Origin of the sequence: Enterococcus hailinensis (assembly GCF_045862035.1) — a bacterium.
In the GTDB taxonomy this organism is placed as follows: Bacteria; Bacillota; Bacilli; order Lactobacillales; family Enterococcaceae; genus Enterococcus_A; species Enterococcus_A hailinensis.
The window spans coordinates 57,672-115,342 of the sequence record NZ_BAAFRV010000007.1; the positions used below are offsets into that span (position 1 = coordinate 57,672).

Here is a 57,671-nt window from a genome sequence, read left to right on the forward strand (position 1 = left end):
TTAAACGTTGAATTTTTTGTATTTTGGTAACATGCCAGACGCTGGATACGTAAATTAGCGAATTTCAAACTCCAAAGCATTGCTAAATAAATAAAAAAAGTTGAAAAGCCCACTTGATTAGTTAAAACGACTAAAGGTAATAAGGCTCCGCAAACTAGAAGTTCAATAAAAAAGGGAATCCCGATCGAATGACGCAATCCCTGAGAGAGATAGCTTCCCATTTCTTTTTCTTTCGGCAATAAGAACGTCATATCTGCTGGTTCGACCAAAGTAGCCAAACGTCCAAATGGTAAGATCGCCCACCAAATGACTCCAACGATTGGGAGTCCCCAGATAAAATCAGTCGGTAATGCTTTCAACAAATTTGAATAATAAAAAGCCAGACCGCCTACTAAAAATAGACATACCAAAACAAAATGATCATTGAAAACATAACGCATATACTTCATCATTTTCTTTTGGTGACGTTGGCGTCGCAAGCGAAAAAAATCAAGCATGTTCTTTCTCCTTTGTTAAAGCAATATAGATTTCATCTAATGACGAGTCTGGCAAATTGAATTCTTGTTGTAATTCTGCTAATGTCCCCTGGGCTCGGACTTCACCTTCGTGCAAAACAACAAAACGATCACAATATTTTTCTGCTGTCGCCAAGATGTGTGTCGACATCAAAATAGCTGCGCCTTGTTCTTTCATCGTTACCATCAATTCTAGTAGCGCATTGATCGCTAATGGATCTAACCCTAAGAAAGGTTCATCAATAATATAAAGACTTGGTTGGATCAAAAAGGCACACAAAACCATAACTTTTTGTTTCATTCCTTTAGAAAAATTGACCGGAAACCATTCCAAACGATTTTCTAAACGAAATGTTTTTAATAATGATTCTGCACGCTTCATCGCTTCATCTTTTGGAATGCCATAAGCCATCGCGGTTACTTCGATATGCTCACGCAATGTCAATTCTTCATATAATGAGGGTGTTTCTGGAATATACCCAATTTTTTTGCGGTAATTTTCTGGATCTTGTTGCAAGGTCACTCCATCGACCGTGATCGTTCCCTTTTGAGGCGTTAATAAGCCAATAATATTTTTTATCGTGGTTGATTTTCCGGCTCCATTCAAACCAATCAAACCGATCATTTCATTATTTTCGACAGTAAAGTTGATATCTTTTAAAACAGGCAAATGGCCATAACCGCCTGTAACATGCTGAATTTGTAAGCTCATCTTTTCCCCTCCGTTTTCTTAGTTAATATTATAGCAGAATCTTCAATTATTTTAATCTTCTACTGACCTTTTCGACGCACAAGTCTTGGAAGTTATGGTAAAGTTAAAGAAGAAATTTTGGTCGCAAAGGACGTTGTATCCTACGGCGATATAAAAAAATAACCCTCGATCTAAGAAAGGATGTTTAGCATGGAAGACTGCATTTTTTGCAAGATTATCAACCAAGAAATCCCTAGTTACAAAATTTATGAGGATGAAAAAGTATATGCCTTTTTAGATATCTCTCAAACAACAAAAGGACATACACTTGTTGTCCCTAAAACACATGTGACCGATATTTTTGAATACGACGAAGAGCTGGCCGCTGATGTTTTTGCACGTATCCCTAAAATTGCTCGCGCATTAGAAAAAGCTTTTCCTGAAATGGACGGATTGAACATCTTAAACAATAATAGAGAGTTGGCTTATCAATCGGTTTTCCACTCACATGTTCATCTAGTTCCACGTTACGATAAAAAAGATGATTTTTCGATCCACTTTGGCAATCATGCAGAACAATATACTGCTGAAGAAATGCAAACGATCATGGATAAAATCAAAGAGCAGGTGAAATAAATGGGCTTTTTCAAAGGAATTTTAGTTGGTGCCGGTATTGGAACCTTGAGCGGCCTGTTATTAGCGCCGCGCAAAGGTGAAGATACCCGTGACAAATTAATCAGCAATACACGAGAATTGGTTGAGTTAACCGATGCTTTGAATGATAATCTGACCGATTTTCGTCGATCATTAGTCACATTGAAAGGAACCTTTGATACTTTAGTTCCTGCTTTCAAATCTGGTGTTGAAAAAGATGTTGAAGATTTTCGCTTTCAAGCCGAACCACGGATTCAACAAATTCAAGAACAATTAGAAAAAATCAATCAAGCCCTTCCCCAAATGGAAGAACATACAACAATCAAAAATGGTCGTTTTTCTTTGAATCGTCCAAATGATCCAAAATAATTTTATTTAGTTCTGCTTAAGGAATTGTGCCTTTAGTGTGAATTTTCTCGGAAACTATTTTTAATCACTTTCTTTTGCATTTTTAGGTATGGTATAGTTGAACAGGAATAACGAACGTATGAAAATTTAATTTAGGAGTTGTAACACAGACATGAAGAAAAAAATATTATTAGCTGCTGCTGGATTATTCAGCGTAGTAGTCCTAGGTGCTTGTTCAGGAAGTTCAAGCCAAGAAATCGCAACAATGAAAGGCGGTAAAATCACCGTCGAAGACTTCTATAATGAAGCCAAGAAAGAATCAACCAATCAAAGTTTGGTTCGTAATATGATCATCTATAAAGTGTTTGAAAATGCTTATGGCGATAAAGTAACCGACAAACAAATCGATAAGGCTTATGACGAACAAAAAGAATCATTAGGCGACAGCTTTGACTCTCAATTAAAATCTGCCGGTTATACAACTAAAACATTCAAAGCTTACTTAAAACAATCATTGGCTTTCCAAGAAGGCCTAAAAGCCCATGTTAAAATTACGGACAAAGATTTAAAAACGGCTTGGGAATCATTCCATCCAGAAGTAACTGCTCGTATTATTCAAGCAAGCAGCGAAGATGATGCAAAAGCAATCAAAAAACAATTAGATGATAAAGGTGATTTCGCAAAAATCGCAAAAGAAAAATCACAAGATTCTGCTACTAAAGCAGATGGTGGGAAAATCAAGTTTGATTCTCAAACATCAAGTGTTCCTTCTGAAGTCAAAGAAGCAGCATTCAAATTGAAAAATGGAGAAGTATCTGACGTTATTTCAACAACAGACTCTTCTACTTACCAAACAAGCTATTACATTGTCAAAATGGAGAAAACTTCTTCTAAGGGCAATGACATGGATAAATACAAAAAAGAATTGAAAAAAATTGCCGAAGATACTCAAATGGCTGACCAAACATTCACTTCTGAAGTTATTGCTAAAGAATTGAAAAAAGCCAACGTTAAGATCAAAGACGATTCATTCGAAAATATTCTATCAGATTTCTTAACGACAAATAGTTCTTCAAGTGCAGCAACAAGTACTTCTTCAAGTAAAAAAGCAGAAAGTACTTCTTCAACTGAATCAAGCACTGAAGCTACCGATTCAAGTACTGCTTCAACTGATTCTTCAAACTAAGCATGAAAAACGAAGGGGAATTCCAAGCGGAGTTCCCCTTTTTTTGTTATTCATGCTACAATAAGTCGAGAATACTTTATAGGAGAATAGGTGAAAAAATGAAATCATTTGCCTCTAAAGAAGCAGAAAAAGATTATTATGAACACGAAGCCGACGAAGCAGAATTTGTCGCTTGGTATAAAGAACAAGAGCACCCTGAATATGATAAACCTTCAGTGACTGTTGATATCGTCATCATGGGGTATAACAAAGAAGAAGACCAACTAAAGATCTTATTGATTCAACGTCGGGGAAATCCTTACCGTAATTCCTGGGCCCTACCTGGTGGTTTTGTCGAAAGAGACGAATCGACCAATGATAGTGTCCGTCGAGAAACTGCTGAAGAAACTGGACTTACGATCGAACGAAAAAATGTCGAACAACTTCATACATTCAGTTCCCCAAATCGTGACCCTCGTGGCTGGGTCATCACAGTCAGTTATTTAGCTTTTATCGGACAAGTACCGCCAACTGCTGGCGATGACACGCAAGATGCGCGTTGGTTCAATATGGAACGTCATGGAGAAACGCTCTATCTTACTAGTGACGATGATATCTCGATTGAGATCGACTTAGTCACTGGTAAATCGATTGGTAAAGATACATTGGCATTTGACCATAATGAAATTATCCGTAAAGCTTTCAACCGTGTCGTTAACAAAATGGATCATGAACCGTTGATCTTACAAGTTTTGGGTGAAGAATTCACTATTACAGAAGCTCGAAAAGTCTTCGCAAAATTTTTAGGCGTTGATTTTAAAACCGTTGACCATTCAAATTTCAAAAAAGCAATGCTTCAGTATTTTGATGAGCTTGGTGAACGACCTGTCGGGATCGGACGTCCCTCTAAAATTTACCGCTTAAAAGATGAGCTTGGTGAAAAGAAATAAATTTATTAAAAAAATGAAATTTTCACTTACAGCAAAATAAAAAATATACTTACAATAGAATGAATAAAAAAGGACTCACATAATAATATGTGGGTCCTTTTTGACTTTATTTTGCAGCTTCTTTTTTCATTTGTTTGCTACGAAGTTGTCCGCAGGCAGCATCGATATCTGTCCCATGTTCTTTACGAACGACACAATTAATTCCGTTCTTTTTCAAGACATCATAAAAACGTAGAACATCTGCTTTTGAACTACGAGAATACTGATCGTGTTCACTTACAGGATTATACGGAATCAAATTAACGTAGACTAATTTTTTCTTGTCTTTCATCAAATCCGCTAGTTCTTGTGCATGTTCAGGACGATCATTTACTCCTGACAGCATAATATATTCAAACGTTACTCGGCGATTGGTTTGTTCGATATAAAAATCAACAGCAGCCATCAATTTTTCAATCGGGAAACTACGATTAATTCGCATAATAGATGAACGCACTTCATTATTTGGGGCATGCAATGAAATCGCTAAGTTTACTTGTAAACCATTCTCAGCAAATTTTCTGATTTTTGGTACCAAACCACTAGTAGAAACAGTGATATGACGAGCACCGATAGCCATCCCCTTATCATCATTGATGACATGAAGAAAGTTCATAACATTATCATAATTGTCAAATGGTTCACCGATTCCCATTACTACTACATGTGAAACACGTTCATCTTCTGCACGTTCATCAAAATAATGTTGAACTAGCATGATTTGAGCAACGATTTCCCCAGCAGTCAAATCCCGTTGTTTTTTTAATAAACCTGAAGCACAGAATGTACAACCGATATTACAACCGACTTGTGTAGTAACACAAACAGACAAACCATATTCTTGGCGCATCAAAACGGTTTCGATCATTAAATGATCTGGTAATTCAAACAAATATTTTACTGTTCCATCGCTTGCTTCTTGTACAACAAGTTGTTTTAACGGATTGATGATAAAATTTTCTTCCAATAAAGCAATTGTTTGTTTTGAAATATTACTCATCTCTGAAAATTCAGAAATGCGTTGACGATACAGCCATTCCCAAACTTGTGTTGCGCGAAATTTTTTCTCTCCGTGTTCAATAAACCACTCGACTAATTCTTCTCTTCTCAAACCATAAATTGAGGGTCTTTCCAAGGTGATTCCTCCTAATTCATTTCAACGTACTTAATTTATAGGACTTTTCTAATTAAAATACATCACCGAAAAAATGATGCTCCTATCTCGTACCCATGAACCGTCTTTCGTGAAAAACGTTCAAGATATTCGTTACATACTATAACCGATTCAAAAAGATAAAACAATCAACTTTGAAAAAAAGAAAAAAATAGCCTAGATTTCTCTAGACTATCTTAACTATTCATCCAATGGATTCTCAATTTCTTCTTCAGCTTTTTGTAGTAAAACTTCTCGTGGTTTGCTTCCTGTCGATGGTCCGATCACGCCATGTTCTTCCAATTCATCTACGATCCGAGCAGCTCGATTATAACCGATTCGGAAACGACGTTGTAAGAGTGAAATACTTGCTGTCTGCATTTCGATCACTAGTGATTTTGCATCTTCATAAAGTTCATCCTGCGGTGTTTCTGATGGTGAAGAAGTAGTTTCTTCTGTCGGCATCATTTTTTCTTCATAATGAGCCTCTTGTTGATCAGAAACGAAGGTTACTAATTCTTCTACTTCATGATCTGAGATAAAGGCTCCTTGAACACGAATTGGTTTGTTCTCGCCCATCGGTAAGAACAGCATATCTCCTCGACCTAATAGTTTCTCAGCCCCGTTGCCATCAATGATCGTCCGGGAATCTGTTCCGCTTGAAACAGCAAAGGCGATGCGTGAAGGTACGTTCGCTTTGATGATCCCTGTGATGACATCGACACTTGGTCTTTGCGTAGCCAAAATCATATGAATTCCAGCCGCCCGAGCCATTTGTGCTAAACGAATGATTGCATCCTCAACTTCGTTACTTGCTACCATCATCAAATCAGCTAATTCATCTACGATCACCACAATGAATGGTAAAATAGGACGGTTTTGTCCATCTTCTAAATTCTTTTGAATTACTAATTCATTAAACCCTGTAATATTCCGAACACCGGTAGCAGCAAATTTTTCATATCGTTCTTCCATTTCTTGAACAACCTTTTGCAATGCTTGGGCAGCTTTTCTTGGATTAGTAACTACAGGAGTCAATAAATGGGGGATCCCATTATAAACATTTAGTTCAACCATTTTGGGATCGATCATCATTAATTTCACTTCATTTGGTTTCGCTCGCATCAAAATACTCGCAATAATTCCATTGATTGCTACAGATTTCCCACTACCAGTTGATCCAGCAATCAATAAATGCGGCATTTTAGTTAAGTCGGCAGTTCGTACTAACCCAGAAATATCTCTTCCTAATGGGACTTCTAAAATTTTATCTGGGTGATTTGGTTGTGCCTCGATAATATCCCGGAAAGAAACCGTGCTGACTGTACTATTAGGCACTTCAATCCCAATCAATGATTTCCCAGGGATTGGTGCTTCCATTCGGACATCTTTTGCCGCTAAAGCCAGAGCAATATCATCCGTCAAATTGACAATTTTACTAACTTTGACTCCGACAGCTGGCTGGACCTCAAATTTTGTAACCGCTGGTCCTAAGCTAGCTTTGACTACTTTAGCATCGACACCAAAACTATTGAATGTCTTTTCCAATACTTTGATATTTTGTTCGATTTTTTTATATTCATCACTTTGATCTGCCGCCGGAATCGAATCTAACAAAGTTGAAGGCGGTAATTGATAATCATGATCTTCTGGTTCCGCACTAATTTCAAATTCTAAATCGCCAGGGTCATCGATATCTTCTTCGTCAAATTTTGGTTCCAGTGTTTTGTTTGGTGTGGCTAATGGTTCTAGGTTTTCCTGAAATCCTTCAATGGGAACCAAGGTCATTTGTTCCGGTGTTTTTGCAATTGGTTCTCGCTCCACAGGAATTTCTTGACTTTCCTGTGCTAATTGTTCCCCCGCACTCATCGTATGTGCTTGATTTTTTTCTCGTTCAGCCGCTCTTGCATCCATTTTTGCTTGTTCCATCGCTTGTTTTTCTGCCTTAGCTTGAGCTTTTTGAACTTGCTGCGCTTGACGCGCTTCTTTTTTAGCTATGCGTTCAGCTTTTTTCTCATCAGATTCCGAGAATTTTTCTTGGACCATTTCAGAAAAATCAGCCAGATAATCAACTACTTGATTAAATTCTAATAGACTAAACAAGAAAATGCCTAACATTAAAAGCAAGACTGCAATCAGATAACTCCCAACTTGTGAAACTAAAAAGTGTGTCAAGCCATATAAAGTGCCGCCCAGCATCCCGCCGCCAACGTTTTGCGTGATGCGATTCCCTAAGAAATCCGTCATCAATAGATCCCAAGTCGTTTTTAATATATTCGGGTCTTTATCTTGAACATTAGCAAATAAGTGCGCATGCATCAGTAATAAAATTCCTAAATAAAAGAAGCCCACACCCGCTAAACGACGTGGTTTCGACAAACGCAAACTTGTATTTTTTATTACTAATAACACGCCATACATAGCTAACACTATCGCTAAGAACTGATAAGTATTTCCACCGATCATTCGTAAAACATTTGCAATTAAATTTCCTAAAAAACCTAAGTTAAACAAGGAGAAAAATGCAAACAGAATAAATAAAAGTCCCATGCCGATAATCAAGCGCTGTTCTTGTAGTTGTTTTTGTTTTTTTGTTTTTCTTTTTTTCTTTGTACGCTTTTTCTGCGCCATGCTATCCCTCTTTCCATTCTGTCTTATTATACAAAAAAAAGAAGGCGAACAAAAGTTTTGTTCGCCTTTTCTTGATTAATCTTTCGGTAATGTTAACTCTTCACCAAACCATTTTTTTGAAATCTCAGCATATTGGCCATCCTCTTGAAGTTTTTTGAAGGCACTATTGATTTTTGAAATCAATTCCTTATCACCCTTGCGTGCACCAACTGCAAAATCTTCATTCGTAAAACCGACATTGAAAATATTAAAATTATCCATTTTATTGGCTTGTTTCAAGTAATAATCTGCATAAACTTTATCAATCAGCAATCCATCGATCCGGTTGTTTTCTAGGTCGATCATCGCTTCATTGAAACTTGCATATAGCGTCGCATCATTGTCTTTCACATTATCTTTCAAGACATCTGCTTGGTTGTTGAAAGCTTCATAACCTGAAGAACCTTCTTGAGCTCCTAATACTTTGCCTTTCATACCTTTAGCATCAGTAATACCGCTATCTTTTTTCGTTACTAAAACTTGTTCGTTTTGAGCATATGGATCACTGAAAAGTACTTTCTTTTCACGCGATTTTGTTACAGTATAACCATTCCAAATTAAGTCGATCGTGCCATTATCTAATTCATTTTCTTTCATTGACCAATCGATGGGTTGAAATTTCGCTTCAATGCCATATTCTTTAAAAACAGCTTTAGCTAAGTCAACATCGAAACCAACGATCTTACCATCATCATCTTTGAAACCCATTGGTACGAAAGTATCATCCAAACCGATCGTTACTTTTTTATCTTTTTCGATCGTTTTCCAGCTATTTGTGTCGCTGGCTTCTTTTTTGCTACCACAAGCCGCCAAAGTTACTATTGCTGCGACTGCTACCATTCCCAAAACAAATTTTTTCATTTTCATACGAAATTCCTCCTATTGAATTGATTGGTTTATTTAATTGGTTCCACTTTTAATAATTTGTCGCCGATTTCTTCTGCAAAGACCAAATCATGGGTAACCACGATTTGAGTCACACCATCTGCTTTCAATTCTAAAATCAAGTTGGCCACTTGCTGACGTAAAGCTGGATCTAATGCACTTGTTGGTTCATCATACGCTAAGACTTTAGGATTCATTGCCATTGCCCGTGCAATAGCTAAACGCTGCTTTTGCCCACCTGAAAGTTGGTACGGATAATTGTTCAAGAGTTCTTCGATCCCTAAAAGTGCAGCAAGATGATTGGCTTTTGCCAGATATGTTTCTTTATCTTGTTTCAAAACCAAACGTGGTCCGATCGTAATATTGTCTAAAACACTTAAATGTGGAAACAATTGAAAATCTTGGAAGACTACCCCAACAACTTGTTCCTGTTCTTTTGTCGAAGTTGGATCAAAAGGTTTTCCATCTAATAAAAAGGTTCCGCTATCTGCTGATTCTAGTCCGGCTAAAGTTCTTAATAGCGTTGTTTTTCCTCCACCAGAAGGTCCGACAATCGCTAAAATTTGTCCATCTGGAATCACTAAATCTAAATTATTGATTACTTTTTTGTCACCAAAAGATTTGTTTACTTGTTTTAATTCGATCATTTTCTTCACCAACCTAACGATAATAGTTCAAACGATTTTCTAATTGTTTCAAGATTACTGATGTCACACCAGTCAAAACTAAATAAATAATGGCGACACCAAAAAGTGGTAATAATGTGGTGTCTCTTTCCATCGCAATTTTACCCGCACGCATAACATCTGATAAACCAAGGATGTAAACTAAAGAAGTATCTTTAACTAAATTAATTACTTCATTTCCTACAGAGGGTAAAACAATTTTAGTTACTTGCGGAATAATAATTCGAGTGATCGTTTGGATCGGTGTTAAACCGATAACTCGAGAAGCTTCATATTGTCCCACTGGAATCGATTGAATTCCACCACGAAATATTTCAGCATAATAAGCAGCGTAATTTAATACAAAAGCAAAAAGTGCGGCATCGAAACGATCAAAGATGATCCCGACTAATGGCAATCCGTAAAAAACAAAAATCAATTGCAACAGCAAGGGAGTTCCTCGCATGATCCAAACATACAATTGCAAGATCCATTTTAAAGGCTTGAAGCGGCTTGCTAATCCAAAGGATAGTAAAATTCCTAAAGGTAACGAGCCTAAAATCGTATAAGCAAATAATTTCAGTGTGGTCGATGCCCCTTGTAGTAATTGTGGCATAACATTGATCAAATAATCCATTCTAACATCCTCCTACATTCTATGAACCAATTTCAGTTCGATCATTTTTACTCAATCTAGTATTTGTTGTGTTTCCTTATCCTTTTAAATAAACGAAGATATAAAAAAAGTCCTCTGGTATCACTTACCAGAGGACGTCAAATACGTGGTTCCACCTCATCTTTGTTCTCTTCTCGCAAAAAGAACCTCAATGGGTCAGTGATCCAATCGAAGGTATAAAAAAATCCTTTAGTCGCTAGGACTAAAGGACGTAATTACGTGGTTCCACCTTTTTTTATCGTCGTCTCACAACGAACGATCTCAACTGGTCAATCTGACCTCTGCGCTAACGGGCTCTACCGGACCAGCCTACTCGCTTCAGCTGATCGACTCAAAGATGTGGTTCACAATTAACTGTTGCCTCTTCTCACCGTCCAGAGACTCTCTGAAAACAAATCAATCATTACTCTTCTTTTCATTGTCGTTTGATTAAGTTGTTTCATACTTTACACGCATCAGCCGATTTTGTCAACTAATACTTTCATCTTTTTTTCATTTAAATCAAATTTAATTTTTAGGAACAAATTGGAACTTCGTCCATGGTTTCAAAAAATCTAACATAATCAATTCTTCTTTCGGAATTTTCCCAACTAGATTCTTACGTGGATCACGATGTGGTTCTAAGACGATCTGCAATTCATTTTTATACTTGCCAAATTCATCGTTTCCTACGACTACATCGCCGATTTGAAATTCTTCGGTATTATCATGGACTGGGTTTTCGATGTCTTTATATTTTACTCGAACCATAGTCGAACGAACAGCCATCGATGTAATATCTCCCCGGCGAAAATGTTTTTTATCTGCTACGATCTTATGTTCAATCTCCGTTGCAGCTGGAGTAAATTCGATTCCTAAGCTTACTTTATAGCGATCGACTGCTGCTACTCTTTCAAGCTCTTCATCCGAAGCATAGGCATTACCAATAATCACCGTATCGATCAATCCGGTTGCAAAAAGATGTCTTGTTTGTAAATCGATCGGCAAATGACGATGCATCTCTAATGTTGGCAGACCATCATTGACATCCCAAGGTCCATATTGTGCTTCATGACTTGTGACGAAAGCAGCTGTTTTGATCCCATGACCTTTGAAACGTTCACTACAACTGATAAAGAAATCATAAGGTAACGCTGAACCTTCTTGCGGATAAAAGTTGTGGCAGCCGTAAATGAATGGCTCATTAGCTTCATAGGATAAAATATTGTCTAAGTAAGCAACATTATTACTCATGTTCAATTCAATCGCCAAACCTTCTGGATTGTAGCTTAGCATTGCTTCTTTGTTCCCATCAAACCCTTCATCCAAACGAATTCCTTCTGCCCCTAATTCGGCAAAAAAACTTAAATCATCATAAGAGATTTCTAAATCATCAAAAATTGAAGGCGCGATATCCAAAATTGTTTCAAAGCCTAAATTTTTGGCATAATGAATAATGTCACCAAATTTTTCGCTAACTTTTTCTTTGCCTTCTGTCACTTCCAACATACTCATAAAAATTCTTGAATAGCCTAACTTGGCCGCTTTTTCGATATACGTACGATCGGCTTGCGGGTCGCTATGATCTGGATAAATAGAAATGCCTAATTCACGCTTCATTAATTTATTTCCTCCTCAATTCTTTGATTTATTCTATTAATTTGACAATCCATTTTGTTCAGCCACTTCTTTGAACCAGTGACCAGATTTTTTGATAGTCTTGATTTGAGTATGGATATTATTTGAAATAAACCCATAACGATTTTTATAAGAATTTAACCATGACCAGCAATCGATCGGAGTCCACATATGATAGCCAAAACAATTTGATCCTTCTTCGATTCCCTTATGCAACCATTCCAAATGTTCTTGAACGAAATCGATTCGATAATCATCTTCGATCATTCCCTCAGCATTTTTGAAACGTTCTTCATGCGAGACACCCATCCCATTTTCAGAGACATACCACGGAATATTTTTATAATTTTCTTTGATATTTACTGCAATATCATACAGAGCTTTCGGATAGATTTCCCAACCACGATCTAGGTTTACCCGACGACCAGGCATATCATATGCATCGTAATAACGATCTGGCATCCATTCGCCCACAGAATTCGGTGCAACATCAGGTGCTTTGACTCTATTTGGATGATAGAAGTTCACGCCTAGAAAATCGACTGTGTTTGCTTTTAAAACGGCTTTTTCTTCATCGGATGTCTCCCACAATACTTTGTCTTTCGTTAGCAACTCTTCTAATTCAATTGGAAAATGGCCATAAATAGCTGGTTCTAAAAACATTTTATTGTTCCATAATTCAGCAATACGAGCTGCCTCTTGATCTTCTGGCGCTTCGGAAGCCGCATAAGTCGGAGTTAAATTTAAAATCGTTCCGATTTGAGCATCTTTAAGATCTAATTTCCGAAAAGCTTCGATTGCTTTAGCTGAAGCTAGATTTAAATTGTACGCCACTTGGACAGCTTTTTTTCCATCGACGATATTTGGATAATGGAATTGGAATAAATACTCTCCCTCAACTACTACCATCGGTTCATTATGAGTTGCCCAATATTTTACTCGGTCACCAAATAACTCAAAACACTTTTTGGCAAACCCAACATAAAGGTCAACTACTTTTTTTGACTCCCAACCACCATATTTATCATACAGTTCCACGGGTAAATCAAAGTGATGCAAATTCATTACAGGTGTCATACCTTCTGCTAACATTGCATCGATGACGTTGTTATAAAAATCGACGGCTTCTTGATTGACACTATTCGTTTCTAAGTCATCGATCAACCGGCTCCATTGGATACTTGTTCGTAAACTATTCATTCCAATCGAATGCATCATTTGAATATCTTCTTTATAGCTGTTATAAAAGTTCGAGGCAACATCTGGACCTACTTGATTATGAAATTTTTCAGGTTCGATCTCGAAGTGGTAATCAAATACATTAGCATGCTTTTTATTGAAACGCCCTTCACTTTGAGGACCTGAAGTGGCGGCACCCCACCAAAAATTCATTGGAAATTTTTTCATTACTGATTCTCCTAATCTGTGTGATAAATTTTGATAAAAAATAGAAAGGGGTTAGGGATCGTATGATCCTTAACCCCTCAGTCATTCCTTAAATTTCAGTTCCTTTTTTCAATTCTTGTCTAGTAGACAAGATAACAAATGGAACATACATAACAATTGAAATCACTAAGTTAACAGCGGCTAAAATAGCTCCTGATACGCTTTGAGTTGCTAAGAACCCACCAATGATTGGAGGTGTTACCCATGGCGGCATAACAGTCGCAGCCGGTACCCAACCAAAACTTGTTGCAAAGTAAGCAGTCGTTACACAGACCATCGGAGTTAAGATAAATGGAATAAACATGATCGGATTCAATACCAGTGGTAATCCAAACATCAACGGTTCATTGATATTGAAGATACCTGGTGCTGCAGCTAAGTTGTTTACAACCATGAATGGTTTGTTTCGACGGCCAACTAAATAAATCGCAATGATCAAACCGATTGTTACCCCTGTACCACCCATATTTACAAATGAATCGATAAATGGTTTGTTGACGATATACGGTGCTGATTGACCAGCTGAAAGTGCTGCATTGTTTGCTTCAATTGCTGGAGCATTGATCGCTTGCATGAATGGATCGATCATGTTGGCACCATGTAAACCGAAGAACCATAAGAATGGTGTGATGAATGCGATCAATAAGGCAGACCAATAAGAATTAGCTAAACTCATAAATGGCTCTTGAACTGCTCCATAGAAGGCTGCAAACATATCTTCTACACCAAAACCAGCAATAATTGCTGCAATCAAACCAAAAATTGAGATCGTGATCATCGCTGGGAATAATGATGCGAATGAACGTGCAACTGCTGGCGGAACGCCATCAGGCATTTTAACAACTAATTTTTCATTACCAACTAAGCGAGTAAAGATTTCAGCAACAAGGATACCAACGATTAAAGCTACGAATAAACCAGATGAATTCATTCCGCTAAGCGCTGCACCCAAAGTAAAGAATGAAGCAACTGATACAACACCAGTTCCAACAGGATCTTTATCATAACCGCGAGCTAAATTGTAAGCCACCAAGAAAGCGATAAAGACTGAAAGGACACCGAATGTTCCGTTCCAAACAGCTCCACCGAAGCCTTTCCAAGCCTCGCCGCCAAAAATACCATTCATTAAGTTTTGGAAAGCTGGAATCGGCAAGTTATTTAACATTACCGCTAACGCCCCTAAGATCATCAACGGCATCGTTACTGTAAATGAATCACGGATGGCTACTAAGTGACGCTGGTTCCCAATTTTTGATGCATGTGGGATAAAGTGTTTTTCCATAAAATTGACAAATCTATCCATTTTTTAAATTCCTCCTAAAGTTTTCTCAAAAATAATCATAAAAATTTTGTTTTCCGTTTGGAATCAAAGGCGAAGTAATTTCTTTCGTCGTCATTACTTTCCCTAGAAAAATTCCTTCTGACAATGTCAGATCACCTAATAGTAATTCGCTCCAACCATGAATCGATGCTTTGATTGCTCCTGCTTGGTTTACTTTTTTACAAGTCCCTTGGCTGATAAGCCAGCTTCCAACATTCCACGGACATTCTCTATCTTCAGCTACCTCTAAAATAATTTCATTTTGGATAATTGGCATTTTAGAAAATAATTGCTCAATATCAATAATTCGACTCATCATATAAGGTTTAATAGTAATTGAAATAACTGATTGTTCAGAAAAACACCGCTCAATGCATTCGTGCATCGGTGCATGATAAAGAAAATCCTTAAATGATGACACATGGGCTTTTAAATAAGTCAATAACTTGCGTAAGCCAAAAACCTCTTCATAAGCGAGCTCGTCTACTAATAAAGTTTCTCCTTGCATTCGGTAAATAAGATAACCGCATGCTTGATCTTTTTCATCGTATGCCACAGCGTAAAAACGCTGTGCGTAATAGCTATCTAAACGATCCCACCACCAATCTTCACGAATCACTGTACCAACTTGCTGTTGTTTTAGTAATCGTTGGTAGATCGATTGAATAACCGGTTTCATTTGATGCCAAGATCCACGTACGATTCGGCCTTTTTTCTCACTTGATAAAAACGTAAAGGCTGCTGCTGGTATCTCGTAGATTTTTTGTTTACTGGTTACTTCATAGCCAAATTGTCGATAGAATGCTTCGGAAAAAGGCGCTAATTGTGAAACTGCAACTTCTTGTTGATGCAAATCAGCTAAAAGTTCTGACATGATCGTACTGATTCCGCCTTTTCCGCGATATTCAGGATAACTTGCTACATAACCAATGCCCGCCATTTTTGCGGTTTGATCAAATACTTGAATCTCAAAATGATTAGCCATCACTAAATTTGTCAGTTGTCTATCTTGATAAACACCATAGCAGTCTGCATGAGCATACCGAGACAAAAAAAGTGAATCATCAATGATCGGCTGTTGCTTTTGAAATGCGTACTCAATCAAATTCGTGATATTTTCTAATGTTTCATGATCGCGAACTAACTTCACGAAATCACTTCCTATTCATTCCCTAAGCGTTCATAAATTTCTACCACTTCAGTTGCTAAATCTTTAAATGTAATACTAGTCATTAAATGATCTTGGCTGTGAACTGCTAGCAATGTGACATTCATTGGATTGCCGCTCGCTTCTTCAGTTAATAGACCCGTTTGTGAATGGTGGGCTTCAACTAATGCTTGATCAGCAGCTTCCAGCTTTTCTTTTGCTAATACAAAGTCTCCTGCTTTAGCCGCTTGAATCGCTTCCATTGCATCGCTTTTGGCATTTCCAGCATTGATGATCAACCCCATCACTGCTTCTAGTTGTTCTTGCGTCATCGTATCACTCATTTGTCGATCTCCTTATCCGTTTATTTCATTAGATTAAGGGCTGTATTCAAAACAGCTTCGCCGTTCATCATGCCATAATCTTTCATATCGATTACATCTACTGGAATACCTTTTGGTTCTAATTTAGTTTCAAATTGATTTTTCATGAAACGAACTTGAGGACCTAATAATAGAACATCCACTGGTTTATCCGTATCTTCTAATTTAGTATCTGCTTCTGAAGCTGATACTGCAAAAATATCTGATTCTAATCCTTGTGCTTCCGCAGCTTTTTCCATTTTAGTTACTAATAAACTTGTACTCATACCTGCTGCACAAACTAACATAATTCTTTTCATAACGAACACTCCTTAATATTTTATTGTTCACTTTATATAAAGCAATTGCCGTGCCAATTTTAACGTTGCACAGAAAGCGTTATGATAAGGTTTTCAAAATACACACAAAAAAACTTGGATTACACACTGTGTAATCCAAGTTTTACGCGATTGTCCACTAACGTTTTAACAATGTACGCAATATCGTCTTCTGTAAAGCGTACACCAAATTGATTTTCGATCAACGTCAATTTAGACGCGACTTGATTGAAAAAGAGAATATTTTCTTGATGGAAACATTTTACATCATCAAAGAGTGGCCGATCTTCTTCTTTTTTTATTTTATCGACTAAAAAGGCGATGTGGATACTCAACGCTTGCATCGCAGTATTTTCAATAATCAATTCATTGTCTCGCCGAATAAATTTTAGGACATCCTCGATCATCAAAAATAATGTTTTGACGTCTAGCTCGGGCGTAAAATTCTTTGTCAATGAATCGACCATTTCTGGCAGTGTGATCGTACTGCCGATCAAATCTTGAAACTCTAAAATCTTATTACGTTTAAATAGATCCATCGCAGGGATAAAAGGAATCTTTTGATAATGGATTTCCATCGTCCCGATGATCGCTACGATATCTTTATGCGTCACTAACTGGTCGATCCGATGCTTGAAGCTTTCTCGTTCTAACGACTGCATTTGAATCACTTCGTATTCATCCAAATTAACGATTTGCGAAACAACTTCATTCAATCGTTTAGAAACTCCTTCACCAGTAAAGCAAGCAACGATGATCACTTTTTTCTTATCTTTCTTAACTGGCTCCTCGAGTCGGACCATCGTTTGGAACATTGTCATCACACTAGTATAAATTTCTTCTAATGATCGGCCTAACGTAGCCAATCGCAAACTTTCCAAGACCAACATCGTACTAGCCATCGAGATCACGCGTGTTCGAATCCCCATTTCATGAAAAATCAAGTTCCCAAAATTATTAGGAGAACCCATATCCGTCATCAAAATGATTCCCTCGCTGAATTCTTCTCGTTGTTGTTGAATATAATTTTTGATTTGACTATACATGGTCTCCGTTCCGACTGTCAGGGGCATATTAAAAGCAAAACCTTTAGTAGTTCCTAATAATTCTTGGACGGTTTCCAACATACTAGAAGCGGTTGATTTACCATGCATCACCACTAAAATCGCAACTTGCCGTTCATCGATTTTTTGTTTCTCATGGTTATCCATTGTTAAAAACATCGTAATAAAGCCAATCTCATCCAATGGAATCATAATATTATAGGACTCTTCGATCCGATTTGAAAATTCGATCGCGATTTGAAATTCTTTTGAATAATTGCGGCGGATATCATTTAGATTTGGATGTGAAATAAATTGATTCCCCCGGATACGCTCGATTGTCGAATTGATATGCAAAGCAAAAGCAAAACGAACTTTTTCATCGTACTCGCGTTTCATTCGCTTCGCCGCAAAATCATAAAGTTCATTGACTAGCTTCCAAAGATCATCTGAAATGATCTCGCGATAGGCATTCGTATGCGACAATTCTTCCACATAATTTTCAAAATATTGGTCCACGTCATCAGAGATCAATTCTTCTAGATCGATTTCTGATAAGTTTTCCCGTCCTAGTTTTTCAAGTTTATACGTGATTGAATGATAAACTTCCATATCTTTATTTGGGTCTTGACCCCAAACCACTTCCTCCGTCCCTGGCTTTAAGGTCAAATAAAGGTTTCGTTTATCCATAAAAGGCAGCATCGCATCTTGTACATCATTCATTCGCAAAAGGCCCTTTTGAACCACTAATGGCAAGTCTTCCTCAATGATCATCAGCTTTTCTGAATCATTGCTCGTTTGATGGTGCAGAAAAGCTTTGGCACAAACCAGCTTTAAATCACGTTTTAGTTGACCAATATTTCCTTCAGCTTGATACAGTAAAAAAGCTAAGAGACTACGTTTGTCGATCGCGATTTCTTGCATCAACCGATTGGCTTCTTGTTGTAAAAACTCCTTGATGATCGCTAATCGTTCATCCAATGAACGCTCTGCCAAGGATGGCAATTCTATTTGCATCGGAATCCTTCGATTGAATGTCGACAAGAATGTCGAACTCGTTTCGGTGGTCGCTCCGATGATTTGGACCGAGGCCTGTTTTTCTTTTCCATCACCTAAAGAACGAAAAGTACCCTTATCAATAAAAGTAAATAACATTTCTTGACCTTCAGGCGGTAAACGATGGATCTCATCTAGAAACAAAATACCACCATCAGCTTTTTCCATCAGTCCTTCGCGGTTTTCTTCTGCACCAGTAAAGGCACCACGCTTTACACCAAATATATGACCATAAAGTAATTGAGGGTTTTGCGCATAATCTGCACAGTTAAAGGTGATAAAAGGTGCGGTCTCAGCTAAAACGTTTGCTGAAACAGCAAAACGATACATGCATTCTGCAAACATTGTTTTTCCGGTTCCCGTTTCACCAAAAATAATGGTGTGTAATCCCCGCGGCGGGTATAAAATTGCTGCTTTTGATTTTTGAATTTGACTTTTCAGTGATTCTTCACGTCCGATCAAATTATCAAAATTAATATGTGTTTCAGCTGTTACACTGGCAATTTGGAATTTAACTGGACGGCCATCGATTTTTTTTACGCGACCTTCTTTCGTTAATTCATTCAGGTAACGGCTAATGTTCGTACGGTCAACATTCATCTGATCTGCTAATGTTTGTGCTGTTTGTTCGTTCGGATTTGACTTTAAAATTTCTAGCACTTCATCTTTTCTTGACTTCACTACAATCCCTCCCGAAAGATACATAAACCGTTTTCATTGTACCTTTTTTTAATTTATATTTCTATAGCTTAGTTGCTTAGCGAAAAGGCTGTAGTAATATTTTCTAATATTTCCGCAATTTCTTTTTTAGAGACATCACAAGTTAGATAGTGTTCCAATAGCCCCATTAACCCGTGCGTAAAAAAGATAGCCGTCAATTCTGGTACATCAACTAATTGCTGGCTTAAATATTCCAATTGTACATGCGCAAAAAAACCTTGTTTATCCGCCTTGAACAATTTACTTAATCGTTCTCTATGGTGATCCACATACTCAAAGGTTCGCTCAATCTTTTGTTGATTATTGTTTCCTCCATTTGCTTCACAATAATGGATCAATTCATCCATTTCATGTCGAATACTTTTTTCCAACAAATCGTCTTTATCAATAAAATGCAGGTAGAACGTTCCTCTATTAATATCTGTTAGTTGGCAAATTTGACTAACTGAAATCTCCTCATATGCTTTTTTTTGTAGCAACTGATAAAAAGTATCAGTAATACCTTGTTGTGTTTTTCTTTTACGCCGATCCATAATGAAACTCCATTCAATTTTTAACTTCTGTCTATTTATCAACACTTTTGTTTTTCTGTTGATTGAATAGCATACTATATTATTTTAGTATAGTGTACACAAGTTGATTAATCAACAGCTGTTGATTAATTATAAGGAGTGAAAGAATGAAGGTTTTAATTTATGGTGCTGGTATCCAAGGAAGCTTTTTGGCACATTCGCTCAATAAAGGAGCGAATCACGTCACACTTTTAGCGAGAGGAAATAGAAAAGATACACTGATCGATAACGGACTAGTATTGAATCATAGCTTGCAACGAAAACAAACCAATGATCAGTTAGAAGTTATTGATACACTTAAAGCCGCTGATCGTTACGACATTATTTTTGTGACGATGAAGTATAGTGACTTCCCACAAGTTATCGACTCTTTGGCGAATAATAATAGTCCGCTGATCGTATTCGTCGGGAATCAATTGGATGCAGCCGCTCTAGAAAAAATAGTGCAAGAAAAAAGTCGCGTCAAAAAAACAATCCTCTTTGGCTTTCAAATGACTGGCGGAACGAATAACTCTAATGGCACTACTGTGTTGCGCTTTGGAAAAGGAAAAATGAAGATTGGGTCAATCAAAACACGGTTCACGGTGCAACCATTATTGGATCAACTTTTTAAACATACAAATTACGCTTGGGAGTATGAAGTACAGATGGATGATTGGCTAAAAAGTCATGCCGTGATGATCATGATCCAAAATTCTTTTGACTATGTCTACGACTCTTCAAATAAAACCAAAAATCCAAGACGCTTGGAGCTTTTAACTCAAGCTTTAAAAGATGGGAACGCTGTATTAGAAATGGCTAACATCGACATTCTGCCTAAGAAACAAAAGATATTGTTCTCTCATCCAAAATTCACTAGAGGTCTATTCACCATTTACTACGGTCTTCCTATTAGTCAAATGGTTCAAGGAGATTTTAAAGAGGTCTATCATTTGATTGATACATTTATGCACTATTCATTGGAAAAACAGCCTGTACTTAAAGCCTTGTTAAATCAGGCAAAAGAAAAATATGAAGCTTCTATATAATATTTCATTATTATATAGAAGCAAACACCCCCTCCAAACAGACATGTTGGGAGGGGGTTAAGATTATTGCTGATTTTCCATTGCAGCTTTTAAGGCTGCTGCCAATGGACTTTCTTGTGGTTCTTCTTGGTCATTGACTTTTTTTAATAAACGACGTTCTTCATGTTTTGACATTTTTTTTGAACGCTCTTTTTTATCTAACATTTTTTCTGTCGTTCCGTCATATTTACAACGGAAATATGAGCCGTTTTTCCCATCAATGATTTCCATTTTACGGTGACATTGAGGACAACGGTGATTCGAAACTTTCGGATCTTTACGACGACGATAACTACATTCAGAATTCGTACAAATATAGATTTTTCCATCGCGTGTATTTTTTTCTCTTAATGGCTCGCCACATTCAGGACATTTTTTCGCTGTGATCGAGAAATCTTGATACTTCTTATCGCTATGTTTCACTTCGCTAACTAATTTTTTCGTATCGGCTTCGATCTCTTGTAAAAATTGTTTGCTGCTATACTTACCAGCCGCAATTGCTTCTAGTTGTTTTTCCCATTTTTCCGTTAACTCAGGTGTTACTAATGAGGGATTGACCAATTCTAATAACTGCTTGCCCTTTGGTGAAACCAGTAATCCTGTCGTTGTTCGTTCCATCAACTCTGATTTGATTAGTTTTTCAATGATTTCAGCACGCGTAGCAGGCGTACCTAAACTATGTTTTTCCATCTGAGCCAAAAGAGTTCCTTCATTCAACGGTTTTGGCGGAGTCGTTAACGCTTTTTCAATTGTAAAAGCTGGTACGATTTTCATACCTTCTGTCCATTGAGTGGATTTTTTAGCTTCTTCAACCATTTTCCAACCAGCCACTAAAACTTTATTTTGACGGAAAGTAAATGTTTCTTTTTGGAACGTGACAGTTACTTTTTGTTGGCTTTCTTTATGCGCGTCTGCAAATAATCCTAGGAAACGAGTCACGATCATATTATAGATACGTTGTTCGTCAGAGGATAATTTTTCAAATCTTGGACGTTGTTCTGTGGGGATCAACGCATGATGGTCAGTTACTTTGTTGTCTTGGAAGACACGTGTCTGTTTGACTTGTCCGCCATTTTTTATATAGGTTTTTACTTCTGGTGCAAAATCACTGATTGCTTGCAAACGTTCCTTCATCGTAGCTTTCATATCATTTGTTAAATATTTACTGTCCGTTCGAGGATACGTCACGATTTTATGTGTTTCGTAAAGACTTTGGACAAGCGACAATGTTTTTTTGGCAGAAAATTGATACCGTGCATTCGCTTCACGTTGAATCTCTGTTAGATCATACGGTAACGGCGCTGGCTCTGTTTTTTCTTTTGTCACTATTTCTGTGACAGTCCCTTTTTGTTGCGATAACGCTTGAACAAGTTTTTCGGCAGCTTCTCTTTCAGCAATACTATACGGATTTTTTTGATTTAGTTTCGCTTTTTGGCCTTCCGCTTCAAGCGAGATCACAAAATAGCTTTGTGGACGGAATGATTCGATTTTCTTTTCTTGCTGACGAACCATAGCTAACGTCGGTGTTTGGACGCGTCCCGCTGATAGACTTTCTTCATATTTAACTGTTAATGCCCGTGTGACATTCAATCCGACCAACCAGTCGGCTTTTGCCCGAGCCAAAGCCGAATAATAAAGATTGTCATATTCTTTAGCTGGTTTCAATTTTTTAAATCCATCATTGATCGCTTTAGTTGTTTGAGAAGAAATCCATAAGCGTTTGACCGGTTTATTAAAGCGCACGTATTCTAAGATCCAGCGCGCGACCAATTCACCTTCACGTCCAGCATCGGTAGCAATGACTGCTTCTGAAATATCGTTTCGTTTGGCAAGTTGTTGGATCGATTTTAATTGTCCGCGAGTTTTTGGTAAAGGTTTGATCCCAATCGTTTTAGGGATCATCGGCAATGTCTCCATCTGCCAACTTTGCCATTCTTTGTTAAGGTCTTCGGGCATTTTTAAACCCAATAAATGACCAAGGGCCCAAGTCACGATAACATTGGGTCCTTCAAAATAATTTTTATTTTTTTGCGTAGCGTTAAGCACCTTGCTCAAGTCTCTTGCAACACTTGGCTTTTCCGCTATAATTAGCTGTTTCATAAAGTTCCTTTCTGCTTTCAACCGGAAGTGGTTGACCATTCTTTAATAATGCGATACCCCAATATTGTTGTAAATAGTCATCACACTCTTCACACCAGCGTTCATCTTCTTCAGTCCAAAACGCGCTTAAGTAATTGTGTTTCGCATTACTATATGTATTTTTGTTTTTTAGTTCGTTCCATTGATATTCATAATAAGCAACAGCTGCTTCTAAATCATCGAAAGTCGCAGTCGTTTGAATGTCTCGTTGCCAGTCTTCGAAAAACCACCATGGTTCATTATCGCCGTACATCATAATTACTTGATACATTCTGCTACCCTTCTTTCCATCTCAATCATAGGGACGATGAAATAAAAATTCAAGGAAAATGTTTCAAAATTGCATGATTTCAAGGAAAAAAATAATTTTCTTCAAATTTTCTGAAAAAGTTGCTTTTTTCTTAATTATATCTTATCACAACGGTTGCTGATTTTACATACTGGAAAATAGCGTTATAATGTACAACGGTTTTTAAAATTGAATATTAGTGAAAGAAGGCCTTTATTATTTTGAGTAAAATCAAAAATGCATTATTTCAACCTCGTCAGACTTGGCAAAAAAATCTGATTGTTTTATGGTTTGGTACATTCATGGCGGGGATTGGTTTTAGTTTAGTGATGCCGTTCATGTCTTTATACATTGATTCGCTGGGTAATTATTCTAACCAGCAATTGAATTTTTGGAGTGGGATCACCTTTTCTTCTACTTTTCTGATCACTGCCATCGTTTCACCTCTCTGGGGGCGCTTAGCTGACCAAAAAGGTCGTAAATTAATGTTGTTGCGAGCTTCTTTAGGAATGGCGATTGTGATCAGTCTGATGGGGCTTGTAACTAACGTTTATCAATTGATCGGTTTACGTTTATTGCAAGGTGTCTTTTCTGGTTATATCAGCAACGCAACTGCTTTAGTCGCTACCGGTACGCCTCGTGAAAAAAGCGGACAAGTTTTAGGTACATTGGCAACTGGTGCTGTGACCGGAAACTTATTAGGACCCTTAGTAGGTGGCGTGATCGCTTCAATCGTTGGTTACCGTCCAACATTTTTTATCACTGGTAGTATCCTATTTTTAGTCTTCTTACTTAGTCTATTGTTTGTCCACGAAGAATTTACTCCTGTTGAAAAGAAAGATATGCTTCCTGCAAAAGAAATTTTCCAAAATTTAAAATATCCACATGTCGTTATTGGTATGTTTGTCACTACATTGATTATTCAGGCCTCTAACAATTCGATCAGCCCGATCATTAGTTTATACATTCGCCAGTTGATGCATAATCATGGAAATGTAACTTTGATCAGTGGAATCATTGCTTCGATTCCTGGTATCGCTACTTTGATCGCTGCACCGCGCTTTGGTCGTCTAGGGGATCGGATCGGTAGTGAAAAAATCTTAGGGATTGGTTTGATTTTTGCGATGCTCGTCTTCTTACCGATGTCAATCGTTACTAATGTATGGCAACTAGCCGCATTACGCTTTTTAGTCGGAATCTCAGACGCTTGTCTTTTGCCAGCTGTCCAAACGCTGATTACAAAATACTCACCACAAAATGCTGCTGGTAGAATTTTCAGTTATAATCAATCGTTCCAAGCTGCCGGAAATGTCGTCGGACCGATGATTGGTTCAAGTGTTTCTTCTATTTTTGGTTATCGCGGGGTCTTTATTTCGACCTCAGCATTGGTGTTAGTCAATTATTTACTCGTACATCGTAATACAAAAGAAATCGTCGAAAAGAAAAAACAACAAAAAATACAACAAATTCATTAATCGCAAGTCGTATCAATGGCATCTTTTCAGACAAACTCTTATACTAAATGGGTGATTCTAATGAAAGAAGTGAACAATATGTTAGACGGACAATTAAAATTTTTAGACTTTTTCCTTAACAATACGATTGAAGGAAAAGAAAATGAGGCAAAAGAAATTTTGGTCAAAAGTTTTGCTGACCAAGAAACAGATGCTTTAAGTCTTGGTGATTTCAAAAAGCTCCAAGAAAGTCTATTTCCATTAATCAAACCTGAAAAATTAAACGAAGTAAAAGTCGCAATGGCTCATTTTGCTCAAAGCCTTGCATAAGAAGAAAGCCAGTCATTCTTGACTGGTTTTTTCAAATAAAAATGAGACTCCCTAAATCAGGGAGTCTCATTTTTATTTAGATATATTGTAATTCTTTTGTTTCTTGGTAGGCATGGTCGATCAACCCGCCACCTAAACATTCCATACCATCATAAAAGACAACAGCTTGACCTGGCGTAATCGCACGAACAGGTTCATCAAAAATGACCTCGGCACGATCACCGTCTAATAGACGAACCGTTACAGGCAAGTCTTGTTGGCGATAACGGAATTTTGCGGTACATTTAAATTCTTTTGGTTTTGTTTCATTGGTAGTGAAGTGGATTTCACTAGCATCTAAACTTGTAGCATACAATGCTTCGTGATGGAATCCTTGGCCTACGTATAATGTATTCGTTGATAGATCTTTACCAACAACAAACCATGGTTCTTGTGTTTTACCACCGCCGCCAATACCTAATCCTTGACGTTGACCAATTGTATAATACATCAAACCATCATGGTCGCCTTTTTCTTCCCCATCTAAAGTAACCATTTTACCTTTTTTAGCTGGTAGGTAGTTACTCAAAAATTGTTTGAAATTCTTTTCACCGATAAAACATACACCAGTAGAATCTTTTTTCTTTGCCGTAGCTAAACCAGCACGTTCAGCAATTGCTCGAACTTCAGGTTTTTGCATCCCGCCAAGTGGGAACATTGTTTTTGCTAATTGTTCTTGTGACAATTGGCTTAAGAAATACGTTTGGTCTTTATTATTATCGACACCGCGCAGCATATGCACGACACCATTCGCATCTTTTTCAACTTGAGCATAGTGACCAGTCGCTACATAATCTGCTCCTAATTCCATGGCATAGTCTAAGAAAGCTTTGAATTTGATTTCTTTGTTACACATTACGTCAGGATTTGGTGTCCGTCCTGCCCGATATTCGGCTAAGAAATATTCAAATACACGATCCCAATATTCCTTTTCGAAGTTGACAGAATAATAAGGAATTCCGATTTGCGCAGCGACTTTCGCTACGTCCTTATAATCTTCTGTTGCGGTACAAACACCGTTTTCGTCAGTGTCGTCCCAATTTTTCATAAAAATGCCGACCACATCATAACCTTGTTCCTTTAATAACAATGCAGTTACAGATGAATCGACGCCGCCGCTCATTCCTACGACGACTCGTGTGTTGCTGTTAGACACAGTATCACCATCATTTCAAAATAGATTCCGAAAATTCTACGATTTGAAGGTCGCAACTTTTCAGTAAAACGAATTATACAACATAAATCTTAAATTTTCGATAGATAATTCTTCATAATTATTTTTATTTGTTCTTTTGTATTATTTGTATTAATATAAATAATACAAAGGAGGCGATGAAATGATTCTAGAGATTGATCCACATTCTGAAGAACCAATCTATTTGCAATTGAGGAATCAAATCATTATCGGCATTGCACGCGGTGAACTGAAACCTGATGAGCAGCTCCCCACTGTTCGACAATTCGCCGACGAATTAGGGGTCAATACGATGACTGTCTCAAAAGGTTATCAGCAATTACGCGAAGAAGGTTATTTGATTACCGATCGTAGAAGAGGAACTTTAGTTGCTCCATTACCGGTAAAACTTAAAAACAATTATGAAAAGAATCTGACTTTATTATTGGCAGAACTTTCTTTGACGGATTTAGATGAACACATGATTCAGGAAAAAATCAAAACGATTTTAACTAGCTTTAGAGAGGAGGATATTTGATGTTTTCAACTATGATTTTAGTCATTTTAATTTTTTGTAATTTAGTTATCGCGTTTACCACATCCTTGGCCGCTAAGCCGCATAAACAAGTAATCATAGAAAATACTTTTCCAACCGATCATTTGAATGATCCCCAAGTCGTTCTTTTTCGTAAAAGTTATCGAAAAAGACAATTTCAGTTAGCTGGTATCCTATCACTCTTAGATCTTATTTTACTGATACCCATGAAAGAATCCATTTTTATGTTGCTCTTTTTCATCCTATTATATTTTTCGATCGGTGCTAGTTACTTATTACAGCTTCGCTATATTCGCAAAGGTCATCAATTGATCGTTGACAATCATTGGCAGCTGGCAGAACAACCTATTCGAGTAGATACAAAATTAGTTGTTGAGAAAAACCGTAAATTAGTTCCAATTTGGTATTTTGTCCCTGCTTTTGGCTGCCTATTTATTTTTACTTTTATTCTCCAAGCAAGTAGTTTACAGCGTATGGCGTGGTTTTTATTGGTGATTGGATTACTTTTACTTTGTTTATTTGTTTTGATTTGGCGCTCGATTAGTCACTTACCTGTTCGTGCGTTGACTGATGATTCACATGTCAATCGTCTATACAATGATCTGACTAAATTTTATTGGTCTGCTTATATGATCCTCTCAAGTTTGGCGATCGTATTGATTATTTATCTTCCTTTGCTGACTATGACTACGAATACTAACTTTTTCGTAGGCCTTACAATACTAGAGTTTTTATTGATTTTATTATTTTGTGCCCTAACGTTATGGTGGCTATTGCGCTTACGCAAGAAACAAGACCAAGTCTTAGCCCAGTCAAATAGTTTTCGTTATGCTGGTGATGACTACTATTGGCGTTATGGTATGTATTTGAATCCCGAAGATTCTCGCCTAATGATACCTGATCGAATCGGCATGAATATCACAATCAATTTAGGAAAACCGTTGGGTAAAATTTTTCTTGCACTGCTTCCGATTCTGCTGATTGGTGCAATGTTAGTCACAGTGATTCCCTTATACACATTGGATTATCACCCCGATCCGTTAACCTATGAAATGTCCAAAAAACAATTGATTTTAGATGGCCCTTTGACTCAACAACAAAAAATTACTTATGATCAAATCAAAGAGGTGCAATTAATCGATCAGATCCCGCAAAATATTATCAAAATAAATGGTTTGGAAACAGCTGATTACGCACTTGGTAATTTTAAACTTAATGGAAAATCGACTTCATTATTGGTCGACTATCAATCAAAACCCATCTTAAAAATCGTAACTGAAGACCGTGATTATTATTATACGAATACAGATTCTGCTGAAACTAAGATACTATTCAAGAATCTTCAAGCTCAATAATAAAAAGCGTCAGCAAATTTTGCTGGCGCTTTTTATTATGCTTATTTTAGTCTTTGAATTTCAGTTTCTTTATACGCTGCGATTTCATCAATCAAATTTTCAGAAATTGGCGTTCCAAATGGTAACGGCGTTTTTAAAAATTTTCTTTCTGGCGCATCTACCCCAACATTAATATCTTCGGCAATCGGCATACTATAATTATGAATATGTCCATGCAGATTACGGATATTTATCGTTTTCCCTAATAACATTGGATAATGGGTCAAATAATATTGATGATGGTTAAACTTTACGATCACACCAACATCATTGAATTCAAACTTAGATTCCCCATTCACTAATTTCGGGTCATGGGCAGCTAAATATTTAAAAAAGGCACGCGAATCATGATTGCCTTTGATAAAAATAATTTTTCCATTTAATTGGAGCAATTGTGCTAAGACTTCCGCAGAGCCACGATCGTATTTAGGATGCATCGCAATATCTCCCAAATGATAAACTGTATCTTTATCGCTGACAACATCATTCCAAGCAGTAATCATCTGCTGATTCATCTCTTCCACCGTATCGAATAAACGTGGAGCAAATTCATTTTCGCCTAAAAGATTCTCATGGAAAAAATGTGTATCAGATATAAAATATTTCATCAAGATCACCTGCCATTTATTTTGATTGTTGGTTTTATTCTACCATCGTTCACCAAAAAAAGCCCCCAATGGTAATCAAAAAGGCTACCAATCAGACTTGGTAACCTTGTTTTAATAAAATAGCTTGATATTTCATTTTAATGATCGAAATAACGGCTTCCAATTGAGTCAGATCCTCAACTTTAGTTGCATCAAATTCACGAGTTTGTTTAAATGAACGACCCGTATCAATCAGATGAGAGGCTTGATTCCATTTTTCGAATTCAGATAAATTATTCAAATTAGCAATCGGAAAGGCGGCACCATCACAGATTTCCCATAAACGAAATGTTAGAAATGCTGTATCGATCACCTTGAATTTATCCTTCGTCGTTTCAATAATGACTTTTTCTGGCGAATACTTTAAATACCAATCTAATAAGACAAAAAAAGCATGCCAACGATAATCATCTTGAAACATTTTTTGAGTATCTGGCGTATCACGAAAAATTAAAGGCACAAGATATTTTCTTTTATACGTCCAACAAGGAATTGAATCGATAAAATAATCGACATAGCGTGTTAAATAGCTATTTCCTTGATAGTCACTAATATAATAATCATCGACTCCGTAATTTTGGAATTGCTTTGTTAAATAGGCACAATCTTCAATTGAGATCGTCAGTCCTGACAAGACCCGGAAATTAGAAATAATTTTATTGTGCGTTATTGTTTGAATCTTGCGAACCAACTTCTCACCTTCATTTCTAACAATTTTCTTATTATTAGTTTACCACATTCTCTGACACATGGAATTGTAAAGGGTTAAAAATATTTAAAAAAAATGAGCGGATTAGTAAAAATAAGATCAAAAACTATACCTTGCTTATAAACTCGATTCGTCAGTGTTTTTTTAACCAATTAAAACGGGCCTTATCGATGAAAACCATCTATCGATAAGACCCGTAGCTGCTTAAATTTCTTCTTTAACAAATAATCCGCGATCAATCATACCATCCATTAAATAGTAGAATTTTTCTTGAATCATTTCTTGTTGACTATCTTTAAAAATATCGACTGTTTTCAAACCATTTGCTGTTGTAACAGACATTTTAAATGTACCTAGATCTTTTGCAACGGTAATTTTTAATTTGAAACCTTCTTTACTTTGGGGTGTTGATTGTAATGGACGAACCAATTGAAAATTGCCTGAACTGGTCTCAGTAAAGCCATTATCACGTAAAGTGTATCTTTTAGCCGTTGGTGCTAATACATAATTGTATTTTGCCCCTTTAATTGTTGCTTGCTTCGTAAATGCCATCTACTCACCTCATCAATTATTCTTTCATTCTTAATTATAGTGGGTACGATCGTGCATTTCAATCTACTTTGTTAGTTCTTTCAAACTCGTGATTAACTGCTCGATAAAATAATCGACTTGCTCAATAGTATTTCCATACCCAAAACTTACTCGAACGGATTCTTTAACTTCCTTTGCGTCTTTTCCATATAAAGCTTCCAATACATGCGAAGGATCAATCGTTCCAGCAGTACAAGCAGATCCTGTAGAAACAGCAATACCGCGCAGATCTAATTTCATTAATAATAGGTCATTGATGATCCCAGTAAATCGCAGATTCAAAACATGCGGTAATTTATTAGCTAAATCACCATTCACATGATAGTCGATTGCTTCAGTATCTAATGCTGATAAAACCTTTGTCGTAAATTGATCATAAAGCTGATTGCGTTTCTCACGTTCTTCTTCTGTCAATAACTCAACAGCCTTAGCCAATCCGCAGATTCCAGCCAAGTTTTCAGTCCCTGCACGACGTTTTTCTTCTTGTTCTCCGCCACGTAATAATGAATCAATATGGACTGCGTCGCTCTTAAACAAAAAGCCTACACCTTTAGGTCCATTGATTTTATGCGCAGAAATACTTAAAAGATCCACACCTAGTTCATGAGGACGAATAAATTGATTACCATAGGCTTGAACGGCATCTGTATGGAAATAGGCTGGATGATTTTTTAAGCGTTCGCCGATTTCTTTGATTGGCATCAGATTACCAATTTCATTGTTTCCATACATAATAGAAACTAAAATCGTATCTGGACGCAAACTAGCCTCAAAATCAGCCATTGAAAGATTTCCTTGATTATCAACAGGCAAATACGTTACTTCAAATCCTTGTGTTTCTAGATACTTCATCGTATTGAGTACCGCAGGATGTTCGATTTGTGTTGTAATCAAATGACGTCCTTCATTTTTTCGTGCCAAAGCTGTTCCTATAATCGCAGTGTTATCGCCTTCGGTTCCTCCACTGTTGAAAATAATTTCATGATATTTCACGCCTAAACTTTTTCCAATAACTTCTCGTGCCATTTCTAACTTTCCAGCTGCTTGCCGACCAAAAGAGTGAACACTTGATGGATTACCAAAGGTTTCATTCATCACGTCGGTCATCGCTTTAATCACTTCTGGATGCATCGGTGTTGTCGCTGCATGATCTAAATAAATATTTTCCACAAATTCTCGAACCTTTCTGTACGCTGAGCTCTCAAAATTTTCTGCTTTTTCATCAATAAAGCTAAATGGTAGAGTTTAGCAAGAATAATTTTTTTACTAATGATTAATTTTTTAGTAGCAAAAAGGGCATTGCTGCCCTTTTATTTATAATCTTTTCGTTCCATTGTAAATAATGGACTCACTGATTTTTCAGAATGGATACGTTTGACCGCTTCACCCATTAATTCGGCACAACTGATAATCGATAGATTTTCAGGATGGCGTTCAGGAGCTGTAGATACTGAATCTGTGATACAGATATCTTTAATGTCTGCGGCATCTAGCTTGGCTTTAGCCGGTGGAGACAATAAACCGTGTGAAGCACAAGCAACGATTTCTTTTGCTCCAGCTTTCTTCAATGTCTTCGCTGCATTTGAGAATACTTCACCAGTATTCAAGATATCATCGACCATGATACAGCAACGGCCTTCTACGTCACCAATGACATACCCTGATTCAGGATCTGTTTCATCTGCAACATCAACGATTGCGATTGCTGCATCTAAATATTCCGCTAAGCTGCGAGCACGTTGGACGCCACTGTTTTTAGGAGAAACGACAACATAATCATCTCCAACCATTCCGCGGCGACGGTAATAATGTGCGAACAATGGCATTGTAAATAAATTATCAACTGGAATATCAAAGAATCCTTGAACTTGGACAGTGTGTAGATCAAGTGTCAATACTCGTGTTGCGCCTGCATTTGAAAGTAGATTAGCAATCAATTTAGCAGTGATCGGTTCATGTGGTTTAGCCGTACGATCTTGTCTTGCATACGCATAATACGGTAAGACCACATTGATTGATTTCGCACTTGCACGTTTCAATGCATCAATCATGATCATCAACTCTAAATAAGCGTCATTGACTGGCTCGTTTGTTGATTGGACTAAATAAACATCAAATCCTCGAACAGTTTCTTCTAAATTGATCGAAATTTCTCCATCACTAAATTGTTTGACTGTACTTTTTCCTAACGATACGCCGCAAACATCGGCGATTTTTTCAGCTAACGGACGATTGCCGTTAAGACTAAAAATTTTAAACTTTGCATTACTTTCTTCAGACATGGTGACCCTCCATCTTTTGGTAATATCATTTTAACATATTTTTTGCTATTTATTATGAATTTTACTTTTCATTAATAAAGATGCGAAAAAGTCTAATTAAGTCTTTATTTAGTAAGCTGTTTCATTTTGAAACACTAAAGAAATCGTACCATTTCCCCATTTAGCGGGAATGATCGCCTCACTATTTCCCCAATTATCATGCACCTTATAAAATCTTTCGCCATTCGCTGTTTCCATGAATCCATGCACCACGACCCAATGATTTTTGTAGGTACTGCCGCGTAGATACATCAACCCGATCATCACCGGTTCACCATTTAAGATTCGTTTGGTCACTCGTTGCCAACTACCAAATGCTGTCTGTCTTGCCCGATAAGGAATTTTATAATAGCGAAAAAAATGATTCAAACCGAGCGTAAGTTGTAAGGAAACCGTCGGCAGATCAATCGGTTGTACCCAACGTTGTAGTTGTTCAACTATTTGCTCCGACCTTGGATCATCTTTTTTCCGACTATTTTGCGGTAAGCAACGTGGATCGATCTTATCATGCCAATAAGCTAAAAGAACACTGCTGGCATACGTCCCACACAAAAAACCTCTTGGCGTTTTCCAATTACGATAGTTCTCAAATGAATCTAGTTCTATCCATTGATCAAATGCATACGTCATTTATTTTTTCACCCCATCATTTTATATAGTTATACCATATTTTAAAATTATTTCATGCTCTATGCTTCAGGATGTGTTAGCAATTTTAACCGAAAAAATTGGTGCAAAGTGTCTTTTCTAGGAGTCGTTGAATAAATGATTTATGATATTATAGAAAGAATAAGAAAGTATAAGGAGTTGTCACTTTATGAACAAAGCATTAATCAAAAAAGATTTATACGAAGCCGTCAACGGCGAGTGGATCGAACAAGCTGAGATTCCGGCTGACAAACCGGCCACCGGCGGATTTCAAGATTTAGTCGATGACATTGATGATCTATTGATCACAGAGACTAAAAAAATGAGTGCCGATCCGTCTACGATTCCCAATCATTTAATGCGTGAGTACATTGCTTATTTCAACTTAGCTAATAATTATGAAAAACGTGATCAAGATGGTGCAGCACCGCTTCTTCCTTTATTAGAAAAAGTAGCTTCATTACCCAATCTAAACGCTTTGAACGATCAATTAGCTGATTGGCTACTCGCAGGCTTGCCATTACCGTTTGGAATCGATGTTGATGCAGATATGAAAAATACAAAAATCAATGCACTATTTGCTGCTGCGCCTGGACTGATTTTACCGGATAAAACTTACTATCAAAAAGATCATCCCCAAGCTCCGCAGTTATTAGCGATTTTCAAAGAAATGACGATCAAATTATTTACTTTAGCAGGCTACGATTCAACACAAGCAGAAAAAATTACAGATGAAGCTTTAGAATACGATCAGCTTTTAGCTCCTCATGTCAAAAGTGCGGAAGAAAATGCGGACTACAGTAAAATGTATAACCCTGAAAGTGGTGAAGCGTTTGCCCAACACAGTACACAACTTGACTTAAAACAGTTGCTCATCGAAATCATCGGTGAATTACCTGAAAAAATTATTGTTACTGAACCAGAATTTTTTACACAGCTTGATGAGTTAGTAAACCCCGAAGTCTTTCCGAAATTAAAAAGCTGGATGCTCGTTATGACGGCCAACGCACTGACGGGTTACCTTAGTGAAGAGTTCCGCCAAACTGGTGGCATATACAGTCAAGCCCTATCCGGAGCACCTGAAGCACGCCCTAAAGAAAAAGCTGCCTACTACTTAGCGGCTGGTTGTTTTGATCAAATCGTCGGCGATTACTATGGAAAAAAATATTTCGGCGAACAAGCTAAAAATGATGTAGAACAAATGGTTCAACAAATGATCGCCGTTTATCAAGACCGTTTGAGCAATAATAATTGGCTCAGCCAAGCAACGCGCGAAAAAGCGATTTTAAAATTAAGTACGCTTGGGGTCCACGTTGGTTACCCAGAAAAAATCCCAACAATCTATACACAATTCAAAGTAACAACTGCTGAAGCTGGCGGCACACTGCTTAGCAATGCTTTACAATTCAGCCAATTGAAACGTAAAGATAATTTTTCAAAATGGAATCAACCAGTCGAACGAGACGAATGGGAGATGAGTGCCGATACCGTAAATGCTTATTACCACCCATTCAGAAATATCATTGTTTTTCCAGCTGCTATTTTGCAAGCACCTTTTTACAGTTTAGACCAATCAAGTAGCCAAAACTTCGGTGGAATCGGTGCAGTGATCGCACATGAAATTTCTCATGCTTTTGACAACAACGGTGCTCTTTTCGATGAATACGGCAATCTAAATAATTGGTGGACCGAAGCCGACCAAAAGCATTTTCAAACACTAGCAGATCAAATGATTGCTGAATTCAATGGTTTAGAGATTGCTGGCGGAAAAGTAAATGGGAAATTAACAGTCTCTGAAAACATTGCCGATGCCGGCGGTTTAAGTTGTGCTTTAGAAGCCGCAAAAAAAGATCCTGCAGTTGACTTAGCCGGTTTCTTTATCAATTGGGCAACGATTTGGCGTATGAAAGCCCGCCAAGAATATACTCAATTATTACTATCGGTTGATGTCCATGCGCCAAATAAATTACGCGCAAATGTTCAAGTTCAAAATTTGGCAGATTTTTATCAAACTTTTGACATACAACCAGAAGATCCCATGTTTTTAGAACCAGAAAAACGTGTTCAAATTTGGTAAAAAAAAGCTTCCTAATCAGGAAGCTTTTTTAATGTCCTTTTTGATAAGACATGAAATATGGAAAGGCCACGAAACCAACTCCACCAACAATATTGCCTAAGTAAACAGGAATAATATTTGCAAAAAATGTTCCCATACCTAGATGACCCTCAATCATCGCATCTGATAAAACAAACATATTAGCAACGCTATGCTGAAATCCTAATAAAACAAATATCATGATTGGAAACCAGATACCTGCAATTTTCCCCATGGAATCTTTACAGCCGTAACTTAACCACACACCTAATCCAACAAACCAATTACAGCCGATCCCAGAAACAAATGCTTCAATTGGAGTAGCTGCTGTTTTTGCATCACTGACTACTAGCATTTCGTGTAAAAATACACCCTTTGAAGTCAGTCCAACGATATGTCCAAAGAAAAATGCAACGAATAGTGCTCCTACAAAATTAGCTAGGGTAATTACCAACCAGTTTTCTAATACATCTTTCAACCTAATTTTTTTATTTAACCACGCTAAAGAAACCGCCACCATATTTCCGGTAACTAATTCTCCTCCAGCTAACAAAATAACGATCAAACCAATCGGAAAAACAGATGCTCCTAGAAGTGTTCCTAGGAAACTTAATTCTTCTGGTGTGGTTGCTACGATTTTCATATAAGCGATGTAGCCTAGTGAGATCATTGCACCACCGATAAAACCTAATAATAACTTAGCAACTAGATTTTTTTTAACTTTTTCGATTCCTTTTTGCTCACAAATAACTGCTGTTTCACTTGGCGTATACATCAAACTCCCACTTTCTTAAATCGTTTTCTTTTTGTTGTTTTATCTTACTATTTTTTTCACAAACAAGAAAGAACTTTTTTAAAGAAACGTTTGTTTTTATTCAGTAAAATCAAAAGATTGTTTACTATTTGATTCTGTGCTACTATTTTTGCGGGGCTTGCCCCTAAAATAAATCAGAGTAGGAAATAAAGCGTTAAGTGCTGAAGGGATGGGATGTTGCCCTTTGGACGAAAGACTTGGTTTGGTCTGCGGTTTTATTTTCGCATTCGCTGCATGCAGATGTAGCAGCTCTATAAGGAGATGCTAGAAATGAAGAATCAGAAACACCTCGATGCTAGAAGCATCACAACAATGGCGTTATTGATCGCCATGATGGTCACATTGTCTCGGTTACTAGGAATTGAGACGCAATTTTTAAAAGTCAGTTTTACATTCATTCCAGAAATTATCATGGGGATGCTCTTTGGGCCTTTATGGACAGGAATTGGTTCTGTAATTGCTGATTTTATTGGTATGGCACTTTTTTCAAAAGCGGCCTTCTTTATTGGTTTTACGATCAATGCTTTTCTGGAAGGAGCTATCTATGGTTATTTTTTCTATAAAAAAGAAATCACTTGGAAAAATTCGATTCAATCTGTTTTAGCAACCACGATTTTGATCAACTTGATTTTGACACCGCTGTGGTTGGCGATGATGTATCATGTTCCTTTGAATAGTTGGTTGATTTGGGCACCACGTCTGATCAAAACAGTTATTTGGATTCCGATCCAAATCGTCATTACTTATTTCTTAGGTGGCGTACTCCCGTATAAACAATGGATCGCACGTTTTAACCGTGCTCATTAAAATAAATAATCAAACCTTTAAGCTGAGTATTTTCAGCTGCATAATAAAAAATCCCATTAGAAGTCAGTATTAGTGCTGACTTCTTTTTTTGTACCTTTCTTCTCAAGCAGATTGATCGCTAATGATTGAGGAACGAGCTATGATTAGACAAATCTATTTAGAAAGCTGGGAGAAATATGAATAATTCTGATGTGTTGTTAGTTGCTAAAGATTCATCGCTGTACTTTTTCCCTGCCTTAAAAAATATCAGTGTTTGTTCAGGGAAAGGTTTGCTTACTGCTAAAAAAGATTTTTTATCCTCTTATCTAAAAAATTTTCAATTGATTATTTTTTTAGACTATGGTTTCGAAGTCGAGATGGCAGCTAGGATTCGCCCTTTTACAAAAGCAAAAATTATTTTATTTTTCTGGAACCATTTCAAACTGGAACATTACCGAAAACTAAATGCCGCACAAAAAGAACCAGCCATCGACAGTATTTATCATTTTGATCCATTGGAAGCTCGCGATCTAGGTTTATTGCATAATAGTTCCTTTTATACCCAGGCGATCGCGTCACCTGCTAAACATTTTGACTATGATATTTTTTTTGGTGCTAATGACAATGGAAGAAAACAACAAGCTTTAGCATTGAAAAAGCAATTTGAGCGATTAGGACTTAAACCGCTCTATCATATTCTTTCTGGCCATGGAAACGAACATGCGGATTATTTGCCTTACAGCGAGTACCTAAAATTAGTCAATAATAGCCAAGCTATTTTAGAGATTTTACGAGCTGGACAATACGGTGTCACATTGCGGACCTTTGAATCGATCTTTCTCCAAAAAAAATTGATTACAGCAAATGAAATGCTGCCTTATTATCGACTTTATGATGCTAGAAATATATTTATGCTTGAAACCGATCTAAGTAAATTGACTGCTTTCTTGAATATTCCTTATCAACCGGTTGATCCAATGATTTTGTCCTTTTTCGAAGCAGAAAATTGGGCCAAACGCTTTATCGATCATGATGCTCAAATTTTTGCTGAATTTGAATATTACCCAGAGCTGATGGCTCATCAAAGTGCGCTATAAATAAAAAAACAGCCAAAACTTTCAAAAAGTTTTGGCTGTTTTTTTTAATTATTTGTTTGCACGTTTTTGGTACGTACCTTCTTGAGTATTGATTTCTAGCATTTCGCCAGCTTCAATAAAGTCAGGAACGTTTACGACTAATCCTGTTTCCATTGTCGCTGGTTTACCTGAACCAGTAACAGTTGCACCTTTGATTGATGGTTGTGTTTCAACCACTTTTAAGACAACTGAAGTTGGTAAAGTTACGCCAATAACTTCGTCGCCGAAGAATTGAATTTTAACTTCCATGTTTTCAAGAATATATTTCATTTCTTCTTCAACTGTAGTAACTGGGATTTCATATTGTTCGTATGTTTCTAAATCCATGAAAATCGCCATGTCATCTTGGCTGTACAAATATTGTACTGCTTTTGTTTCGATCATTGCTTTTTCAAATTTTTCTTCTGGACGGAACGTTGTATCATACGTTGAACCTGAACGTACATCACGTAGTTTCATACGCATAACGGTATTTCCCTTACCAGGCTTGTGGTGGCTGGCATCTAATACTTTGATTAATTTTCCGTCTTGGACGAAAGTCATGCCTGCTCGTAAATCACTTGCTGAAATCATTAATAAACACTCCTCATTTGTATATCATTTTCTATGAAATGAACCTTATTCATTGTAGCAAATAACGTTTATACTTACTAGGAAAAATTATTGAAGCTATTTTGCTTCTTGAGTTCGGAAAAATTTTAACTTAGGTAATTGATTCAAGGTTATTTCTAATGAAGGTCCCATCAATAGTAAAACAATTAATGTTCCCCAACCGATATGACCGCCCAATAAAAAACCGGTCAAAAAGATCAATGCGTCCAATAAAATTCTAGCCGTTTTGACTGAGCTTTTGATCAGACGTTTAAGTAAGATCATCAATGATTCATATGCCGCAGAACCCGCATCTGCTAATAAATAGATTCCGGTTCCGATACCAAAAATAATTGATCCGGCAATGATTGATAGATAGGCTGTTCCATTCGGAATCGTATGTAAAATCCCAAACCAATCTAGAATATTCAAACACAAGCCTAAACCAAAACTATTAATGATGCTACCTATTCCGATCATCTTTCGATCATAAAAGAAAACTATGATCAAAATGATCCCATTAAACAGCATGCTAACCGTTCCAAATTGAACAGATACATGTTGCAGAATCCCTAATACTAATGTACTGATGGCATCTGCGCCTAAGTCGCTGACAACAATCAGACGAACACCGACTGCAGCGATGAAAGTCCCCACAATTGTAAATATAATTTGTTTCATTATATTTGGTTTGATAATCTTACGCCTCACTTTCTCTTAAAATGCTATTTTAACGCATAAATTAGGCATCAAACAAGTCTTTGTTTGATGCCTCGTCATTTTTTATTTAAAAATTAGTTCCCTTTTTACTTGAGCGTAATTTATAACGATTGATTTTTTCTAGCCAAGGTTCAGCTGCTTCTTTGACCGCACAATATTTATCTACCATCGTCACGATGTAACTTTCTTTGTACTTTGGCGGCGTGATCGTTGCTCCCCACATATGTTTGATGATGATATCGCGTTCAAGATCAGACAATTCTGTGATCTTTTCTGCATTTTTGACTGCAATCCGCGGATGCATATAGGCATGCGAACCTTCATCAAATTTTGTCGTTCTCCAGTCATAATAGAACAAATCATGAAGTAACCCTGCACGAGCTGTTGCTTTTGCATCCCCATGAAATTGTTTGGCTAATTTGTAACTATTATATGAAACACTAATAGAGTGTTCTAAGCGAGTCGAATTCATATGTTGAGTATAATTTGCTAATTTTTGTACTTCTTCAGTGGCTAGTAAATCTTCAATATAGGAAACGTATTCCTCGTCTTCACGCCAGTTTTCCGCCATAGATTAAATGCCCCTTTTCTTGTTTCTGACAATAATTATAGCACGGTTAGAAAAAGTTGGATAGGCTTCCATCTAGCTAAGTACGAAGTTTAACAGTTCCTTAATAACAGTTACAAAATTGTAAAGACTTATTTTATCAATTGGAACATAACAATACCTGCAGCAATCGCTACGTTTAAAGATTCTGCTTTTCCCTTGATTGGAATATATAAATTCTGGTCGGTCATCGCTAAAAGTTCCTCAGACATCCCTTGACCTTCGTTGCCCATAACCAAGGCAAAGTCTTCTAACTGTTCTACACTTGCATAAGAGTTAGCATTTTTATCTAATGCTGTTCCATAAACAGTTGAGCCGGCTTGTTTGAATCGTGGAATCAATTCACTCAATTCTTCACTGATCACTGCCAAATGGAATAAGCTGCCTTGAGTACTGCGTAATGTTTTAGGATTGTATAAATCAGCACTTCCTTGTCCCAAAACGACCCCAGAAAATCCAGCTGCATCTGCAGTTCGAATCATCGTCCCAACATTTCCCGGATCTTGGACATTATCTAATAAAAGCCAAGCACCAGAAAGTTCCATTTCATTTTTGATTTCTGGAATCTCAGCGATCGCAATGATTCCTTGTGGTGTTGGCTGGCTAGCTAATACTTTTAAAACCTCATCTGACACAATATAATATTCTGTTAGATTGTTTTCGATCCACTCAGACCATTCGGTTAATCCTCGCTGATTGATAAAGATTTCTTTTAAAGGAATATTTGCGGCTACTGCCTCTTGGATTAAATGAAAACCTTCCAATAAATAGCTCTTTGTTTGTTGACGATATTTTTTTTGTTGCAATTTTTTAGTTTCTTTGATTAGTGCATTTTTACTTGATTGGATTTCTTTCAAGTATTTCACCCCGCTTGATAATTGATCGTTCTATATTAAATATTATTTATTTTGTTACTCCGCATGCCATTATAGCACGTGAATTCTTGTAACAACTAATAAAAATCGCTATCATAGAAGATAAGAAAATAAATAAGGAGGTTTTTTTATGAAAATACATTTGAATGTGACTGGACGTGTCCAAGGTGTCGGTTTTCGTTATACCACTCAGCAAATTGCTACTGAAATCGGCGTAACAGGAACTGTTAAAAATGAAAGCGATGGCAGCGTAACGATTGAAGCTGTTGGCACCAATGAACAGATCCAGCAATTTTTAGAGAAACTGAAACAACCGCAAAATCCTTTCGCCAAAGTTGCACATATCGAACAGCAAAAAGACGCTACAATCAAAGATTATGACCAATTTAAAGTCGTCTATTAAAAAATTAACAAGGTTCCCTGATTTTTTCAAATTAGATTGAAAAGGCTTGTATTATCTAGTATAGTAATTCCTGTATAAATTTTTATTAGCAGAGGAAGAATTTAATGACTAAATTTAAAAATTGGCTTTTAGGCTCCGGTTTGCTAGGTGTCCTTTTACTCCTTTCGGGTTGTGTTCGATCGGATAAAAATGGGAACCCTGACACATCCGGTCTCGTGTATCGGACGTTGGTAGTTCCTTTAGAAAATTTCCTTAACTGGATGGTTCACAACTTCAATTGGTCATACGGTCTGGCGATCATCGTGTTGACGATTATTGTCCGCTTGATCATCTTACCTTTAGGAATCCACCAATCCAAAAAATCATTGATTCAAACAGAGAAAATGCAAGCGATCAAACCACAAATCGATGCGGCTCAAGCAAAAGTAAAACAAGCATCCACTCAAGAAGAACAAATGGCAGCCCAACGTGAAGTTCAAGCTGTCTATAAAGAAAACAATATGAGTATGATGGGCGGAATCGGATGCTTACCTTTATTGATTCAAATGCCGATTTTCTCAGCATTGTACTATACAGCTCGTTTTTCTGAAGGGATGCAACACTCTACTTTCTTAGGGATCGATTTATCTAAATCAAGTATGATCTTAGTAGTAGTTGTCGGAATCGCTTATTTATTACAAGGCTATATTTCATTGATCGGTGTTCCAGAAGAACAAAAGAAAACGATGCGCAGTATGATGATCGCATCTCCATTGATGATCGTTTTCATGTCCTTCACTTCTCCAGCCGGAGTTGCTTTGTATTGGGTAGTCGGCGGGGTCTTTAGTTGTTTGCAAACATTTATTACAAATGTCTTGATGCGTCCTCGTATCAAAGCAAAAGTTCAAGAAGACTTAAAGAAAAATCCACCAAAACAAGTTGTTACGCCAACAATCAAAAAAGCTGAACCTGTGAAAACAAAACCAGCAAATCTAAATCAACCTAAAAACAAAAAAAATACGAACAACGGACGTAACGCCGGAAAGCAACAACATAAATAATAAATAACCACCAGCGCTAAATAGTGCTGGTGGTTTTCTTTAAATAAAAAAAGACGACTCCTAAGAGCCGTCTTTTTTTACAATGATAACCTGTACGGGATTTGAACCCGTGCCTCCGCGCTGAGAACGCGGCGTCTTGACCCCTTGACTAACAGGTTATGTCCAACAAAAAATAGTATACTGCTAAATTTAATTTTTAGAAAGGATTTACTCTTTTTTCTTACTCATTAAATATGTGCTTATTAATCTATTTACGTTGTTTATATACTTTTAACGTGTATAATAGGTTGTGTATTCATCATTCGAATAGATTGCTTCGAATGTAGGTGTAAAAATAATTTAGTAATATGAATAGTAACTACGATCATTCATTATTATTCAGGAGGACTTATGAATCTATCATCAAGACAAGAACAAATCATCGAGATTGTAAAACGCGATCAACCATTAAGTGGTGAAAAGATTGCCGAACATTTAGGAATCTCTCACGCTACTTTGCGGACAGACCTTTCTTTCTTAACGATGGCCGGTATATTAGAAGCCAGCCCCAAAGTTGGCTATACCTATACTGGTGCAGGGATCGAACAATTTTTATTTGATAAGATCTTCTCTGTCAAAGTCGAAGAAATCATGCTGTCGCCCCTTTTGACTCCACAAGATACATCGATTCATGATGCGATCACAAATATGTTTATGTATGATGTCGGATCAATCTATGTGACTGATAATGACCAGCATTTAGTAGGGCTACTATCACGAAAAGATTTGTTGCGCGCGTCGCTGAATAGTAATCTTCAAAACACACCGGTTGCTGTTGTTATGACTCGTGCCCCACACCTTCGGACATGCACCAAAGATTATACCGTTTTAGAAGCTGGTGCTGTTTTATTAGATTATCAAGTCGATTCTTTGCCCGTTGTCAGTGAAGAAGATCCTAAAAAAGTGATCGGAAAAATCACTAAATCACGGATTTTTAATTATATTATGCAACAAGCAAAACAAACTGAAACCAATCGATAGGAGTAAAAAGAATGAAAAAAAGTGTTCCTTTATACATGATTTCTGATTCAGTCGGCGAAACATCACTCAAACTAGTTAATGCTGTAACAGCACAATTTCCAACTGTCGAATTTGACTTGTCTTATCGCTTTCCTTTCACCAAAGATGAAAAGGAGCTTCACAATATTCTCAGCGATGCATTAAAAGATGGTGCAGTCGTCGTTACTACTTTAGTGAGCGAAAACCTAACTAAGATCGTCGAAGATTTTGGTGAGCGGACAGGATTGCAATACATCAATCTAATGAGTTCATTTATGGACATCATTTACCAAAAATCTGGTGTTGCACCAATGCGTAAAGCTGGTGTCGTTCATAAATTAAATCAAGAATATTTCGATCGTGTCGCTGCAATTGAATTTGCGGTCAAATATGATGATGGTAAAGATGCAAAAGGCTTTTTAGAGGCTGACTTAGTTCTTTTAGGAATTTCTCGGACTTCTAAAACACCCTTAAGCATGTATTTAGCAAACCAACGTTTAAAAGTTGCGAACTTGCCGTTGATCCCTGAAGTTCCTTTACCAGAACAAATCAAACATGTTCCAAAAGAAAAAATCATTGGCTTGGTCATTGAACCTGATGTGCAGAAAAAAATTCGCATGAGCCGCCTGCATTCATTAGGTCTAGCTGAAAATTCTCGTTATTCTGATATCAATCGGATCAAAGAAGAAGTTGATTATGCTTTAAGCGTTTATGATGAATTAGGTGCCTTCACTTTAGACGTCACGAACAAATCGATTGAAGAATCTGCTACTTTGATTTGCGAACATCTAGACAATAACTGGCACGATTAGGAGGAGCTTATGCTATCGACCCGTGAAAAATATTATCAAATGTTAGAAAAAGAATTTAGTAACCCTGAAGCAATCATGACCGAATTAATCAACTTAGAAGCGATCATGCATCTGCCAAAAGGAACCGAACTTTACATCAGTGATATTCATGGGGAGTTCACTGCTTTTGATCATATTCTGCGAACGGGAGCTGGAAATACTAAAGAAAAAATCAGCTTATTATTCGGTGATCGTTTGACTGAACACGAGAAAAATAAATTGGCGATCCTGGTTGCTTACCCGAAAGAAGCACTAAAAGATGCGCACTTTTTTTCTCACAAAGACCGTTCATGGTACCGCAAAAAAATTCGTCAATTACTAGAGCTATTAGCTTTTTGTTCCACTAAATATACACGTTCTAAGGTGCGCAAAGCATTGCCGAAACAATATGCATATATCATTGAAGAATTGATGTACACGGATACGAGTTACCATGATCAGGCAGCCTATTTTGATCAAATATTGTCCCACTTATTAGATTTAAATCAAGGTGGAGTATTTATTACCGCTCTTTGTCAAAGTATCCAACGTTTAGTGGTAGATCATTTACATGTCGTTGGTGATATCTATGACCGTGGGCCAGAAGCAGATAAAATTCTCGATAAGCTAGCCAAACATCCTTCTTTAGACATCCAGTGGGGCAACCACGACATTTTATGGATCGGAGCATATGCGGGTTCGAGAGCATGCTTGCTGACATTGCTTAGAATTGCGGCACGCTATAATTATCTATATGAAATCGAACAAGCCTATGCATTGAATCTACGACCTTTATTTATGTATGCTGAAGAACACTATCAAAAAAATCCAAGCTTCAAACCTAAAGGCAGCAGTGATCAATACTCGATTGAAAGTAGTGATAGTTTGGAAAAAGTCCACCAAGCCTTGGCTATTCTTCAATTTAAATTAGAAGGCCAATTGATCAAACGGCAACCAGAATTTGAAATGGATGATCGTTTACTATTAGAGAAAATTGATTTCAAAGCTGAGACGATTGAACTAAATGGTAAAGAATATCCGCTACAAGGTGGTTGTTTCCAAACGATCCAAGCAGACGTCCATGCCTTGACTGAACAAGAAGAATATGTGGTAGATATGTTATTGTCATCTTTTCAACAATCGATCAAGATGCAAGAACACATCCAATTATTATTAGATAAAGGGTCGATGTATCTAGTTTATAATCAACATCTATTATTCCATGGCTGTTTACCTTTGAAAAAAAATGGTACTTTTCTTCCTTTAAATGTTGCTGACCATGCCTATGCCGGAAAAGAATTATTGAATTTCTTCGAAGAAAAAATTCGTTTAGGCTGTCAAAAGCAGCACACGGATAGTTCAGAAGCGGACTGGATCTGGTATTGTTGGTCTGGAAAAATCTCACCACAATTTGGTAAAAGTGCCATGACTACTTTTGAACGTTACTTTATCGCTGATCAAGCAACGCACAAAGAAGTCAAAAATCCTTATTATCAATACCGAGACACACAAGAGACTTGTAAAATGATTTTAGAAGAATTTGCGTTGTATTCGCCAAACTCTCGCATCATCAATGGACATACACCGATCAAAGTAAAAAGCGGCGAATCACCAATCAAAGGTGATGGAATGCTTTTTGTTATCGATGGTGGCTTGTCAAAAGCTTATCAAAAAACGACCGGCATCGCAGGTTACTCTTTGCTGAACAATTCCTATGGCTTTCAACTAGTGACCCATGATCCGTTTGAATCGATCGAAAACTTATTGCACAAACAAACCGATGAGACCTCTTTGAAACGAGTGATCGATCGTGAGCTTACACGAAACATGATCAAAGACACGACAGTTGGTGAAGGACTGCAAGAACAAATTGATAATCTAAATGGTTTATTAGCCTATCAAACAAAGAAAACAGATTTCATCTAGGATTGATGGAATCTGTTTTTTTCGGTATATTGAACGCGAGGTGAAAAAATGATTGCAGCTTATATCAATATTCTATTTATTTTTATTTTAATGTTTATCGGCTATTTTTTAACCTATAAACAGTGGTTTTCCAATCAAATCGGTGATGCTTTTTCCAAACTCGTTTTACAGATTGCCTTGCCGTGTAATATGTTTTTAACGATCACGAAAAATTTTTCACGTGCTGAATTTTTACAATTAGTGAGTGGAATGATCATCCCACTGTTGTCCATGTTGCTGACGTTTGTGATCAGCTTTCTTTATCAGCGGGTCTTCAATATCTCTCCACATCGCCGAGGAACTTTTTCTACGATGTTTACTTGTTCAAATACGATTTTTATCGGATTACCGATCAACTTAGCGATTTTTGGTGAACGAGCAGTCCCTTATGTATTGCTTTATTATATTGTCAATACGACGATTTTTTGGACTTTAGGTATTTATTTTATTGCTCGCGATAATCCTCAAATCGAACAAGCAACTGTTAATTTTCATTTGCTGCCTATCTTAAAAAAAGTCTTCTCACCTGCACTAATAGGATTTTTATTAGGCCTTTGTCTTGTTTTATTAAATCTTTCGGTTCCCGACTCTTTCGCTACTTTTTTAAGTTATCTAGCTAATTTGACTACACCACTATCGATGTTCATCATTGGGATCATCGTTTACAATGTTGGGATCAAAAATTTAACACTCAACAAAGATATCATTGGTGTATTACTCGGTCGGTATGTGCTTTCACCTTTGATCGTATGGCTATTAGGTCAATGGATCTCCGTTCCACCTTTGATGCTTTCTGTATTTATAATCCAATCAGCTATGCCAGTCCAAAATTCAGTCCCGATTTTAGCCCGCTCGTATCAAGCCGATCAACCTTTTGCGGCTTCTGCTTTAGGCTATTCGATTTTACTCTACTTAGCGTATATTCCTCTGTTGCTTAAATTGATTTTATAAAAAATGCCTTCGAGTAATAAAACTCGAAGGCATTTTTTTATTTAGTCATAATTTTATCGATGCTAGCTAAAGCATTGGCCATGTGCGCGATAATCGCTAATTGATTTAAACGATTGTCACGAATTTTTTCATCTTCGACCATGATCATCGTATCATTGAAATAACGTTCGATTACTGGACGTAAATTAGTCAATGTTTGATAATTTTCAGCCATACTTTGATTGGCAAATTCATCTTTGGCTTCTTTGACAGCGGCATATAATTCTTTCTCGCTATCATTTTCAAAGAGTGCTGGGTCTACTTGATAAGTAATCGTAGTCGGTTCCATTTTCTTTGTTAAATTAATGACACGCGTCAAAGCTTCCATTGTTTCTTTGAAATTATCATCACTGATATGTTTCTCAAAAATTTGTGCAGATTGGAAAATTTGGACCATATCATCTTGCTCTGATTCTACTACTGCATCGATGATATCATGGCGCACATGATGCATTTGTAGACGTTGGCGTAAGCGACCCTTGAAGAATTCAATAAATTCTTTTTGATCACGATTGAAATGGATTCCATAATTCAATTCATCTTCATTAATAGCATCAACTACAGCTCCTTGAAGATCTGTGAATGGGAATGTCCATCCTTGAGCTTCAATGATCCGAACAATTCCATATGTTTGACGACGTAACGCATAAGGATCGTTTGAACCGTTTGGAATCATATCAACCGCAAAGAATCCTAAAACACTATCTAATTTATCTGCAATAGCTAGAACAGCTCCAATTGCTGTTTGCGGCAATTCACCTTCGGCAGAGATTGGTTGGTAATGTTCACGAATAGCTGTCGCAACGGCTGGTTTTTCGCCTTTTAACAATGCGTATTTTTCACCCATGATCCCTTGTAATTCTGGGAATTCACCAACCATATTTGTTACTAAATCAAATTTATAGATTTCAGCTGCACGTTTTAAATCGGTTAGTTCTTCGGTGCTTAGGCCGACCCGTTTCCCGATGATTTGGCTGATCAATCCGACCCGTTTCATCTTTTCATACATACTACCGATTTTTTCATGGAACGTTACATTTTTTAATTTTTCCACTAAATCTTCGATCGATGATTTTTTGTCTTCTTCATAGAAGAATTCACCATCTTCTAAACGGGCTGCCAATACTTTTTGATTGCCTTTCACGACATTGTCTAATTTGACACTGTTCCCATTACGGACAGAAATAAAGTGCGGCAATAACATCCCTGCTTGATTGCGAACTTCAAAATAACGTTGATGTTCTTTCATTGAAGTTACCAATACTTCTTCGGGGATCGACAAGAAGCGTTCTTCAAAGTCGCCGACAAAAGCCGTTGGATACTCCACTAAGTTAGTTACTTCTTCTAATAATTCTGGATCTAAATCAATGACCCATTTATTTTTTTCAGCGATAGCTTCGATTTGTTCTCGGATCATTTGTTGACGCTTTTGTGCATCCGCGATCACGAATTGTTCAGTTAATTTCACATCATATTCGCTTGGATCAGCTAATTCTACTTGGTCACCTAAGAAACGGTGGCCTTCAGTTGTACGACCAGTTTGAACGTCTAAAACTTCAAATGGAATCACTTCTTCATCTAGTAAAGCGACGATCCAGTGGATTGGACGAATGTATTCAAACATCGTTTCGCCCCAGTGCATCATTGTTGGGAAATTCAATCCTTTAACGACATCCACAAGCCCAGTCAATACTTCTTTACTTTCTTTACCATGGATATATTTCGTTACATAAACATATTCCACACCATTCAATTCACGAAAAGTGATTGCATCTGTTGTTAGTCCTTGGCCGCGAACAAATCCTTGGGCCGCCTTGCTCCAATTGCCTTCAGCATCTAAAGCAATTTTCTTAGCTGGACCTTTTACTTCTTCTTGGACGTCTTCTTGACGTTCTGGAATATTCGTTACACGAATTGCCAAGCGACGAGGAGTAGAAAAACTTTCGATCGATTCAAAAGTTAGACTATTGTCAGTCAAAAATTTCGTTACTTTTTCTTCTAATTGTTTGCTACTTGGCCAAACCACATGGGCTGGCATTTCTTCTAAACCGATTTCTAATAATAGATTTTTCGCCATCTTATTTGCCCTCCTGATTCAATAATGGGAAGCCTAATTTTTCACGTTCTGCGACAAATATTTTTGCTACTGCACGAGCCATATTACGGATGCGAGCTAAGTAACCCGCACGTTCTGTAACAGAAACAGCTCCGCGAGCATCTAATAAATTAAATGTATGGCTGCATTTTAAAATGTAATCATACGCTGGATGTACTAAGTTTTCATCGATACAACGTTTCGCTTCAGTTTCAAATTTATCAAAATTTTCTAGCAACATTTCTTGATTGCTTTCTTCAAAAGAATATTTTGAATGTTCATATTCTGGTTGTTTGAAGATTTCACCATATTTAACACCTGAACTCCATTCTAGATCGTAGACACTTTCAACTTCTTGGATATATGAAGCTAAACGTTCTAAGCCATACGTGATCTCAGAAGTGACCGGGTGGCATTGTAAGCCGCCGACTTGTTGGAAATAAGTGAATTGCGTGATTTCCATTCCATCTAACCAAACTTCCCAACCAACACCAGCACAACCCATGGAAGGATTTTCCCAGTTATCTTCCACAAAACGAATATCATGTTCTAAAGGATCGATGCCCAATAAACGTAAACTTTCTAAATACAATTCTTGAATATTCTTTGGTGAAGGTTTCATCACGACTTGGAATTGATGATGTTGATACAAACGGTTTGGGTTTTCACCATAGCGACCATCTGCCGGACGACGAGAAGGTTCGACATAAGCGGCACGCCATGGTTCAGGACCGATCGCACGTAAAAAAGTATACGGGCTCATTGTTCCCGCTCCTTTTTCTGTGTCGTAAGCCTGCATCAGCATACAGCCATTATCTGACCAAAATTTTTGTAACGTCAAAATCATTTCTTGCACCGTTAATTTGCTCATTTTGTTTCCTCCTATAAATTTTCTATGTACGTGATCGTTCCAGTTGTTTGAATGAATGGACGGTTAGATAAAAACGAAAAGTCCCTATGCCGAAAAATCGACATAGGGACGTATTATCAACGCGGTTCCACCCTACTTCCAAGCAAGTAATACCTGGCAGCTTTATTCACGTGTGCTCACAAACGCCAATACAAATCTGTTTCCATGTTAGGCTCTCACTATCCCTGACTCGCTATGATTTCCACAAATTTTAAATTTGATCTTCGCACCTATTCAACTTGTTACTATAATAGCGACACCAGACCCCTTTTGTCAAATCATTCATCAAATAAAATAGACTAGTTGAAAAATTGAACCAATTTATTACTATTTTTTTGTATACTAAACGTACTATTTTAATTATCTGCCATTCTAAATCAACGAAAGGTGTCTATAGAATGTTTTCAAAAAAGAAACGTTGGTTGACCTATTATATCATTCTTTTTTTCGGAAGCCTCATCATTCAGTGGCTCTTTGAATTATTTACTAATGGTTGGTCGAGCAAAATCTTTTTCAAGCTGATCAGTATGCTAGCTTTTCTAGCACTTACTTATTTACTTGAGTTCAACTTTTTTATATCCATTTATCTACGCATCACTGCGTACATCTTTTATTTGTTTATTGTTGGAACGTTTGCTTCACTTGTTTTATATCAGAATCCTGTTTCTGATTTAGCAATTTTCGTTTATTTCTTTTTATCTTTTATCGGTGGTATGCTTTGGAGCATTATTTTGCACTATTTAAAGAAAGAAACATAAGCTTAGAAGCCTCAATAGACTTTAAGCTTATGTTTCTTCTTTTGGTTTTAAAACATCTTGCCACTCACTCATTTGATCAATAAATTTTTTACTCTTCAAATGCAGACCGATATATTCATCATATAATTGATCTAATGTTTGGCGGATCGCTTTTTTGGTTTCAGGTTTTAAATTGATGGTATTGATAGCATCATAATTGATACTATTAAACATGCGAATAAAATATACTGCTCGTGGATCTGCATGATAACGATGTGGATCCATTGACCAATGTTCCTGGCATAATACCCCATTATATTTTGATGAATAGTCAAAAGCACCGGTCGTTTTTCCACATACTCCGCAGCGTTGCCAATTCAAAGCGACACCAAAACGTTGCATGATCTGAACTTCAAAAATATTCATGATCGTTTCGCCATCGGCTCCATCATTCATTCGTTGGAGCGCATCTTTTGTAAATCCATACAATGCTGGATCATAAACATGGTCTTCAATAGCTGCATCTGCTAACCCTAAAATATAAGAACCATACGCATTTAAAAAGATATCTTCTTGCAATTTACGCAACGGCTTTATTTCTTTGGCACTATTCAAAAATGACAAGCCATCTGTTTTTAAATTTCCAATAAAAACAGCTTCAGTAAATGGTTGGATCGCTGTTTGCAATGGATTATTCGCCCGATGAGCACCTTTAGCAAAAAACATGACTTTGCCCGCAGATTCTGTAAATATCTTGATCAATTTGTCCTTTTCCTTATAATCTCGACTAAACAAAATCATTCCTCTTGTTTCACCGATTTGAGCCATGTCATTCACCTTCCTCAAGTAAGAAAAAAGGCTGTGACACTACGCCACATCCTTTCCTCCGATCAAATCATTTTTTAGCGACTTAATAATCGTCTTTTCGATAACCATAATCTTGTAGGTAAGTTTGTTTATCGCGCCAATCCTTTTGGACTTTAACCCAAAGCTCTAAATAAACTTTATCCGCAAGCAATGTTTCAATATCTTTTCGGGCTTGAATACCGATATTTTTCAGCATCTTACCACCTTTACCGATAATGATTCCCTTTTGACTTGTTCGTTCAACAATGATCGTTGCTTGAATATGAACTTTATCATTCTCATCACGTTTCATTGAATCAGTAACAACCGCCACTGAATGAGGAACTTCGTCTCTTGTTAATGTTAAAACTTTTTCACGAATCAATTCAGAAACAATAAAGTATTCTGGGTGGTCGGTAATTTGATCATCTGGGAAATATTGTGGACCTTCATCCATTTGGTCTACTAATGTATCTAAAAGATGTTCAACATTGTTTCCTTCGGTCGCCGAGATTGGGATAATTTCTTTGAAATCCATGATTGTCCGATAATCATCAATAATGGCTAACAGAGCATCTGGATGAACCGTATCGATTTTATTGATAACAAGATAAACCGGGACTTCCTGTTTGCTTAAACGTTCCAAGATGAAATCATCTCCGCGTCCACGTTTTTGATCTGCGCTGATCATGAACATGATCGCATCTACTTCCCGCAACGCACTGTAAGCCATCTCTACCATATAATCGCCTAAACGATGTTTTGGTTTATGGATTCCGGGAGTATCGATAAAAACGATTTGTGCTTCAGGAATCGTATAGACTCCCTGAATTTTATTTCTAGTTGTTTGAGCTTTATCACTCATGATCGCGATTTTTTGACCTACGATGCGATTCAATAATGTTGATTTACCGACATTTGGACGACCAACGATGGCTACGAAGCCAGATTTATGTTCTGTCATAAATAAATTCCTTTCGTTTAAGAAAGACTTTACGATTTAAGCACGTACGCTTTCGTAAAGACTAATACTACAAATTCATGTGGGCTAAAAAAATTTAAAGAAAAAGCTTGATGATTTTAGGCAGAAAAATGATCGCACCTACGATTGCTGAGAAAGCCGAGGTTACTAATACTGCTCCAGCAGCCATATCTTTGATTTTTTTTCCGATTGGATGAAAATGAAAATCCGTGACCATATCAACAACATTTTCAAAGATCGTATTGATGATTTCCACTATCCAAACAAGAAAAACCGCTAAAAAGATCCATAACCATTCTAATACAGAAACGCGAAGTAAGAAAGCGACCAAAATCGCCATTAGACCAAACACAACATGCGCACGCATATTTCGTTCTTCCTGAAAAACCGTTCGAATACCTTGTAACGCAAATTCTAAAGAAGTGATAAAATGCTTATTTTTCTCTGTTTTATCTTTTAAGTCCATAGGCATCTAATATCTCTTTCTGTAGACCAAACATCTCTTTCTCATCTTCAGGCGTCATATGATCATAGCCATTGATATGCAGGAATCCATGAACGGCAAGAAAACCTAATTCGCGATCGAAGCTATGGCCATAATCTTCGGCTTGTTCTTTGGCACGTTCAATCGAAATCATGATGTCTCCAAGGTTCCGGGGCATTGGATTTTCTTCATCCATGATAATCGGAACTTCACCTTCACCTTCTTCTTCTAAGGCAAAGCTGATCACATCTGTTGGTGCATCCTTTCCACGATAATCACGATTGATCACTTGGATCGCCGCATTATCCATAAAAGTCACCGACATTTCTGTATCCTTCGGCAACGCTAAATGATCCGCTGCAAATTGTAAAATACTATCGATTTCTTGGATTTTTTCCTCAGAGACTTGCTCTGTTTCATCAATAAAAGTTATATCCATTATGCTTCTCCTTTATTCTCTTGCTCTTCTTTCATTTTTTCAGCTTCTGATTTCATTCTTGGGTATTTGATCCTTGAATGGAATGTAGAACTCAAGCCGCTGATCAATGATTTTTCAATGATTCGAATCTCTTTTAAGGTCAAACCCGATTCATCTAGTTGGCCATCGCTGATTCGTTCTTCAATCAAGTTATGCACAAACTCTCTGATCTTTTCGATGGATGGATGATCCATTGCTCGGACAGCTGCTTCACAACTATCCGCAATATTAACCACACCCGCTTCTCGTGTCTGTGGTTTAGGCCCTGGGTAACGAAACTCCGCCTCAGTTATCTCTGGGTTTCGTTCCTTTGCTTTGAAATAGAAGAATTTCATTAACGTTGTTCCATGGTGTTGATAACAAATATCGATCACCATTTGAGGCATTTTATATTCTTTTAAAATTTTTGCCCCTTCGATCACATGTCCAAAAATAATCTGCTTGCTATCTTCTGGTAATAAGAAATTATGTGGATTCTCTGCTCCAGTTGGCAAGTTTTCAACGAAAAAGTTCGCATGACGAATTTTTCCAATATCATGATAATAACAAGCAACTCGTGTCAGCAGTGAGCGACCGCCAATTTCAGCGACCGCATTGGCACTCAGATTGGCTACCATCATAGAGTGATGGTAGGTTCCAGGTGCCTCTTCTAACAGTTGTTTCAACAGCGGATGGTTCGGATTACTTAATTCATTCAACGTAATCACTCCGCTATCGGTTACTAACAATTCGATATATGGCTGTAAACCCATCCCCATAATGAAAGATAAAATACTGGCAGCTACTGCACTTAACAATAGACCCCACGTTTTACTATCCGCAAAAGATAATCCTTGATAAACACTCAAAACAACGGACCAAACAATCGGAAAAGCCACGATCCATAAAAGCGCTTGTTTGATTTGATCAGATAATCGTTGTTGTTTGACCATAATAGCTAGGATTCCAGAAAAAATATATGTCATCAAAATGACTGGTAACATATTGGTTCCCACAGCGCTATAGTAGATCAATAGTGCGAAAGCCGATTGGAATACAGCTGATAATGCTCCTGCTCTGCGATTAACAAACACCGTTAAAATCAGCGGCATAAATGCAGCGGGGAAAAATAATGCCAAATTATTCGCATTGCTATTTTGAAGGACTTGCAAGATTTTCATAATCGAAATACCGATAATCATCGTGGCACTATAAAACAAGACAAAGCGGACACGCTGAAATTCTACATCGAATTGACGACTATAGAACCACAGTAAAACGCTTTGTAGTAAGACAGCTAATACCATGGCAATCATCGGAAAAACGGAGGTACTCGAACTTGTTAGTCCTAGTAATCTCAATTTATTGATCGCGTTCGAATCGATCTGACTTCCTTCACGGACGATCACTTCACCTTGGTAGATCATCACTGGCTGAACTGAATCACTCGCTTGTTCTTTTAATTCATCCGTTCGTTTTTGATTCAACGTATCGTTGATCACGATACCCAGATCGATCAAATAACGCATGACTTGATTTGATTGATCAGACAAAGACAATGCTTGAATACTCTCTGACGCTTGCTGCTTATAGCCAGAAAGATCACTTTGACGAATCCGTTTAGCCATTTGTTCATCGATCAGTTTCAAACTTTCAGTTTCAACTTTTTCTAAATCTGCTGTACTCAACTGTACAGCGACTTGATAGAATTCCTCCGGAAACTGCTGATAGAAAGTAACAGTATCCTGATCTAAACCTTCAAACTTCTTTTTCACTGCCGCTACTCGCTCATCTGTCGTAGGCTGAGGAATCTTTTCCCCATCTTTGGCTTGCGAAACTTTTGTTTGATAATTTTTATCCAACTCGCTATTTGATTTTTCTATCAATGTGATCAATTGACTGATACGATCATGTTGCGTTTGAGCCAAATCAGATTGATAAGTGTATTCTGGTGTCACTGCTTCTTCTGCTAATTGCCGTTTTTGCTCTGTTTCAGCTTTGTTTTCAATCGTTTTGTTGGCACGGATACTTTCCGTAGCTACTTGTCCCTCTTTGTAGTCAACGCTTTTTTGGATGACACTTGTCACCATGATCAAGATTAAAATAAGCGAAAAAACACCCAGAATGATCGGAATAAACTTTGAACCCAACTTTTTCAGCAAGTTGTTGATTGGTCGATTTAACATCCCATTCCTCCTAACTAGCCTTTGTTGTTCTTCAAGTTTTCATGCTCATACGCTTCAATGATTTCTGCGACAACGGGATGACGAACGACATCTCCAGCTTCAAAACTTACAAAACGAATTTTTTTGATTCCTCGTAATGTTCGCTCTGCATGGATTAAACCGCTTAGTTGCCCTTTTGGTAGATCGACTTGTGATGTGTCACCATTCACGATCATCTTAGAATTGAAGCCTAAACGAGTCAAGAACATTTTCATTTGTGAGATCGTCGTATTTTGCGCTTCATCCAAAATGACGAATGCATCATCTAAAGTACGGCCACGCATATAAGCAAGTGGCGCAATTTCGATTACTCCACGTTCTAATAAACGATTCGTATGTTCCATCCCAAAAATTTGATGTAGTGCATCATACATTGGACGTAAATACGGATCGACTTTCTCCTTTAGATCTCCTGGTAAAAAGCCCAAACTTTCTCCCGCTTCCACTGCTGGTCGAGTCAAAATAATTCTTTGGACTTCTCCTTTTTTCAAAGCTGCAATTGCCATGACGATGGCCAAATATGTCTTACCCGTCCCAGCTGGTCCGACACCGAAAACAACATCGGATTTTCGAATCGCTGCAATGTAACGACTTTGGCCAATATTTTTAGGCCGAATTGGTTTACCATTACGATCTTTTAACAATTCTTCTTCATACATCATTACAAATTCGTCTAAATGATTGTCACGCCCTAAACGTAGTGCCGTCATTACATCGGGTGTGGCTACTTTAATCCCGCGATCGATCAAAATTTGTAACGCACGAATGATCTCCATTACCAACTTAACTTCCTCTTTAGGTCCGATAATCTGAATGGTCTCACCGCGTGTATTGATCGTTGTCTCGGTATTGTCTTCTAAAAATTTTACATGTTTATCATGGGTTCCCAAAAGCATACTGATGTCGTCTTTGCCATCAAGCTTTATTTCTAACGACTCAAAATCGTTGTTATTCAACAAGCGTTCTCCCCTTCGTTTCATCATTTCCTTCCTATAATACCACACTCTAAATAAAAGAAAAATTGTCTAAACTTTTACTAAAAAAATCATAAACTCTTTAGTTATTTAAGTATGAGATTATTCAAAGTTTTATAGTTTTTTTACACCGACAAAAAAAGCCGAGAGAAAATTCTCTCGGCTCATGATTGCTGCTATTGTAGAAGCTCTTTAACGATTGCATTAACTTGATTGCCATCGGCTTTGCCTTTGACTTTCGGCATCACTGCACCCATCACTTTACCAAATTCCTTTGATGAAGTCGCTCCTGTTTTTGTAATTGCTTCTTGAACAATTGCACGAATCTCAGCTTCTGAAAGTTGAGCTGGCAGATATTTTTCAACAATTACGATTTCCTTTTTGACTTTATCAGCCAAATCGGTGCGATCAGCTTTTTCAAACTCAGTCAAAGAATCACGACGTTGTTTCATCTCACGAGATAAAACGGTCAATTCTTCTTCATCATCTAATTCCTGACCTTTTTTGATCTGCTCATTTTGAATCGAAGCTTTAAGCATCCGGATCACTTGCAAAGACTCTTTATCCTTTGCTCGCATCGCTTGCTTCATGTCTTCATTCAAGGTAGTAAGTAGTGACATCGAATCACTCCAATCACAAACTAGAATTTCTTACGTTTTCTAGCTGCTTCTGATTTTTTC

General features: G+C 37.2%; 58 protein-coding genes, 1 tRNA gene, 1 riboswitch and 1 other annotated feature (2 of these 61 cut by a window edge). Of the genes, 19 read left to right on the forward strand and 40 right to left on the reverse strand.

The features are described 5' to 3' along the window. Together ACKTSC_RS07200 and ACKTSC_RS07205 are read right to left on the reverse strand one after the other, a co-directional pair. A protein-coding gene (locus ACKTSC_RS07200) for an ABC transporter permease (RefSeq protein ID WP_407857232.1) crosses the window boundary here: on the reverse strand, positions 1 to 497 show its 5' end (the start). Its footprint begins 712 nt before the window's first position; 497 of the gene's 1,209 nt are visible here — the first part of the coding sequence; the start codon lies at positions 495 to 497; its stop codon lies beyond the left edge, outside the window. After that, positions 490 to 1,227, reverse strand: coding sequence for an ABC transporter ATP-binding protein (locus tag ACKTSC_RS07205; RefSeq protein ID WP_407855433.1), 738 nt, complete (start codon positions 1,225 to 1,227; stop codon positions 490 to 492). The genes ACKTSC_RS07200 and ACKTSC_RS07205 overlap by 8 nt, the downstream gene beginning before the upstream one ends. Before the next feature lie 189 nt (positions 1,228 to 1,416). Here ACKTSC_RS07205 and ACKTSC_RS07210 point away from each other — a divergent pair, with 189 nt between their 5' ends. The 4 genes from ACKTSC_RS07210 to ACKTSC_RS07225 all read left to right on the forward strand — a co-directional run bounded on the left by ACKTSC_RS07210 (position 1,417) and on the right by ACKTSC_RS07225 (position 4,323). Next, a complete protein-coding gene (locus tag ACKTSC_RS07210) occupies positions 1,417 to 1,842 on the forward strand; it encodes an HIT family protein (protein ID WP_407855434.1) in 426 nt (141 codons plus the stop codon). After that, positions 1,843 to 2,229, forward strand: coding sequence for a YtxH domain-containing protein (locus ACKTSC_RS07215; RefSeq protein ID WP_407857233.1), 387 nt, complete (start codon positions 1,843 to 1,845; stop codon positions 2,227 to 2,229). Between the two features lie 151 nt (positions 2,230 to 2,380). After that, positions 2,381 to 3,394, forward strand: a complete 1,014-nt coding sequence (locus tag ACKTSC_RS07220) for a peptidylprolyl isomerase (protein ID WP_407857234.1) — start codon at positions 2,381 to 2,383, stop codon at positions 3,392 to 3,394. Positions 3,395 to 3,492: 98 nt separating this feature from the next. Continuing rightward, the gene (locus tag ACKTSC_RS07225) at positions 3,493 to 4,323 is read left to right on the forward strand and encodes an NUDIX hydrolase (protein WP_332580872.1); all 831 of its coding nucleotides are present in this window, start codon (positions 3,493 to 3,495) and stop codon (positions 4,321 to 4,323) included. Between the two features lie 106 nt (positions 4,324 to 4,429). Here ACKTSC_RS07225 and rlmN read toward each other — a convergent pair whose 3' ends face one another. The 13 genes from rlmN to ACKTSC_RS07290 form a co-directional block, all read right to left on the reverse strand. Next, the gene (rlmN, locus tag ACKTSC_RS07230; protein WP_332580873.1) at positions 4,430 to 5,497 is read right to left on the reverse strand and encodes a dual-specificity RNA methyltransferase RlmN; all 1,068 of its coding nucleotides are present in this window, start codon (positions 5,495 to 5,497) and stop codon (positions 4,430 to 4,432) included. A gap of 219 nt (positions 5,498 to 5,716) precedes the next feature. Beyond that, positions 5,717 to 8,146: an FtsK/SpoIIIE family DNA translocase gene (locus ACKTSC_RS07235; protein WP_407857235.1), complete on the reverse strand. Its 2,430-nt coding sequence runs from the start codon at positions 8,144 to 8,146 to the stop codon at positions 5,717 to 5,719. A gap of 75 nt (positions 8,147 to 8,221) precedes the next feature. Further along, positions 8,222 to 9,052, reverse strand: coding sequence for a transporter substrate-binding domain-containing protein (locus ACKTSC_RS07240; protein ID WP_407857236.1), 831 nt, complete (start codon positions 9,050 to 9,052; stop codon positions 8,222 to 8,224). 29 nt (positions 9,053 to 9,081) lie between these two features. Continuing rightward, positions 9,082 to 9,717, reverse strand: a complete 636-nt coding sequence (locus ACKTSC_RS07245) for an amino acid ABC transporter ATP-binding protein (RefSeq protein WP_332580876.1) — start codon at positions 9,715 to 9,717, stop codon at positions 9,082 to 9,084. A 13-nt stretch (positions 9,718 to 9,730) separates the two neighbouring features. Further along, positions 9,731 to 10,372, reverse strand: coding sequence for an amino acid ABC transporter permease (locus ACKTSC_RS07250; protein ID WP_332580877.1), 642 nt, complete (start codon positions 10,370 to 10,372; stop codon positions 9,731 to 9,733). A gap of 241 nt (positions 10,373 to 10,613) precedes the next feature. Next, positions 10,614 to 10,839: a binding site (T-box leader), on the reverse strand. Between the two features lie 79 nt (positions 10,840 to 10,918). After that, positions 10,919 to 12,010, reverse strand: coding sequence for a DUF871 domain-containing protein (locus ACKTSC_RS07255; RefSeq protein WP_407855441.1), 1,092 nt, complete (start codon positions 12,008 to 12,010; stop codon positions 10,919 to 10,921). Between the two features lie 36 nt (positions 12,011 to 12,046). Then, the gene (locus ACKTSC_RS07260) at positions 12,047 to 13,435 is read right to left on the reverse strand and encodes a glycoside hydrolase family 1 protein (protein WP_407857237.1); all 1,389 of its coding nucleotides are present in this window, start codon (positions 13,433 to 13,435) and stop codon (positions 12,047 to 12,049) included. Between the two features lie 88 nt (positions 13,436 to 13,523). Further along, positions 13,524 to 14,777, reverse strand: coding sequence for a PTS sugar transporter subunit IIC (locus tag ACKTSC_RS07265; protein WP_407857238.1), 1,254 nt, complete (start codon positions 14,775 to 14,777; stop codon positions 13,524 to 13,526). 25 nt (positions 14,778 to 14,802) lie between these two features. After that, complete coding sequence (locus ACKTSC_RS07270) at positions 14,803 to 15,945, reverse strand: GNAT family N-acetyltransferase (protein ID WP_407857239.1); 1,143 nt, start codon at positions 15,943 to 15,945, stop codon at positions 14,803 to 14,805. 11 nt (positions 15,946 to 15,956) lie between these two features. Beyond that, positions 15,957 to 16,286 carry a PTS lactose/cellobiose transporter subunit IIA gene (locus ACKTSC_RS07275; protein ID WP_332580882.1) on the reverse strand — a complete coding sequence of 110 codons (330 nt, stop codon included), beginning with the start codon at positions 16,284 to 16,286 and terminating at the stop codon, positions 15,957 to 15,959. A gap of 20 nt (positions 16,287 to 16,306) precedes the next feature. Beyond that, positions 16,307 to 16,624 (reverse strand): PTS sugar transporter subunit IIB, encoded by a 318-nt coding sequence (locus tag ACKTSC_RS07280; RefSeq protein ID WP_407857240.1) that lies wholly within the window; start codon positions 16,622 to 16,624, stop codon positions 16,307 to 16,309. 119 nt (positions 16,625 to 16,743) lie between these two features. Further along, on the reverse strand, positions 16,744 to 19,422 hold the full coding sequence (locus tag ACKTSC_RS07285) for a sigma 54-interacting transcriptional regulator (protein WP_407857241.1): 2,679 nt from the start codon (positions 19,420 to 19,422) through the stop codon (positions 16,744 to 16,746). 68 nt (positions 19,423 to 19,490) lie between these two features. Beyond that, complete coding sequence (locus ACKTSC_RS07290) at positions 19,491 to 19,994, reverse strand: TetR/AcrR family transcriptional regulator (protein ID WP_407857242.1); 504 nt, start codon at positions 19,992 to 19,994, stop codon at positions 19,491 to 19,493. A 146-nt stretch (positions 19,995 to 20,140) separates the two neighbouring features. Here ACKTSC_RS07290 and ACKTSC_RS07295 point away from each other — a divergent pair, with 146 nt between their 5' ends. Then, positions 20,141 to 21,061, forward strand: a complete 921-nt coding sequence (locus ACKTSC_RS07295; protein ID WP_407857243.1) for a ketopantoate reductase family protein — start codon at positions 20,141 to 20,143, stop codon at positions 21,059 to 21,061. 63 nt (positions 21,062 to 21,124) lie between these two features. Here the strand turns inward: ACKTSC_RS07295 and ACKTSC_RS07300 are convergent, their stop codons facing one another. Both ACKTSC_RS07300 and ACKTSC_RS07305 read right to left on the reverse strand, forming a co-directional pair. Next, positions 21,125 to 23,200, reverse strand: a complete 2,076-nt coding sequence (locus ACKTSC_RS07300; RefSeq protein ID WP_407857244.1) for a DNA topoisomerase III — start codon at positions 23,198 to 23,200, stop codon at positions 21,125 to 21,127. After that, positions 23,139 to 23,510, reverse strand: a complete 372-nt coding sequence (locus ACKTSC_RS07305; RefSeq protein WP_332580889.1) for a DUF1033 family protein — start codon at positions 23,508 to 23,510, stop codon at positions 23,139 to 23,141. The genes ACKTSC_RS07300 and ACKTSC_RS07305 overlap by 62 nt, the downstream gene beginning before the upstream one ends. 239 nt (positions 23,511 to 23,749) lie before the next feature. Between ACKTSC_RS07305 and ACKTSC_RS07310 the strand changes: the two genes are divergently transcribed. Next, positions 23,750 to 25,003, forward strand: a complete 1,254-nt coding sequence (locus ACKTSC_RS07310; protein ID WP_407855450.1) for a multidrug efflux MFS transporter — start codon at positions 23,750 to 23,752, stop codon at positions 25,001 to 25,003. A 60-nt stretch (positions 25,004 to 25,063) separates the two neighbouring features. Then, a complete protein-coding gene (locus tag ACKTSC_RS07315) occupies positions 25,064 to 25,312 on the forward strand; it encodes a hypothetical protein (protein WP_332580890.1) in 249 nt (82 codons plus the stop codon). A 76-nt stretch (positions 25,313 to 25,388) separates the two neighbouring features. On the opposite strand, the gene mnmA is transcribed toward ACKTSC_RS07315, so the two are convergent. Then, entirely contained in the window at positions 25,389 to 26,507 is a 1,119-nt protein-coding gene (gene mnmA / locus ACKTSC_RS07320) for a tRNA 2-thiouridine(34) synthase MnmA (protein WP_332580891.1), read from the reverse strand. A gap of 181 nt (positions 26,508 to 26,688) precedes the next feature. Here mnmA and ACKTSC_RS07325 point away from each other — a divergent pair, with 181 nt between their 5' ends. Both ACKTSC_RS07325 and ACKTSC_RS07330 read left to right on the forward strand, forming a co-directional pair. Beyond that, on the forward strand, positions 26,689 to 27,063 hold the full coding sequence (locus ACKTSC_RS07325; protein ID WP_407855451.1) for a GntR family transcriptional regulator: 375 nt from the start codon (positions 26,689 to 26,691) through the stop codon (positions 27,061 to 27,063). After that, the gene (locus ACKTSC_RS07330; protein WP_407857245.1) at positions 27,063 to 28,436 is read left to right on the forward strand and encodes a DUF5808 domain-containing protein; all 1,374 of its coding nucleotides are present in this window, start codon (positions 27,063 to 27,065) and stop codon (positions 28,434 to 28,436) included. Before ACKTSC_RS07325 ends, ACKTSC_RS07330 begins: the two co-directional genes overlap by 1 nt. 41 nt (positions 28,437 to 28,477) lie before the next feature. On the opposite strand, the gene ACKTSC_RS07335 is transcribed toward ACKTSC_RS07330, so the two are convergent. The 6 genes from ACKTSC_RS07335 to ACKTSC_RS07360 form a co-directional block, all read right to left on the reverse strand. Then, positions 28,478 to 29,083 carry a metallophosphoesterase gene (locus ACKTSC_RS07335; protein ID WP_332580894.1) on the reverse strand — a complete coding sequence of 202 codons (606 nt, stop codon included), beginning with the start codon at positions 29,081 to 29,083 and terminating at the stop codon, positions 28,478 to 28,480. Between the two features lie 91 nt (positions 29,084 to 29,174). Continuing rightward, entirely contained in the window at positions 29,175 to 29,813 is a 639-nt protein-coding gene (locus ACKTSC_RS07340) for a hypothetical protein (protein WP_332580895.1), read from the reverse strand. Between the two features lie 222 nt (positions 29,814 to 30,035). Continuing rightward, complete coding sequence (locus tag ACKTSC_RS07345) at positions 30,036 to 30,383, reverse strand: DUF1831 domain-containing protein (RefSeq protein WP_332580896.1); 348 nt, start codon at positions 30,381 to 30,383, stop codon at positions 30,036 to 30,038. Positions 30,384 to 30,446: 63 nt separating this feature from the next. Next, positions 30,447 to 31,592 (reverse strand): cysteine desulfurase family protein, encoded by a 1,146-nt coding sequence (locus ACKTSC_RS07350; protein ID WP_407857246.1) that lies wholly within the window; start codon positions 31,590 to 31,592, stop codon positions 30,447 to 30,449. A 140-nt stretch (positions 31,593 to 31,732) separates the two neighbouring features. Then, positions 31,733 to 32,704 carry a ribose-phosphate diphosphokinase gene (locus ACKTSC_RS07355; RefSeq protein ID WP_332580898.1) on the reverse strand — a complete coding sequence of 324 codons (972 nt, stop codon included), beginning with the start codon at positions 32,702 to 32,704 and terminating at the stop codon, positions 31,733 to 31,735. Positions 32,705 to 32,812: 108 nt separating this feature from the next. Then, entirely contained in the window at positions 32,813 to 33,373 is a 561-nt protein-coding gene (locus ACKTSC_RS07360) for a hypothetical protein (protein ID WP_332580899.1), read from the reverse strand. 187 nt (positions 33,374 to 33,560) lie between these two features. Here ACKTSC_RS07360 and ACKTSC_RS07365 point away from each other — a divergent pair, with 187 nt between their 5' ends. Then, the gene (locus tag ACKTSC_RS07365) at positions 33,561 to 35,468 is read left to right on the forward strand and encodes a M13 family metallopeptidase (protein WP_407857247.1); all 1,908 of its coding nucleotides are present in this window, start codon (positions 33,561 to 33,563) and stop codon (positions 35,466 to 35,468) included. A gap of 28 nt (positions 35,469 to 35,496) precedes the next feature. On the opposite strand, the gene ACKTSC_RS07370 is transcribed toward ACKTSC_RS07365, so the two are convergent. Next, positions 35,497 to 36,261, reverse strand: coding sequence for a formate/nitrite transporter family protein (locus ACKTSC_RS07370; RefSeq protein WP_332580901.1), 765 nt, complete (start codon positions 36,259 to 36,261; stop codon positions 35,497 to 35,499). A 172-nt stretch (positions 36,262 to 36,433) separates the two neighbouring features. Next, positions 36,434 to 36,535: riboswitch (THF riboswitch) on the forward strand. Between the two features lie 26 nt (positions 36,536 to 36,561). Here ACKTSC_RS07370 and ACKTSC_RS07375 point away from each other — a divergent pair. Both ACKTSC_RS07375 and ACKTSC_RS07380 read left to right on the forward strand, forming a co-directional pair. Then, positions 36,562 to 37,107 carry a folate family ECF transporter S component gene (locus ACKTSC_RS07375; RefSeq protein WP_332580902.1) on the forward strand — a complete coding sequence of 182 codons (546 nt, stop codon included), beginning with the start codon at positions 36,562 to 36,564 and terminating at the stop codon, positions 37,105 to 37,107. A 176-nt stretch (positions 37,108 to 37,283) separates the two neighbouring features. After that, positions 37,284 to 38,183, forward strand: coding sequence for a WaaS/CpsH family glycosyltransferase (locus ACKTSC_RS07380; protein ID WP_407857248.1), 900 nt, complete (start codon positions 37,284 to 37,286; stop codon positions 38,181 to 38,183). Positions 38,184 to 38,231: 48 nt separating this feature from the next. On the opposite strand, the gene efp is transcribed toward ACKTSC_RS07380, so the two are convergent. From efp to ACKTSC_RS07400, 4 genes are all read right to left on the reverse strand, one after another. Then, a complete protein-coding gene (gene efp, locus ACKTSC_RS07385) occupies positions 38,232 to 38,795 on the reverse strand; it encodes an elongation factor P (protein WP_332580904.1) in 564 nt (187 codons plus the stop codon). A 96-nt stretch (positions 38,796 to 38,891) separates the two neighbouring features. Beyond that, complete coding sequence (locus ACKTSC_RS07390) at positions 38,892 to 39,494, reverse strand: YczE/YyaS/YitT family protein (protein WP_407855457.1); 603 nt, start codon at positions 39,492 to 39,494, stop codon at positions 38,892 to 38,894. A 106-nt stretch (positions 39,495 to 39,600) separates the two neighbouring features. After that, positions 39,601 to 40,104 (reverse strand): HD domain-containing protein, encoded by a 504-nt coding sequence (locus ACKTSC_RS07395; RefSeq protein WP_332581150.1) that lies wholly within the window; start codon positions 40,102 to 40,104, stop codon positions 39,601 to 39,603. Positions 40,105 to 40,232: 128 nt separating this feature from the next. Continuing rightward, positions 40,233 to 40,997, reverse strand: coding sequence for a TrmH family RNA methyltransferase (locus tag ACKTSC_RS07400; protein ID WP_332581149.1), 765 nt, complete (start codon positions 40,995 to 40,997; stop codon positions 40,233 to 40,235). A gap of 148 nt (positions 40,998 to 41,145) precedes the next feature. Here ACKTSC_RS07400 and ACKTSC_RS07405 point away from each other — a divergent pair, with 148 nt between their 5' ends. Both ACKTSC_RS07405 and yidC read left to right on the forward strand, forming a co-directional pair. Then, positions 41,146 to 41,418, forward strand: coding sequence for an acylphosphatase (locus ACKTSC_RS07405; protein WP_332581148.1), 273 nt, complete (start codon positions 41,146 to 41,148; stop codon positions 41,416 to 41,418). A gap of 104 nt (positions 41,419 to 41,522) precedes the next feature. Then, positions 41,523 to 42,458, forward strand: a complete 936-nt coding sequence (gene yidC / locus ACKTSC_RS07410; RefSeq protein WP_332581147.1) for a membrane protein insertase YidC — start codon at positions 41,523 to 41,525, stop codon at positions 42,456 to 42,458. A gap of 86 nt (positions 42,459 to 42,544) precedes the next feature. Here yidC and ACKTSC_RS07415 read toward each other — a convergent pair. Then, positions 42,545 to 42,616 (reverse strand) — tRNA-Glu (locus ACKTSC_RS07415). A gap of 232 nt (positions 42,617 to 42,848) precedes the next feature. Between ACKTSC_RS07415 and ACKTSC_RS07420 the strand changes: the two genes are divergently transcribed. Genes ACKTSC_RS07420 through ACKTSC_RS07435 form a run of 4 tightly spaced genes read left to right on the forward strand, consistent with a single transcriptional unit; the run spans position 42,849 to position 47,242 of the window. Further along, entirely contained in the window at positions 42,849 to 43,478 is a 630-nt protein-coding gene (locus ACKTSC_RS07420; protein ID WP_332581146.1) for a helix-turn-helix transcriptional regulator, read from the forward strand. 11 nt (positions 43,479 to 43,489) lie between these two features. Next, positions 43,490 to 44,308, forward strand: coding sequence for a pyruvate, water dikinase regulatory protein (locus ACKTSC_RS07425; RefSeq protein ID WP_332581145.1), 819 nt, complete (start codon positions 43,490 to 43,492; stop codon positions 44,306 to 44,308). Between the two features lie 9 nt (positions 44,309 to 44,317). Continuing rightward, positions 44,318 to 46,252: a fructose-1,6-bisphosphatase gene (locus ACKTSC_RS07430; RefSeq protein ID WP_407857249.1), complete on the forward strand. Its 1,935-nt coding sequence runs from the start codon at positions 44,318 to 44,320 to the stop codon at positions 46,250 to 46,252. 48 nt (positions 46,253 to 46,300) lie between these two features. Next, positions 46,301 to 47,242: an AEC family transporter gene (locus tag ACKTSC_RS07435; RefSeq protein WP_407855460.1), complete on the forward strand. Its 942-nt coding sequence runs from the start codon at positions 46,301 to 46,303 to the stop codon at positions 47,240 to 47,242. Positions 47,243 to 47,279: 37 nt separating this feature from the next. On the opposite strand, the gene glyS is transcribed toward ACKTSC_RS07435, so the two are convergent. Both glyS and glyQ read right to left on the reverse strand, forming a co-directional pair. Then, positions 47,280 to 49,358: a glycine--tRNA ligase subunit beta gene (gene glyS, locus ACKTSC_RS07440; RefSeq protein ID WP_407857250.1), complete on the reverse strand. Its 2,079-nt coding sequence runs from the start codon at positions 49,356 to 49,358 to the stop codon at positions 47,280 to 47,282. 1 nt (position 49,359) lies between these two features. After that, a complete protein-coding gene (gene glyQ / locus ACKTSC_RS07445) occupies positions 49,360 to 50,247 on the reverse strand; it encodes a glycine--tRNA ligase subunit alpha (protein ID WP_332581141.1) in 888 nt (295 codons plus the stop codon). Between the two features lie 437 nt (positions 50,248 to 50,684). Here glyQ and ACKTSC_RS07450 point away from each other — a divergent pair, with 437 nt between their 5' ends. Further along, a complete protein-coding gene (locus ACKTSC_RS07450) occupies positions 50,685 to 51,044 on the forward strand; it encodes a hypothetical protein (protein ID WP_407857251.1) in 360 nt (119 codons plus the stop codon). A 27-nt stretch (positions 51,045 to 51,071) separates the two neighbouring features. Here the strand turns inward: ACKTSC_RS07450 and recO are convergent, their stop codons facing one another. The 8 genes from recO to rpsU form a co-directional block, all read right to left on the reverse strand. Then, positions 51,072 to 51,851 carry a DNA repair protein RecO gene (gene recO, locus ACKTSC_RS07455; protein WP_407857252.1) on the reverse strand — a complete coding sequence of 260 codons (780 nt, stop codon included), beginning with the start codon at positions 51,849 to 51,851 and terminating at the stop codon, positions 51,072 to 51,074. A gap of 82 nt (positions 51,852 to 51,933) precedes the next feature. Beyond that, positions 51,934 to 52,833 (reverse strand): GTPase Era, encoded by a 900-nt coding sequence (gene era / locus ACKTSC_RS07460; protein WP_332581139.1) that lies wholly within the window; start codon positions 52,831 to 52,833, stop codon positions 51,934 to 51,936. Positions 52,834 to 52,927: 94 nt separating this feature from the next. Continuing rightward, entirely contained in the window at positions 52,928 to 53,323 is a 396-nt protein-coding gene (locus ACKTSC_RS07465) for a diacylglycerol kinase family protein (protein ID WP_332581138.1), read from the reverse strand. Continuing rightward, positions 53,301 to 53,774, reverse strand: a complete 474-nt coding sequence (gene ybeY, locus ACKTSC_RS07470) for an rRNA maturation RNase YbeY (protein WP_332581137.1) — start codon at positions 53,772 to 53,774, stop codon at positions 53,301 to 53,303. The genes ACKTSC_RS07465 and ybeY overlap by 23 nt, the downstream gene beginning before the upstream one ends. Further along, entirely contained in the window at positions 53,774 to 55,978 is a 2,205-nt protein-coding gene (locus ACKTSC_RS07475; RefSeq protein WP_407857253.1) for an HD family phosphohydrolase, read from the reverse strand. The genes ybeY and ACKTSC_RS07475 overlap by 1 nt, the downstream gene beginning before the upstream one ends. Before the next feature lie 14 nt (positions 55,979 to 55,992). Then, positions 55,993 to 56,997 carry a PhoH family protein gene (locus ACKTSC_RS07480; RefSeq protein WP_407857254.1) on the reverse strand — a complete coding sequence of 335 codons (1,005 nt, stop codon included), beginning with the start codon at positions 56,995 to 56,997 and terminating at the stop codon, positions 55,993 to 55,995. Positions 56,998 to 57,167: 170 nt separating this feature from the next. Beyond that, on the reverse strand, positions 57,168 to 57,611 hold the full coding sequence (locus ACKTSC_RS07485; protein WP_332581134.1) for a GatB/YqeY domain-containing protein: 444 nt from the start codon (positions 57,609 to 57,611) through the stop codon (positions 57,168 to 57,170). A gap of 20 nt (positions 57,612 to 57,631) precedes the next feature. Further along, positions 57,632 to 57,671: the end of a 30S ribosomal protein S21 gene (rpsU, locus tag ACKTSC_RS07490; protein WP_002356740.1), read on the reverse strand. The gene runs 137 nt beyond the window's last position; the window shows 40 of its 177 coding nt (coding positions 138-177); its start codon lies beyond the right edge, outside the window; its stop codon occupies positions 57,632 to 57,634.

Bases quoted from the DNA above. Each gene is read 5' to 3' on its own strand.
- ACKTSC_RS07205 (WP_407855433.1), bottom strand. From the start codon at position 1,227: ATGAGCTTACAAATTCAGCATGTTACAGGCGGTTATGGCCATTTGCCT.
- ACKTSC_RS07210 (WP_407855434.1), top strand. From the start codon at position 1,417: ATGGAAGACTGCATTTTTTGCAAGATTATCAACCAAGAAATCCCTAGT.
- ACKTSC_RS07215 (WP_407857233.1), top strand. From the start codon at position 1,843: ATGGGCTTTTTCAAAGGAATTTTAGTTGGTGCCGGTATTGGAACCTTG.
- ACKTSC_RS07220 (WP_407857234.1), top strand. From the start codon at position 2,381: ATGAAGAAAAAAATATTATTAGCTGCTGCTGGATTATTCAGCGTAGTA.
- ACKTSC_RS07225 (WP_332580872.1), top strand. From the start codon at position 3,493: ATGAAATCATTTGCCTCTAAAGAAGCAGAAAAAGATTATTATGAACAC.
- ACKTSC_RS07235 (WP_407857235.1), bottom strand. From the start codon at position 8,146: ATGGCGCAGAAAAAGCGTACAAAGAAAAAAAGAAAAACAAAAAAACAA.
- ACKTSC_RS07240 (WP_407857236.1), bottom strand. From the start codon at position 9,052: ATGAAAATGAAAAAATTTGTTTTGGGAATGGTAGCAGTCGCAGCAATA.
- ACKTSC_RS07245 (WP_332580876.1), bottom strand. From the start codon at position 9,717: ATGATCGAATTAAAACAAGTAAACAAATCTTTTGGTGACAAAAAAGTA.
- ACKTSC_RS07250 (WP_332580877.1), bottom strand. From the start codon at position 10,372: ATGGATTATTTGATCAATGTTATGCCACAATTACTACAAGGGGCATCG.
- ACKTSC_RS07255 (WP_407855441.1), bottom strand. From the start codon at position 12,010: ATGAAGCGTGAATTAGGCATTTCTATTTATCCAGATCATAGCGACCCG.
- ACKTSC_RS07260 (WP_407857237.1), bottom strand. From the start codon at position 13,435: ATGAAAAAATTTCCAATGAATTTTTGGTGGGGTGCCGCCACTTCAGGT.
- ACKTSC_RS07265 (WP_407857238.1), bottom strand. From the start codon at position 14,777: ATGGATAGATTTGTCAATTTTATGGAAAAACACTTTATCCCACATGCA.
- ACKTSC_RS07275 (WP_332580882.1), bottom strand. From the start codon at position 16,286: ATGAGTGATACGATGACGCAAGAACAACTAGAAGCAGTGATGGGGTTG.
- ACKTSC_RS07280 (WP_407857240.1), bottom strand. From the start codon at position 16,624: ATGAAAAGAATTATGTTAGTTTGTGCAGCAGGTATGAGTACAAGTTTA.
- ACKTSC_RS07290 (WP_407857242.1), bottom strand. From the start codon at position 19,994: ATGGATCGGCGTAAAAGAAAAACACAACAAGGTATTACTGATACTTTT.
- ACKTSC_RS07295 (WP_407857243.1), top strand. From the start codon at position 20,141: ATGAAGGTTTTAATTTATGGTGCTGGTATCCAAGGAAGCTTTTTGGCA.
- ACKTSC_RS07300 (WP_407857244.1), bottom strand. From the start codon at position 23,200: ATGAAACAGCTAATTATAGCGGAAAAGCCAAGTGTTGCAAGAGACTTG.
- ACKTSC_RS07305 (WP_332580889.1), bottom strand. From the start codon at position 23,510: ATGTATCAAGTAATTATGATGTACGGCGATAATGAACCATGGTGGTTT.
- ACKTSC_RS07315 (WP_332580890.1), top strand. From the start codon at position 25,064: ATGAAAGAAGTGAACAATATGTTAGACGGACAATTAAAATTTTTAGAC.
- ACKTSC_RS07325 (WP_407855451.1), top strand. From the start codon at position 26,689: ATGATTCTAGAGATTGATCCACATTCTGAAGAACCAATCTATTTGCAA.
- ACKTSC_RS07330 (WP_407857245.1), top strand. From the start codon at position 27,063: ATGTTTTCAACTATGATTTTAGTCATTTTAATTTTTTGTAATTTAGTT.
- ACKTSC_RS07335 (WP_332580894.1), bottom strand. From the start codon at position 29,083: ATGAAATATTTTATATCTGATACACATTTTTTCCATGAGAATCTTTTA.
- ACKTSC_RS07345 (WP_332580896.1), bottom strand. From the start codon at position 30,383: ATGGCATTTACGAAGCAAGCAACAATTAAAGGGGCAAAATACAATTAT.
- ACKTSC_RS07355 (WP_332580898.1), bottom strand. From the start codon at position 32,704: ATGTCTGAAGAAAGTAATGCAAAGTTTAAAATTTTTAGTCTTAACGGC.
- ACKTSC_RS07360 (WP_332580899.1), bottom strand. From the start codon at position 33,373: ATGACGTATGCATTTGATCAATGGATAGAACTAGATTCATTTGAGAAC.
- ACKTSC_RS07365 (WP_407857247.1), top strand. From the start codon at position 33,561: ATGAACAAAGCATTAATCAAAAAAGATTTATACGAAGCCGTCAACGGC.
- ACKTSC_RS07370 (WP_332580901.1), bottom strand. From the start codon at position 36,261: ATGTATACGCCAAGTGAAACAGCAGTTATTTGTGAGCAAAAAGGAATC.
- ACKTSC_RS07375 (WP_332580902.1), top strand. From the start codon at position 36,562: ATGCTAGAAATGAAGAATCAGAAACACCTCGATGCTAGAAGCATCACA.
- ACKTSC_RS07380 (WP_407857248.1), top strand. From the start codon at position 37,284: ATGAATAATTCTGATGTGTTGTTAGTTGCTAAAGATTCATCGCTGTAC.
- efp (WP_332580904.1), bottom strand. From the start codon at position 38,795: ATGATTTCAGCAAGTGATTTACGAGCAGGCATGACTTTCGTCCAAGAC.
- ACKTSC_RS07390 (WP_407855457.1), bottom strand. From the start codon at position 39,494: ATGAAACAAATTATATTTACAATTGTGGGGACTTTCATCGCTGCAGTC.
- ACKTSC_RS07395 (WP_332581150.1), bottom strand. From the start codon at position 40,104: ATGGCGGAAAACTGGCGTGAAGACGAGGAATACGTTTCCTATATTGAA.
- ACKTSC_RS07405 (WP_332581148.1), top strand. From the start codon at position 41,146: ATGAAAATACATTTGAATGTGACTGGACGTGTCCAAGGTGTCGGTTTT.
- yidC (WP_332581147.1), top strand. From the start codon at position 41,523: ATGACTAAATTTAAAAATTGGCTTTTAGGCTCCGGTTTGCTAGGTGTC.
- ACKTSC_RS07420 (WP_332581146.1), top strand. From the start codon at position 42,849: ATGAATCTATCATCAAGACAAGAACAAATCATCGAGATTGTAAAACGC.
- ACKTSC_RS07425 (WP_332581145.1), top strand. From the start codon at position 43,490: ATGAAAAAAAGTGTTCCTTTATACATGATTTCTGATTCAGTCGGCGAA.
- ACKTSC_RS07430 (WP_407857249.1), top strand. From the start codon at position 44,318: ATGCTATCGACCCGTGAAAAATATTATCAAATGTTAGAAAAAGAATTT.
- ACKTSC_RS07435 (WP_407855460.1), top strand. From the start codon at position 46,301: ATGATTGCAGCTTATATCAATATTCTATTTATTTTTATTTTAATGTTT.
- glyS (WP_407857250.1), bottom strand. From the start codon at position 49,358: ATGGCGAAAAATCTATTATTAGAAATCGGTTTAGAAGAAATGCCAGCC.
- glyQ (WP_332581141.1), bottom strand. From the start codon at position 50,247: ATGAGCAAATTAACGGTGCAAGAAATGATTTTGACGTTACAAAAATTT.
- ACKTSC_RS07450 (WP_407857251.1), top strand. From the start codon at position 50,685: ATGTTTTCAAAAAAGAAACGTTGGTTGACCTATTATATCATTCTTTTT.
- recO (WP_407857252.1), bottom strand. From the start codon at position 51,851: ATGGCTCAAATCGGTGAAACAAGAGGAATGATTTTGTTTAGTCGAGAT.
- era (WP_332581139.1), bottom strand. From the start codon at position 52,833: ATGACAGAACATAAATCTGGCTTCGTAGCCATCGTTGGTCGTCCAAAT.
- ACKTSC_RS07465 (WP_332581138.1), bottom strand. From the start codon at position 53,323: ATGCCTATGGACTTAAAAGATAAAACAGAGAAAAATAAGCATTTTATC.
- ybeY (WP_332581137.1), bottom strand. From the start codon at position 53,774: ATGGATATAACTTTTATTGATGAAACAGAGCAAGTCTCTGAGGAAAAA.
- ACKTSC_RS07475 (WP_407857253.1), bottom strand. From the start codon at position 55,978: ATGTTAAATCGACCAATCAACAACTTGCTGAAAAAGTTGGGTTCAAAG.
- ACKTSC_RS07480 (WP_407857254.1), bottom strand. From the start codon at position 56,997: ATGAAACGAAGGGGAGAACGCTTGTTGAATAACAACGATTTTGAGTCG.
- ACKTSC_RS07485 (WP_332581134.1), bottom strand. From the start codon at position 57,611: ATGTCACTACTTACTACCTTGAATGAAGACATGAAGCAAGCGATGCGA.